A 57671-nucleotide genomic window follows, 5' to 3' on the forward strand; every position below is an offset into this window, starting at 1 on the left:
ACTATTGCGGCTGATCTTGTACTGGCTGTAAATATCCCAAACCTGCGCGTTAGGGAAGCCACCGTTATTGACGCCACCGACGGTGCCGGATCGTTGATCCGACCCGACGAAGTCCGCCGCACCGAGGAATTTGATGAAGAGTCGGTCACCTACTTGTGCCGTCGTCCCAAAACGTAGTCGGCGGAGCATAAAATTGAGGCGGTTATCCGCTTCTACGTAGGTATCCGACGCGGGGTCGTAATCCTCGTGGCCGATTGTGTAGGTGCCCCAGGTCTGTACCGCGAAGATGGGTTTAACCGTCCAGTCCTCGTACCAAGGCTTTTCATCCTGAGTTTGAGCGAAGAGTGTAGTGGTCAACACCAAAGAAAGGCAACAGGATAAAAGAAAACGCATGGTGAGGTCTTTGGTAATCGAAATAGGTCGTCCTAAAAAAATAAGTACCGTACGCGCGGCGCAGCGCAAGGTAGGAACAGATGCCCGACCGCAAGCGTTACCCGCTTAAGATGTTCACCAAGAAACGCCACTTCGCTTACCTAGCCCTAACGCTGTTCGTCCTATTCCTGGCGTACGCGGGCTACCGCGTTTACCCCTACTTCAAGAACCAGAAATCAGATCGGGAACTGATCGCTGCCTTCGACGTCCGGGAGCGGGGAGACATCGATCTCGGTTTTGTGGAAGGCACCAGCCGGCGCCTACGTTACCTCCAGGTGGGCGACGACCCGAGTAAGCCGTTACTCACCTTCGTGCATGGATCGCCCTCCAGCAGTGCTTTTTGGATTAAGATGATGAAGGACACCGCCCTGCGCGCACGGGCCAACCTACTAGCCATCGACCGACCGGGCTACGGTGGCAGCGGCCTCGGCAAAGCGATGGTCTCCGTGCGGGAGCAGGCCGAAAACGTGATCGGCGTCATCAAAGACCGGATGAGTTCACCCGACCAGCCGGTCATCCTACACGGCAGTAGCTATGGTGGGACGGTCAGTGCCCGCCTGGCCATGGATTATCCCGAAACCATCCAGGGATTGCTGTTGCAATCCGCCAGCATGGCCCCACGGGAAGAATACATCTACTGGTTGAGTTACCCGACGAGCCACTGGTCCATCCGGTGGATGTTACCGCGGAGTATCCGCACGGCCAACCGCGAGAAACTCAACCACCTTGCACAACTGGAGGACATGGCGGACGAGTGGCACAACATCACCGCTTCCACCGTGATCGTCCACGGTACTGACGATTGGCTGATTTACCCCCGCAACGCCTACTACGCCTGCCGTAAGCTGGTCAACGCTCCCCGTGTCGTGCACCACATGGTGGCGGGCGGGCAACACGATCTGATTCACCGGACGCCCGACTTACTCAAAAGCTACCTTCACGACTTGATTGACGAGGTCTCCATTGTACCCACTTATAACGGAACCGAAGAGCGGTAAACCACGAATTTGTCGTTGGTCGCCACTTCCCGCACGTCGCCGAAAAGCTTTTCCAGGTGCGTCACGTAGTTCAAGTGGCGGTTAGCGACGACGACGAAATAACCGGCGGGTGCGAGCGTGCGTTGCGCTTCCCGAAACAGATTTAAGGTGGGGCCGATGGTGTTGCGGTGGCCTTCGTGGAAGGGTGGATTCGTGACGATCAGGTCCATACTATCCGTCGCAAATCCCGTGAGATCAGATTGCCACCGGATGTCCGCAGACGGAGGCAAATTCAGTTTAGCGGAGCTCACCGCTACATGTGAGATATCCGTCCCGTATAGATTGGCTTCGGGGTAAAAGTCCCGCAGGAGTTGATCCAGGATCACCCCGTTACCCGTGCCAATATCCAGTATGCTGCCCGGGGCTGGCATCAGCCGTAGCTGGTCATCCGTGCGCCAGGTATCCAAGAGAAATTGCGTGGCGTAATCCACGTGGCTGGAGGAGAACACGCCGTAGTGTTGGCGATAGGTCCGTTCGCGGTAGGCTATTTCTTTCAGTGGCAGTTCGGTCTTCGGTGCGTCTCGCCAATCGCTCAGCACCAGCGTCCGCGCCTTCTTGTACGCACGGGACTGGGTGACGGTGGCCGCATAACGCTCCGCGATCTCCAGGATGCGGGGCGTAAAGTGGCGGGTTTGGAAGGCGGCCGCCAACTTGAAATCTTTCCCCACCCGTTGGGCCAATCCATGTAGGTAGAACTCAAAAAGATCCAGGTATTTCGGCAGGTGCATCAACACAATTGTGGGCGCTGCCGCAGGTGCGAGGTACGGTAGGTTGACCGGCGAACTAGCCACCGACAGGTCGTTAGATTGAAGGGCATCCGCACGCCGCTGGTGATGCACAATGCTGTCAGAAACGAAAATTGGTTCGGCGTGGTGCAGGACCGTGGTAAGGACCCCATAGTGATCGTGGTAAATCGCCGGTGGCCCATCCGCCAATTTACTCTCTTCAGCGTACCATTTAAGTAGCAACTCATCAGCCGGCTTCAACAGTGGCGCCTGCCGCGTCCCGCCGAGTGCCTCCGCCGGGAAGTGATAATCTCGACCCGCATAATTTACCTTCATGGGGGGCAAAAGTAAAAAGGGAGGGCCGAGCATTATGCTCACCCTCCCCGATTGTTCAGTAGTGTCGTTTAGTAAGAATGCGCTTCAGAATTATTTTGCTTCGTACCAATCCTCAATGAGGACGTTCACGCCGGGTGCTTTTTCCTTGAGGGCCGAGCGGAATTTTTCCAAGTCGCTAAGGCTCTTATCCTGATTGCGGTAGTGGTAGGGGCGCACGAGGCCGGGCTTCATCTTGGAGACCAACTCGGCAGCCTGATCCACCGTCATGGTGTAAGGTTGGTTCATGCAGACGAAGGCCACGTCGATATCCGTAAGTTCTTCAAGCTCCGGGGCGGGGCCAGTATCACCGGAAAAGTAGATGCGTTCTCCACCCAATTCTACTACGTAGCCATTGAATTCCCCTTTGGGGTGAAATTTGGCGGGTGGGTAATTGTAAGCGGGGACGGCAATGATGTTATTGCCTTTATAGTTGGCGGTGTCCCCGTTGGCCAGTACCTGCTGATCCGCCCAACCCATATTGCCGATCTGGCTGGCAACGGCCGCGGGGGCGATGAGGGTAGCTTTACTCAGCTCAAGGCCGCCGAGCACCTCCTTATCCATATGGTCCGGATGGGTATGGGTGATGAGGACGACGTCGGGCTCCATCCGGTTGGTGTAGCGTTCGATGCCTCCGTGCGGGTCCACCAGAATGTTGAGGCCTGCGTAGCGCATGGCGACGCTACCGTGGTAGATGGGTTCCAATTCTACGGGAGCTACCTGGGCGTTCCCGGCATTAGGGTTTCCGGGCGTGGCCGTAATCTCGTCCACTGTTTCGTCGGATTGGCGTTCACCTACGGTTTCCGGATCGGCTTTATCGCACGATGCGAAGAGGGCCAGAAAGAGAAAGAGAAGAAAAAAGAGGTAAGGAATACGGAAGTTGGATGTTGGTTGCATGCTGGTTACTTGTATCGACATTAGAACCAGCCTTTGGGGCACATGTTCCCTATTCTTCCTCGTCAAAACCTAATTCCATCCGGGCCCCCATCAGCTCCCGCATGGCGTGCTGTTCCCCGATAGTGCGGGTGAGTTCGATTCCCTGGTTGTACACCTTGTTGGCTGCGGCGGGGTCGCCCATTTTCTCGAGGAGCTTGCCGAGGTGGTAGTAGGTCCCCGGATCTTTGGGGAAGTCCCGGACCAGCCGCTCGTACACTTCCCTGGCACCTGCGTCAGCGCCCTCTTTTTCGTGCTCTTTGGCCAGGGCGAAGAGGAGGAAAGAATCGTTGGGGCTTTCTTTGAGCAGGGAAATTATTTGATCTTTACGACTCACGTGGTGGGTGCTTTAGTACTTTGGTGCTTTGGTAATACCGCCCGGAAACGGGCAACCAAAGCCCCAAAGTACTAAAGCACTAAGGATTGACCTACCAAGAGACCCTCGACTACCTCTTTACCCAACTCCCCATGTACCAGCGGCAGGGGGCGGCGGCCATGAAAAAGGACCTCAGCAACATCACCGCCCTGATGGACTGGCTGGGCAACCCCCACAAACGAGTTCGGTGCATCCACGTGGCCGGGACGAATGGAAAAGGGACCGTCTGCCACCTGATTGCCGCCGCATTACAGCAGGCGGGGCACCGCGTAGGAATGTACACTAGTCCGCATTACAAGGACTTCCGGGAGCGGATCAAAATCAATGGGGAGTTCATTCCGGAGCAGTGGGTCATTGACTTCTCGGCACGCTTGCGTGCGGCAGAGCTGGACATTGAACCCAGCTTCTTCGAGATCACCGTAGCGATGGCTTTTGAATATTTCGCCGCCGAGCAACCCGACTTTTGCGTCATCGAAGTAGGCCTCGGTGGCCGTTTGGACAGCACCAACATCATCAACCCCATCCTATCGGTCATCACCAACATTGGCTTGGACCACACCCAATTTCTGGGCGACACCTTGGCAAAAATTGCGGCGGAGAAGGCCGGGATCATGAAACGGTGGGCCCCTACCCTGATCGGCCGCCGGCAGGAAGAAACCACCAAGGTTTTCAAAAGGCTGGCTAAAAAAGCTCATTCTCCACTTTATTACGCGGACGATTTTTTGGGTTCCGTACCCGATTACATCATGGACCGTGAAGGGGGGCCACCAATGTACCTCAATATGGTGAATGAGCGCACTTTACACCTTTTCGGCTATGAGTACCCGATCTACGCCCGCACGGAAGCAGGGTACGAGAACAACCGGACCGCCCTCGCCGCCCTGCGTTTACTGGGCTTAATGGACTACCGTATCCCGGACCTGAGTGGCTGTTCCGCCGCCTGGTCCCGGCTCCACGAACTGACTTATTACGTAGGTCGCTACCAAGTTATCGGTCGCAGCAAAGGCCCCACCTGCCTGGCGGATAGCGCCCACAACGAAGATGGCCTCCGCGTCACTATGAACTGGCTGGCCAGCTACGAAGCACCGCTCTACATCGTGCTGGGGATGGTAAGCGATAAGGACCACGATAAGGCCCTGGCCTATTTCCCAAGGGAGGCTCGTTATTACTTCGCCAAAGCGGATATCCCCCGCGGATTGCCGGCGGAAGAACTTGCGAAAAAGGGGGATAAGCACGGACTGCAAGGAGACGTCTACCCTTCCGTCCAAGCAGCCTACGCCGCCGCCCAGTCGGACGCATGGAATGACCACCGGGATAAGGCCGTCGTCTTCGTGGGGGGAAGCATTTTTACGGTGGCAGAGGTGCTTTAATTGACCTGAGCAAACTGCTTTTTAACGACGGACAGAAAAAAGAAGCCCCCTTATACCATCAATGATATAAGGAGGCTTCTTTTTTCTAGTCTTAGGCAGACAGGCTAATCCTTAGTCCTTACCCCACTTAATCACGGCCGCGGCCCAGGTAAACCCAGCGCCAAAGGCGGCGAGTACGACGGTATCGCCCTTCTTTACCTTACCCTCCTGCCAGGCTTCATTGAGGCAAATTGGAATGGTGGCGGCAGTCGTATTACCGTACTTCTGGATGTTGTTGTGCACCTTCTCGTCGGGCAAACGCAGTAGTTTCTGGACGAACTGGTTGATCCGCAGGTTAGCCTGGTGGGGAATGAGCATGTCGAGATCCTCGATGCCCATGCCGGCCTTGGCGAGGGTTTCCATGATGACTTCAGGGAACTTCTTCACCGCCATTTTGAACACGGTCTGCCCTTCCATGTGGGGGAAGACGCGGGCCTTATCGAGCATGTCCTGGTTCCAGAATACGCCGCCGTATTCGTTGTTCTCCAGGTCGTAGTCGACGTCAAAATCTTCGATGCCGTACTTCTCCAGGAAGTATCCACCGTGGGCGCCGGGGTACATGTAGGCCAGTTTCTCGGCGTAGGTTCCGTCGGAGTGCATGCTGGTGGCCAGTACAGCTTTGTCTTTGTCTTCCGTCGCTTCTACGATGACGGCTCCGGCACCGTCACCAAACAGGACGGATACGCCGCGGCCGCGGGTGGTGAAGTCTAAACCAACGGAGTGCACTTCGGCCCCGACGAGGAGGATTTTCTTGTAGGTTCCGGCCTTGATGAAGTTATCCGCCGTAGCCAGTCCGTAGACGAAACCGGAGCACTGGGCGCGAATATCCAGCGCGGCAATTTCCGTTCCGGCGATGCCGAGTTCTCGTTGCAGCAGGACGCCGGCGCCGGGGAAGTAGTAATCCGGGCTAAGGGTCGCGAAGATGATGAAGTCGATGTCATCCTTGTCGATACCGGCGTCGGCGATGGCCTTGAGGCTGGCCTCGACGGCCAGGCTGGTGGTGGTTTCCTTGCCGCGGGTGATGTAGCGGCGTTCCTCGATACCGGAGCGTTCGCGGATCCACTCGTCGCTGGTTTCCATCACTTTGGTGAGGTCATGGTTGGTGACGACGTTCTCTGGCACGTAGTGTCCGATTCCGGTGATCGTACTGTAAGGCATGTGTTGACTTTGAGGATGAAAAGGGAGGGCGAAGGTAACGTAAATAATACCTTCGTGGCCCCTCGCGGTTCGCTCGCCTCAACTTTTTGGTAGCCCCCATCGTACTAACTCCCTTTCCTCACCCCTCAGGCCAGAAACCATTGTACCACACCATCATTCTCGGAGCCGGCCAGGCGGGGTTAGCGGCGGCCTATTATTTGAAGCGAGCGGGGAAGAAAATCCTGGTACTGGAAAGCAATGCGCGTATCGGCGACAACTGGCGGAAGCGCTGGGAAAGTTTGCAACTTTTCACTCCGCAGCGTTACAACGGCCTTCCCGGTCTGGCGCCTACCGGTTCCGATTGGGAGTTGATCGACCGGTTGGAAGTCGCCAATTATTTGGAACGGTACGTAGAGACTTTTTCGTTGCCCGTCCAATTGCACCGCACCTGCGTCAGCGCCCAAAAAACGGACGCTTGGGAGATCAGGACCAACGCAGAAACCTACCAAGCAGAACGCCTCATTGTGGCTACCGGCGCTTATAAGGACCCCGTCGTGCCCGCAGTTGCTAAACAGTTTCCAGCTTCCATTGCGCAACTGCACTCATCCGAGGTCCGCGACCTTAAAGATCTTGTTGGTTCAGCTACCTCACTGCTCATTGTCGGCGCCGGCGCGAGTGGCCAGCAGTTAGCTCGTTTGGGCGCTGCCGCGGGTGCCAAAGTGACGTTGGTCGGCCCCAAGGTGGCGAACCTCCCCCGAAACTTTTTGGGTAAGGATATCTACTGGTGGCTCCACAACAGCGGGATGATGTCCGTGCGGACGGACTCTAAAATCGGGAAGATGCTCACGAACGAAAAGAAAGGCATCATCACCGTCGGGGATGGACCAATGCCACCTGGGGTACAGAGGATAAGCACCCACGTTAACGGTTACGCGGAAGGCCAGCTTAAATTTCGTACAGCAAAAGCTGAGCAGGCTCCGCTGCGGTGGCCGGGTAATAACAAAAAGGGCGTGATCATTTGGTGTACCGGTTACCGGAATCGGTACCCCTTCCTACCGGAAGAGCTACTCAATGATGCCGGCCAACCCCTCCAAAAAAGCGGACTGAGCACGGTGGACGAAACGGTAGCTTTCGTCGGCTTGGAGAACCTGCGCCGCCCCGGTTCCTCCCTGTTGGGTGGCGTTGGAAAGGACGCCGGCGAGATCGTGCGGGAATTGGGCTAGGCCCAGTTTCCTCTGTTGTAAGGACTGCACGTGTATAGCTTACCTTTATAGTAGATTTGTACGCTATGACCCCCGAAAACACCACGAAGACCAAATGGGCGCTGATCACCGGCGGTAGCCACGGAATTGGTAAGGCGCTCGCCGAAGAATGCCTGAAGCGTGGCCTCAATGTGGTCATCGTAGCCCTACCGGATGTGCACCTGGATACGATCAACCGTGAACTAAAGGAGCACGCACCGGGCCGCTATCACCTCATCCCGGTAGACCTCACCGCACCGGATGCCATCCCCGAAGTTGAGCGACATTTAGCTACCCTGGGCATCACCCTGACCTACCTCATTAATAACGCCGGTTTCGGCCGCGGTGGCCTCATCGAGCACACAGATTGGAGTGAGTACCTCACGATGATGCAACTCAACAATCAGGCGATGGTTGGGCTGACGCTGGCGCTGCTACCCCAACTGAAGAAAACCCGCGGCAGCATTCTGAACATGAGTAGCATGGAAGCTACCCTTCCCCTACCCTACAAAACGGTGTATACGGGGACGAAGGCTTTCGTCTACAATTACTCCCTGGCGCTGCGACAAGAATTGAAGCACTACGGGATTGGGGTTTCCGTCCTGTGCCCCGGCCCGGTGATTACCAATGAAGACGGCCTAAAACGCGTAGCGGCGATGGGAAGTCTAGCCAAAGTGCTCGTCACCATGCCCGCGGACATTGCACCTATGGCCATTGGGAACTTCCTGAACAATAAGGATGTGATCCGGCCCAAGTTCCTGAACCGGGCGATCCTGGCCTTTGCCTCCATCGTACCCCGGGGTATTAAGATGGCCATCTTGGAAAAGGTCTTTTCGAAGTACCGGGAAGAGGATGAACAGGCCGTTCCGATTGTAGAAGAGCAGCTGATTTCTTAAGGAAGCGGCCTACCAATCACTATTTAAATTTGACGAGATAATTCCGCACGTAACAAATAATGAGTTGTGGTTATAAAGGTGCAAACACGCACCACATGACTTACCGTACGTTACTCTTTTTACTTCTCACCCTCTTATCCATCGGCTGTTTCGCGCAAGTCGGCGTGAACAACTCCAACCCCGAGCAAGCACTGGACGTAAATGGCAAGGTAAAACTTGGCAACGATGGCACTAACCCCTCGGATGGCACCATGCGCTACAATAGTACGGAAGGCACTTTCGAGGGTTTTTCCCAGGGAGAATGGAAATCGTTAGACGCGCAGGGGGCCACCCCGGACCAACCCACTCCCTTCTTTGCCTCCGTTTACACCACGTTTCAAAGCGAAGAATTCATCCCCATGGAATTTCAAACGGCCTACGGGCAAAGCGCTTTCTTCTTTGAAAATCAAGGCGACCCTAGCTTCTTTACACGTACGGTTATTCCAGCAGGCTATATGATGGTGGTAGATTACATCCACGTAGTAGGTATGTCCACCTCGAACGACGAACAGTTTTTGGTTCATATTGCTGCTACTGACGGTGATGCCACTAATGCTACTGAAAGGTCTAGCCGTAGAGATGAACCGTTAATCTACGTATCTGGAAGTATAAAAGGTGGCCCCGCCATACTCGGTAACGGGCGAGCTCCCCTGCTCGTCGTAGATGCGGGCGAACAATTGACGCTGCGCAATGAGTCCGCATCCACCAGCGTCGGCGGAGTCAGAGTAGTCTTCACTGGCTTCCTGGTTACGGATCTGGATCAGTACTTTACTTATTAGTGGATATAAAGGGCGCCGGGTTTGAGCTTATCACTCGGAGTGATTTGTCTTAACCGTATTCTTAATTCTTGGGATAGGAATTTGTCTAAAGGTTTACTGGTCTGTTCAGCTTGGTATTGGATCGCCTAAAGGCGAACCTCCCGGGGGAGCGTCGCCGCGCCTGGTTAGCTAAGCCTATGAAAAAAGCCCTCAGGTCCGTTGATCTGAGGGCTTTTCGTTATGGTAGTAGATGACCATTTTAGGCATCCTCCAGCGCAGCGGCACCACCAACGATCTCGAGGATCTCCTTGGTAATCGCCTCCTGGCGTGCTTTGTTGTAGGTAATCTTGAGGTCTTTCAAGAGCTCAGATGCATTCTCCGTCGCCTTATCCATGGCCGTCATCCGGGCACCGTGCTCGGAAGCATTTGTGTCGAGGAGGAAGGACTGGAAGCGTGTCTTCAGAATGGTGGGGACGAGTTCTTCGAGCAGTGTTTCCTTACTGGGTTCGAAGATGTAATCGGCGTTGGTCGTTTTGCCGCCTTCCGCAACGTTGTTGTCCACAACTGGTAGGAATTGGACGGCTTCCGAGAACTGGACGGCGGCGTTCTTGAACCGAGCGTAGGCCACGTGGACGCTATCGTAAGCTTCACCGGCGAAGCGGTTCATGATCAGTTCGGGAACCTGACGGGTATTATCGAAAGACAGGTCGCTAAAGAGTTCCTGGTATTCACGGTTGATCGTGAAACCAGCCTTGCCTGCGTAGTTGCGGGCAAAAAATTCAGCGCCCTTCTTGCCAATGCAGATAACGTCGACGTTGCCTACCCCCTGCAGTTCATTTTCGATGACGCTGACGGCCGCCTTGATGATATTGGTGTTAAAGGCACCAGCGAGACCGCGGCTGGAGGTAACCACTACTACGCAAGCTTTGGTGATGGGCCGTACTACGTTGAAACTGGTGGATGCGTCTCCTTCCAGGTTGGAAAGGATGTTCGTCAACATCTCGTTCAGCTTCTCGGCGTAGGGCCGCATCTCGGTAATGCGTTGGGCGGCACGGTTCATCTTCGCAGCGGAAACCATCTTCATCGCTGAAGTGATCTGCTGCGTGTTCTTGACCGAACCGATTCTTTCCCGTACTTCCTTTAAGTTAGCCATTAGTTAGTCTTTAGTCTATAGTCTGAAGTCTATAGTCTGTAGTCTTTAGCAGTATGCTTCAGACTACAGACTACTAACTATAGACTATGAGAATTGTGGTACGAGCTGCGCGGCAACTTCGTCGAGCTTAGCCAGGTCAGCTTTGTCGTACTTCTTGTTGCGGAAGTTTTCGAGGACTTCGGGAAGCTGACGCTCCACTTCACTGAGGAAGAGGGCTTCGAACTCCTTGATCTTGTTGACGGGGACGTCCTTCATCCGGTTGTTGGTACCGAGGTGGATGATGGCTACCTGCTTCTCTACCGCTACGGGAGAGTACTGAGGCTGCTTCAACATTTCCACGTTACGCTTACCCTTCTCGAGAATGTTCTGGGTAGACGCATCGAGGTCGGAACCGAACTTGGCAAATGCTTCCAGTTCGCGGTAAGAGGCCTGGTCGAGCTTCAGCGTACCGGAAACCTTCTTCATCGGCTTGATCTGGGCCGAACCACCTACGCGGGATACGGAGATACCTACGTCGATGGCGGGGCGGATACCGGAGTTGAAGAGGTTGGACGTGAGGAAGATCTGACCATCGGTGATGGAGATCACGTTCGTCGGGATGTACGCGGATACGTCACCAGCTTGTGTTTCGATGATCGGCAGGGCCGTCAGGGAACCACCACCCTTCACGATACCTGCGTTTTTGAGGCTGTCGGGAAGGTCGTTCATGTCCTGGGCGATCGCGTCATCGTTAATAACCTTGGCGGCGCGCTCGAGGAGGCGGCTGTGGAGGTAGAATACGTCACCGGGGTAAGCTTCACGTCCCGGTGGGCGGCGAAGCAGGAGGGATACCTCACGGTAAGCAACGGCCTGCTTGGAGAGATCATCGTAAATGATCAGTGCGGGGCGGCCCGTATCCCGGAAGTACTCACCAATGGCGGCACCAGCGAACGGTGCGTAGAACTGGAGTGGAGCGGGGTCGGCTGCGGAAGAGGCAACGATGGTAGAGTACGCCATGGCGCCGTTCTCTTCGAGCGTCTTGGCAATCTGCGCTACGGTAGAAGCCTTCTGGCCACAAGCAACGTAGATACAGAATACCGGCTCACCGCGGTCGTAGAATTCCTTTTGGTTCAGGATCGTATCGATGGCAATGGCGGACTTACCCGTCTGCCGGTCACCGATGATGAGTTCCCGCTGGCCACGGCCGATGGGGATCATCGCGTCGATGGCCTTGATACCCGTCTGCAGGGGCTCGGTTACCGGCTGGCGGTAGATTACACCGGGAGCTTTGCGCTCGAGGGGCATCTCGTAGGTCTGACCTGCGATCGGGCCCTTACCGTCGAGGGGCTGACCGAGGGGATCGACTACGCGGCCGACCATACCTTCACCAACGTTGATGCTGGCAATACGGCCGGTGCGGCTTACGCGGCTACCTTCCTGAATACCGGTGGAGGAGCCCATCAGTACGACACCGACGTTATCTTCCTCAAGGTTCAGTACGATCGCTTCCGTACCGTTAGCAAAAGTGACGAGTTCACCCGCCTGGGCATTCTCGAGACCGTAGACGCGGGCGATACCGTCACCTACTTGAAGGACGGTACCGTACTCTTCCAACTCGGCCGCCGTGTTGGCGCCACTGAGTTGTGCTTTGATGATACCGCTAATTTCGTCGGGCTTGATTCCAGCCATGGTAGTATACTTTAGAAGTTGCTTGCGATTATTAAATGAGGGGGAAGGCTAAGCTTAGGCGATCTCCTTGCGAAGTTCACTCAGTTTGTAGGCGACGCTGGCGTCGTACACCTTTCCGTCGAATTCCAGGATGAACCCACCAATGATGGAGGGGTCGATCTTGGTTTCGATGTCGACGGAAGCTTCCGTCTTACCACCCGCAACGAGTTGCTGCTTAATGGCATCCAGTTCCGCCGCGGAAAGCGCAACCGCGCTCGTTACCTTGACGGTGCTGATCTTGTTGAGGGATTTGTACTGCTTGTCAAACGCACCAAGGATGCCCAGTAGGTCTCCTTCACGGCCTTTGGTAATCAGTACGTCGACGAAGGTTTTCGTCAGTTCGTTGGCGCCGGACTTTTCCAGCAGTTCGGCGAAGATGGCTTTCTTCTTACTGGGGTTAACGACGGGGCTGGACAGCAACAATGCGAGATCGCGGTTGCCGGCCATGGCGACGAGCGCATCAACGTCACCCTTGATGACGTCGAGTTGCTTGCGCTCCACGGCCATATCCAGTAGGGATTTGGCGTAACGGTCGGCTACTCTTTGATTGGTCATTCGGGGTTTAGTTGAGGTTCTTCACCAGTTCGTTAACGAGGGTGGTCTGGTTGATGTCGCTCTTGAGGTCCTTACGAAGTACCTTCTCAGCAACGTCGATGGCCATGTTACCCACTTCCTTCTTGAGGTCGGCCATGGCCTGGTCGCGCATGATGGCGATCTGGCGCTGGGCGTCGGCGCTCACCTTCTGGGCGGCTTCCTTGGCTTCGGTGACGGCTTCGTCGCGGCGCTTCTTGGCGAAGGCTTCCGCTTCGGCGACGATGCGGGTGCTTTCTTCGCGGGCTTCGGCGAGGAGGCGTTGGTTGTCGTCCTTCAACTGGGCCATTTGTGCTTGCACGCGCTTGGCTTCGTCGATGGAGTTCTGGATGTCGGTTTCGCGCTTGGTCAGTGCCTTCTGGATGGGCTTAAAGGCCGTCTTACCCAGGATACCCCAAACGAGGAGGAAGATGAGCAGCGTCCAGAAAAGCAGACCGAAGTCTGGCCGGATGGGGCTGAAGTCGACGAGAAAGAGATTGATCATTGGAAATGATTGTAACGTAAACAATTCACCTAGATGAATAAGATTTGCTTGAAAATTAGCCGGGGCCGCCGCCAATCGCGGTTCGGCACCCGGCTGTTTTCGATTGCAGTGCAGTCGGTTCTGGCTTAGTTAGCCAGGAATCCTACTACGATGGCGAAGAGGGCGGCGCCCTCAACCAGTGCGGCTGTGATGATCATTGCCGTACGGATGTCGCCGGATGCTTCTGGCTGGCGTGCGATGGACTCAGTAGCCTTGCTACCGATCAAACCTACACCAATACCTGCACCGAGTGCTGCAATACCTGCTCCTAAAGCTCCCATGTTGATGGAATTTAAAAGGTGAAAAGAAATTCTTAGTGGTGGGCTACCGACTCTGCGTAAGCACCGCCATGATTGTGTTCTACTGCGTGGTCCTCATCGTGGTGGTCGTGCTCTTCTACCGCCGCGCCGATGTAGCTGGCGCCCAGCATCGCAAAGATGAAGGCCTGGAGGAAGGCAACGAGCAATTCGATCAGGTTCATGAAGGCCGTAAAGGCTCCACCAACAATGGCACCAACCGTGGCACCGCCGATGCTTTCGCCGCTGTTACCAAAGACGAATACGAGACCGATGAGGGAAAGGATGATGATGTGCCCCGCCGTGATGTTGGCGAAAAGACGAATCATCAGTGAGAAGGGCTTAATGAAGAGACCAAGGATCTCAACCACCGCCAGGATAGGCTTTACGAAGATTGGCACGCCGGGCATCCAAAAAACGTGCTGCCAGTAATCCTTCTTACCGTTGATATTCGTGATGATGAAGACCAGAATGGCCAGGCCCATCGTCACCGCCAGGTTACCCGTGATGTTGGCGCTACCGGGGAAGATCGGAATCAATCCCAGCAGGTTACAGAACAGGATGAAGAAGAAGATGGACATGATAAAGGGCAGAAAGCGCGCGTAGTGCTCTTTACCAATCATGGGGATAGCCACCTCATCACGTATGAAGAGAAAGACGGGCTCCATAAAACCCTGAAAACCACTCGGTGCTTGCCCTTCCCGGTCCTTGTAGCCGCGGGCCACAACGGTGAAGGTGATGATCAGCAGCAGAGCCGCCAACATCATACCGAATACGTTCTTGGTAATGCTGAAGTCGTAGAAACTGGTGATGCCACCGCCAAAAAGGCCGGCGTCCGCGGCGGAAGCGCGGTCTAGTTTGTACTGCTTGCCGTCGTAGAGCAGGAAGTCAGCTTCATTGAGCTCTTCCGTGCTGATCTCGTCGGTTTCCTCACCAACGATGGGTCCGCCGTCCGCCTTGAACTTGTAGGTGTGGATGGCGTGTGGGTCCTTGATCTCAACGTGGCCCTGCGGGAAGGATTCATCCGCAATGCGGTTGATGCGGCCGTGATTCATCACGTAACCGTCAACGGCGTGGTGGCCGTGGTCGAACATGGAGCTCATGCCGACCGTCCAACCGTGCCCGGGGGCGAAGAGAATGACGGGCAGCGGAATGGCGAAACCGTGAAAGACCTCAAACTCATTACCATCGGCAATGTGATGCATGATCGTCTCGACGGGATCGTACTTACCACCGTGGTCGTCCGCGTGTTCCTCAGTGTGTTCTTCGGCTGAATCCACGTCGTTTTGAGCGGCGAGGGTACCGAAAGAGAGACAAAAAACCAGCAGAAAGAAAAAGCGCGCAGTCAAATTCATAAAGGATGGCGTTATGGGGCTTCCCCAATTCAGCCGCAAAAGTACGGCCTTCCTACTTATTATACTAACTACACTAAGTCTTTTTAGTATTGAGTTTGAGCCATTCTAAAGTTGCCGAGACTAACCACTTTGGTAGAGATTGCGAGCCTTCGGCATTGGTAATCGTTTCGTTGTGTAGGAGTGAAATTTACTGCCCAATTATTCGCTTGAAGTGTTGGGGTTCGGAATTACGTTTTGGGGAAGGAATACAGTCTGTAGTCTGTAGTCTGTAGTCTGTAGTCTACAGTCCTCCACCCTATCAAACCGAGCGGGGGCCGTACAGGAAGAAGTTGAAGGCATCCTGCGGAGACGACACCAGGCTGCCAATCGCCATGAACGCAACGAATAGCAAACCGCCCACCAGAAAATAGAACAGCCAGCGCAGGGGCCAGGCGTAGCGGAGGGTGGGCGCAAGTGCCTGACCAAGAAAGGTGGATTCCACGATCTCGCGCTGATTGGGGTTGCGCTCCTTTATGTAGTCCAGAATCTCCTCGTGGGCGAATTCGTGGACGCCATCGCTGGACTGCAGTTGATAAGCTAGGTACTGATTACGCTTACCCATCGCGTAGAGAAATTGGGCGGCAATGGGTACGTTGACGACCCAGATTTCATCAGCATGGTCCCAGACGAAGGGCATGGTTAAATTGATGATCACGCCGGCCGCAAGTAGGCCGTTAATCAGAAATTCTTCCTCAACGGACCGCACCTCATTTCGCTTTACGGCCACGAAATACCCAACCATGGCAAAGAGCACCATCGCGCACCAGACGTAACTAATCGCCAGGTTTTCGCGCCAGACATTAAGAAAGGCGCCTCCAAAGAAGGGAATGACCACCACCGTTGAGATATCACAAACTTGCCCTATCCAGTTGCTGTACTTGACTGGTTTTACCCCTGCGTCGGGCGGGTTGGCAATCAGGCCAATCAACCGAATGGGCGGGCTCACAACGGCTATAAATAGCGGGATCAACAACAGTAGTACCATTAGTCAGGACTTGATAAGACAAAGCTACAGCATTTACTTTGCAATTCAAAGTTCTTTATTAAATGAGGCGCTGTCGCAGGTGCCAGCCGAAGGGCAAGTAAGCAGGACCAGCCCACGGGGTAATTGCGTAACTTCGCCGCCCAAATTCCACCCTGACCCGTGATCGACCAACTCTCCGCCATCTTCATTCGCTTCAAGAACCTCGAGGAGCAACTCGGCAACCCCGAGGTGATCACCGACCCGGCGCGCTTCACCAAAGTGAACAAGGAATACGGGAAGCTGAAACCCATCGCCGATACCTACCTCGAATACAAGGACCTGCTGGATAACCTGGAGATGTCCGAAGAAATGCGCAAGGACCCCGATCCCGAAATGCGGGAAATGGCCCAGCTGGAATACGACGAACTGCGGGAGAAGAAGGAGAGCATGGACGAGGAGATCAAGATCATGCTCATCCCCAAAGACCCCGAGGACGAACGGGACATCATTATGGAGATCCGCTCCGGCGCGGGCGGTGACGAAGCCGCCATCTTCGCCGGTGACCTCTACGATATGTACCGCCGCTACTGCGAAAACCAGGGCTGGAAGATCGAGGTGATCGACGAGAACGAGGGCACCGCTGGTGGTTACTCCAAACTCGTCCTAGAAGTGCACGGCGACGACGTTTACTCCCACCTCAAATTCGAATCCGGTGCCCACCGCGTACAGCGCGTCCCAAAGACGGAGAGCCAGGGCCGCGTCCATACCTCCGCCGCGACCGTCGCCGTACTGGCGAAGATGGAGGCCGAGGACATCAACATCAACAAGGCGGACCTGAAGATCGATACCTTCCGCGCTTCCGGTGCCGGTGGCCAGCACGTTAATAAGACGGAATCCGCCATCCGCATCACCCACTTGCCGACGGGAATCGTCTCCGAGAGCCAGGACGGCCGGAGCCAGCACAAGAACAAGGAGATCGCCATGGCCCAGCTCTACCGCCGCATCAAGGACGCGCAGGATTCCGCCGCCCAGGCCGAACTCAGCGCCAACCGAAAATCACTCGTCGGTAGTGGCGACCGTTCCGAAAAGATCCGCACCTACAACTATCCCCAAAACCGGGTGACGGACCACCGCATCAACCTCACCCTGCACAGTCTGGACAAGATCGTAGCCGGAGGATTAGAGCCGGTGATTGAAGGGTTGCAGGTAGCGGAGAATGCTAGTAAGTTGAAGGAGGGGGTACAGTAGTCTGTAGTCTATAGTCTATAGTCTGTAGCCATCAGGTTCTCCAGCCGGCCTTAGATCCGAGCGCAGCGACCATCTGAGGTTCCTGGAGCGGCCGGGTTTTTTAGTCTATAGTCTGTAGTCTATAGTCTGCAGTGGGCCGTTCAGCAATAACACTGCGGTCGCGTGAACTTTCCCACCGGAATTTGGCTAGTTAAGGCAAGAAACGATAATAGTAGAGCGGTCATTAGTGTGACGACTAAGCACTACCCGACTACCCGACTACGATACTAAAAAACTACACCCGTGTCCAACGTAAAGATCAACGCCGAATGGAAGGCAGCGCTCGCTGATGAATTCGAAAAGCCTTACTTCCGCAACCTTATTTCCTTCATCAAGCAGGAGAAGGCGGACGGCAAGGAGATCTACCCCGCGGGCTCGCTCATCTTCAACGCTTACGACACGACGCCGCTTAGCCAGGTTAAAGTGGTCATCCTGGGGCAGGATCCCTACCACAACCCGGGCCAGGCGATGGGACTGAGCTTTAGCGTACCCAAGGGGGTGACGCGGCCGCCGAGCTTGCGGAACATCTACAAAGAACTGAATACCAGTCTCGACATCCCCATCAGCACGAGCGGTGACCTTACCAAGTGGGCGGAGCAGGGCGTCTTCCTCCTCAACTCCATGCTAACGGTGGAGCGAAACCGGCCTGGCAGCCACCAGCGGTCGGGTTGGCAATTCTTCACCGATGCCTCCATCAAAGCCATTTCGGACCACCGGGAGAACGTTGTCTTCATGCTCTGGGGCGCCTTCGCCAAAAAGAAAGCCGCACTCATCAACGCCGACAAACACCTCGTGCTGAGCAGCGCCCACCCCTCCCCCTTCAGCGCGGACAAGGGCTTCTTCGGCAATGATCACTTTAAACTGGCGAATGAGTACTTGGTTAAGACTGGGCAGGAAGCGATTGATTGGGGGGTGGAGTAGAGAGTTTCTAGTTGCAAGTAGCGAGTGGCGAGTTGCGAGTTGTGAGTTGGAAGTATCAAGTTGCGAGTGGGAAGTTTCTAGTGGATAGTTTCTAGTGGATAGTTTCTAGTGGCGGGCCGCGCTATCACGCAGGACGAACGCAGTGAGCATCCCCATGCAGTAGCACAATCAGTCCTCACTAATCGAGTATCGAGATTCGAGAATCCAAAGCAGTGAGCATTCTCGTGCGGTAGTACAATCAGTCCTCACTTATCGAGTATCGAGTATCGAGAATCGAGAATCCATTCCCTACCTTCGCCTAATGCGATTCCTGGTAATTCTTTCCTGCATTTTCCTTTTGTTTTGCACCTGCGACAGCGCCCCATCTAACGGCGAACGTGATGGTGCCGTGGTGTTCCTCAACTACGAGCAGGACCAGCAATTACTGACGACGCGCATGAATTTGGGATTGGCCGGAGAGGCGCCAATCACTGGCGTGCCTACGGTTTACGGCTCGCCGCTGGATAGTTTTACGCGGCAGGGGGTGACGACGTGGCAGCTGCGCAAAAACCTGAATTACCCTTCCGTAATTCCTCTGGAAATTCCCTGCGGAGACGCGCTGTGTAACCGCGACGTGAAGCTCGCGCCAGTCTTTGTGGACTCTTTTCCCAACGTGATCGATCCTAAGAAAGACCTGCAAGTGGCGTACGGCCCGGAGGCACTGACGAGCTCCGAAAGCCTCGTTTTTTACTTCGGGCCGCAGGACCGGAGTGCCCCCGAAAAGATCAAGTTGGTGGGCCCGACGAACAGCCCCGTGGCCACGCTGCCCAGCGATGCGCTTGCCAAACTGAAGCCGGGCAAGTACAACGTTTACCTCATCAAGCAGCAGCTGAAACGCGACACGACGGCGCGGCTGTGGACGAGCATCCAGGCCGAATACATGACGCGCACGCGCCTGATCGAAGTCGCGGAATAAAGCAGTAACCATGTACTTTTTACGTCGGTTACTTCTGCTCCCCTTCAGCCTTTTACTGCTCAGCCTCCTCTGTTTTGGCCTCCGCGAATTAACGCCCGGCGACCCCGTTGCCAGCGCCCTCCCGCCGGGCGATTCGCGCCTCGCGGCTACCTCCCCCGCAGCCTACGATCGGGTGTACCAACGCGCCGCGGTGCGCCTCAATCGCCAGCTGCCGCCGTTTTATTTTTCCGTCCGCAACGGCGCTTTACCAGATACTTTGCACCGCATCGTGCGCCCCGCCGAGCGAGACATGCTGCGGGCGCTGACGCTGGTGGCGGGCAATTGGGAAGGGGTAAGCGACTACTACCGGACGCTCCGGCAAACCGCCTACCCCAGCTCCACCGCAACGGACCGCACCCCGGCGGAAAGTCTCGTAGCCCTCCGCCTGCTGCAAATGGACGACCCGGAACAAATCACCGCCACCCTCCAACAAATGGACCGGGACGGGCAGGCACCGGAACTCATAGCCGCGCATAATCGAGCGATGAACGCCGGAAGCCGCTCCCGCTTACTGGGCATAAAAGTGGCCTGGAACGGTACCCAGAACCAGTACCACCAGTGGCTAACGGATTTGCTGACGGGTGACCTCGGAGTATCCTATTTAGACCGCCAGCCCGTCAGCGCGAAGATCGCCCGGGCTCTGCCATGGACGCTCTTGCTCAACTTCCTGGCCGTACTCCTGATGCTGGTGATCTCCGTTCCGCTCGGGCTGTACCTGGCGGGCAACGCGGGATCTACGGTGGATCGGATCACGACGGTCCTACTGTTCCTACTCTTCGGCATCCCGGCCTTCTGGACGGCTACCTTACTGGCCAACTTCTTCACCACGCCGGCGTACGGGATGGACTTCTTCCCGAGCATGGGCCTGGGAAACTTACCCGCCGACGCCGGTTGGTGGGAGACGCTGACCGTGCGGGGCAGCCACCTTTTCCTACCGGTGGTCTGCCTGGCCTACCCCGCCCTGGCGTACGTGAGTCGCCACCTGCGGCAATCGACCCTGGTGGAATTGGGGAAAGACTACGTGAACACCGCCCGGCTGAAGGGGCTGACGGAGCGGCAGATCCGGTGGCGCCACGTTTTCCGGAACGCCAGCTTCCCCCTGATCACGATCTTCGGTGGCCTGTTTCCCCGCTTGCTGGCGGGCAGCGTCGTGATCGAACGCATCTTTAATCTGCCGGGGATGGGCCAACTGCTGTACGTCTCCGCCGTGGATGGGGATTGGCCAGTGGTGATCGTGCTTGTCCTGCTGATTGGCGTCCTGACCGCCCTCGGCCTCCTGGTGGCGGACTTACTCTACGCCCTCGTCGATCCCCGGGTGAACCTGAACCGTGCCCCCCTGAAGCAGCCAAGCATCGCCCCGTGAAGACTGCCGGAACATCGTGGACACGCCGACTGGCCAAGGGTTGGTTGATCCTCTTGGTTCTCGTCGCTCTGGGTGCTGACTGGATCGCTAATGACCGACCAATCGCGGCGTCGGTGGAGGGAGAAATACGGTTTCCCGTAGCGGCGGACGTGCTGCGGCAAATAGGTTTCGGCAGCAATTCTCTGACCTTGACAACGGATTGGTACCAAGCCAAAACGGACTGGGCGCTGTGGCCCCCCATCCCCTACGATGGTGTGCGCTCGGACCTTACGAACGGTGGGTTCCTCTCCCCTTTCGCCGCGCAGGATACCGGGGAGCGCGCCCGCCACTTGCTGGGCACGGACCGCCTCGGCCGCGACGTTGCGGCGGGCCTGGTGTACGGGACGCGGGTTGCTCTTTTCGTAGGTGTTGGAGCGGTGTTCATCGGCTTGCTACTCGGTATTTCCCTGGGTAGCATTGGTGGCTTCTTCGGTAATCGGGGACTGCGTTTGCGGTGGAGCCGATTGATCGGTTTTGCCTGCGGACTATTGGTGGGTAGCGTGTACAGCATTACGGCCCTGGCTCCTTACGTTCAGTTGGAAAATCCGTTGTTCATCGGCCTGTTCGCCCTGGCGGTGAGTGGCTTACTGGGGATTTTGCTGAGTTGGCTGTTCAATCAATTTAGCCGCCTGAGAGAACCGGTTGCCTTGCCTACGGATAGCGTGGTCCTGCAGTTGATCGAGATATTCGTCAACATCCCAGGTTTGATCTTTTTGTTGGCCGTGCTGTCCCTCGCGCCCCAACCGAGTATCGGTCTGCTCGCCGCCGTAACGGGCGTCCTCTCCTGGCCCACGATTGCGCGGTTTACGCGGGCGGAACTGCTACGCATCCGGTCGTTACCCTACATCCGCACGGCGCTGGGGAATGGCATCTCTCCCTGGCGCGTCCTGACCCACCACGCGTTACCGAATGCGTTTGGTCCCCTCCTGGTGGTGGTTGCCTTCACCGCCGGTTCGGCCATCCTAGCGGAAGGGTTTCTTTCCTTTCTGGGGATTGGCCTACCCAACGACGTGGCGACCTGGGGTACGTTGCTGCGGCGCTCGCGGGAACAGCCCCTGGCTTGGTGGCTGGCCATCTTCCCGGGTTTGATGATTACGCTGACGGTGTTGGCAGTGCAGGTGTTGGGTGGGCGACGAGAGTGAGCCCTACTGATAAATCACCTTACCCCGATCCAAGATTCCGGATGGACCAGACAACTGCCAGAAATAGATCCCATTAGCCAGTCCTTCACGAGGAATAGTCAGATCGCTGCGGGACTGGAACCGCACTTGTTTAACCTGACGCCCGTTGCCGTCGTACAGTGTCCAGAGGAGGTGTCTATCCAAGGTCCTTTTACTAAGCGTAATCGTAAGTGGCCCCGACGTTGGGTTGGGTGCAACACTCACAATGGGTTGAACTTGGCGCGCATGATCCGATTCACTGGTAGAAACAGCGGAATAGTCCACGCAGGGAGAAATGGGGTCTTTAGTGCTTCCGATTCGAAAAACGGGAAAATAGGGCTGATCCCTGAATGATGTATGTGGTAAAATCAACCCGTCTTCCTCCCAATCGCAAGCCGCCCCTTTTTCGTTCGGAGCGTGAATAACGTGAATATCCTCTCCAGCAAAACTGAAGACGTATATCTTACAATCCGGCCCTAATTGCATCCTGCCCGTAGAACTGGCGTCCGGTTGAGTAGGATCTAAACGGTATTCTAAGTCAGCGATTAAAATACGGCTATTAATTATATCCATGGAATTTAGGTCGTACTGATACAGGCGTGCTAGATTGCTTACGTAGAGATACTGACCACTAGGGCTAAGCGCCACCGCTCCGAACCCACGATCGTTATCAGTAAATTGGTCATTCATGGGCATTGGTAAATGACGAAAATTAGACAGTGCGCCCGTTTCTCGATCAAAATCAAATAATTGCGTACCAATGTTACCGTTATGGCGGATAAATAGGTTGCCGTCCGGAGAAAATATGCTTTGTTCAAAACCATTGGTACGACCATCATCTTTAAAGCCAATAACGTTATCATGGCTATACCTGACTCCGGAGCTGTCCACCAAAAATACGGCGATCCCATTGGAATCGACTAGTGGATCTACGATCCACCAGTCCACACCATTAGCGTGTTGGTTAAAATTGAGGCCTCCTTCGCTGAAATGCTGACTATATAGATTTCTCAATTCTGTGACCTCCCCACTTCCTTGGTTTAAGCTCATGTCCACAGTTGACACATATGACTTATTACTAGTAAATTGAGGATATGCACTAGAATCATTTGGATCCGTCGAACGGTGAAAGATAAAGTACTCGGTATGGCTGTGTGGCTTAGCTATTGAAATTATGCTGCGAGGAAATCCTGGAAAATATCCAAAGTCATTTATGAAATCATCATCACACCAACTCTCCGCAATTGAACCATCATTCAACTGACTTCCCCCCAAAATTACCTCATGGTTCTTATTAAATAAGGCACATCCTGTGCTGTAGAATAATAATTCACCCGTGATATCAGACATAACGGTTGAACTATATTCAATTTCAGTAGGCAAACTTATTGACTTAGCTATTGGATATCCTTTCTCGAAATTTACTTCGGAAGAATTCTTAAGTAACGAAAAAAGCCAAACATTATCATGTTGATTTTGGGCTGATAAGCCAGGGATAAAGAACGCGAGATAAGCGATTGAAAGAACAATTAATTTTGATTGAGTAGAAATGGTCATTCGAGAGAGTTCGGGCTTGTTAGAGTAGCGATGCTTAGTAAAAAATACGAGCTTAGATTCGTGCGCAGCTGCGTAGTCTATGACTGATAATTAAATGTGTAAAAACGCGACGCGCAATAGTTAGGGCCGGATCTATTGATGCGTTTGCTGTTGCCGTGAATCTCAATAACCTACGAAAAATTCATTACAATTCCTAGTACATCCTGCAATCATCCAATTACAATCGCTGCTCAATCTAAGTGATTTCGGTAATTTTCCAAACAATCAGGTTGATGCGAAGAGATAAAACTCAAAGATCTACGTCGTAATTATTTTCCATCAATTTAGATTGGCCTTGCACCCAACAACCCCACCCTTTGCAAAGCCAACACACTCAACGCATCCTTAATCCGCCCGTCCAGGGTCATGTCGATGGCTTCTTGGAGGGGTACTCGCTTTAGTTTTAATTCCTCCGTGTCCTCGGGTTCGGCTGCTTCCTGGCGGAGGCCGCGGGCTACGTAGGCGACGCCGTATTCGTCCGTGACGCTGTTGCTGAGGTAGAAGTCCATCAGTTGCGTCCAATGCTCGGCGACGAGGCCTGTTTCTTCTTTTAGTTCGCGTTGGGCGGTGGCGAGCGGGTCCGTACCGACGGGGCAGCCACCTTCGGGGATCTCCCATTCGTAGCGGCCCGTCGCAAAGCGGTACTGGCCGACGAGGTAGGTGTAGCCATCCTCGTCGATCGGGACGATGCCGATGGCCTGGTTCTTGAAGCGGACTACGCCGTAGATGCCGGGGTTACCAGCGGGGTTGAGTACTTCGTTGTGCTCGACGGAGATCCAGGGGTTGTCGTAGGGGACGGTGGTGGTTAGGGTAGTCCAGGGGTTCTTCATTGGGGGAAGATACTGAGCTTGGGAACGACCACTCTCCCAAGTACACCACTAAACTGTTCCTCTCCCCGACCCTAAAACTCCGCCGGTTCGAGGAAGGTCATTTCTTCGCCGGTGCCGGGGTGGACAAAGGAGAGTTCCTCGGCGTGGAGGCAGAGCCGGCCGCCAATTACGCCGTAAAGTTCGTCGCCGACGATGGCAGCGTTCAGTCCTTTATAGTGGGCGCAGTGGACGCGCAACTGGTGGGTCCGACCGGTGAGGGGCCAGAGGTTAACGCGGGCCCGGCCGTCGTGGAGGACTTCCGTCACGGCGAAGCGGGTCCGGCTAGTTTTACCATTTTCGAAGTCGACAATCTGGCGGGGCCGGTCTTCGAAATCCCCGGCGAGGGGCAAGTCGATGAAGCCTTCTGTTTGCGCCGGAACGGACTCCAGCAAGGCCACGTAACGCTTTTTGATGGAGCGTTTGAAGAACTGCTGCTGGAGTTTCAGGTGGATCTCCTTTTTCTTGGTGAGCAACAACAATCCACTCGTGCTCATGTCCAGGCGGTGGACGATGAGGTGGTTGCGGGCTTCGGGGAAACGTTGTTCCATCCGGCTCTGGACGGAGTCTTCAATCAACTTACCGGGCACGGACAGGAAGCCGGCGGGCTTGTTGACGATGAGCAAGTCGTCGTCCTCGTAAACGACGGGCAAGTCCTTACCAGCGGCGGGGTTTTCGGCCATGGGATTGGGATCCACATCGAGACCAACCAGCATGTGAGTGAGGATGGGCAGGCACTTCCCCCGGCAGGCCGGATAGTAACGACCGTGCTTCCGGACGGCGGACTTTGGCGATTTACCCCACCAAAATTCGGCCATCACGATGGGTTGGAGTCCGTGAAGGTAGGCGTACTGCAGAAGCTTGGGTGCCGCGCATTCCCCGGCACCGGCGGGTGGGATTTTGAATACCGTTTCGCCGAAGATGTCCAGCAGGTCACGTACGGCTCCGTTCGCATCCAGAAATCGGTACTGCTGGAAGATGCGAGCCTGGAGGTCGTTGGACATATTTTTCCGCTCCAACTTGAGTTGGGTGATCATATCCTGCAGCCTACGTAATTCCTCCCGGAGGCGGGCTACTTTCTCTTTCCAGGCGCGGGTGAGGTCCTTGAGAGCGAATGAGCGGGTTACGCTTTCCTGGGCCAATTGTTCTTCCAATTCTTTCAGGGCGTCGGGGGGCAGATGACTGGCGGATTGGCGGCGCAGGTCACGTTCTACCTTAGCTTGTTTGCGGGCCAATTTCTCCGCCGCGATCTCCCGTACGGATTGTTCTTCCGCCAATTGCAAATCCGCTTTGGCTTGCTGGAGTACGGGGGCGGCCTCCAGCGTTTCGATCCTTTCGGTTAGGGCGTTCACTTCTTTTTCTCCGGCCTTGTAGAAGCCCTCCGCGTCGAGTATGTCATACACCGGGGGTACGAAACCGGGGAGGTGGTTGGATTCGGCGAGTTTACCGGAGTAGGCGGCGAGGTAGTGGAGTTCTCCGGCCTGGTTCTGCACGACGAGTACGCCGAACATCTTCCCCTGGCCCTCTGGCTCATCTTCCGGGGTGAGGCCGAAGTTGTAGTCCCAATCCGTTTGGGTGAGGAGGTGGCGCTGGAGATCGGCCGCGGCCTGCTTCGCCAGTTCGTGGGGGGCGTAGTGGAAGGGGTAGGTGAACCGGGCGGGTGGCGGGGTTGGGGTGGCGTCCGACGGGAGCGGGTGGAGGAAGGTGGTTTTGAAAAGGGGAAGGATGATGGGGTTGGAGTGGTTTGGGGGCAAAGGTCACTCGGGGGTGGGTAATGACCAAATGGATTTTTGGGGTTGCCCGGGTTTATCATATTCATCCTCCCCCCCGGGATCTGCCTCAACCTTCGGTTTCGTCTGATGCGCTGCGCGGCTACTTCGTGGTCCGGGCTATCGTGGTGATCCCTACCGGGATCGGTTGTCTTACGTTAGTAGCCAATCCCCATTTTTAACGGATGCTTGACAACATCGGTGTTGGTTGGGCGGTAACTTCGCCAGTGCACGGGCTGAGATGTTTTTGTCCCCATTTTTTGGTCCGGCGATCGCTCCTATATACAATCCTTTATGTTTAATTCTACTCTTCGTTTGTCGTTTACGGCGATACTGCTTGCCCTTTTCCTGGCACCCGCGGCAGCGCAAACTGATCATTCAGTGGCGCGGCAGTGGAACGAGCAGGTGTTGGAGGCAATCCGGAATGATTTTGCGCGGCCGACGGTGCACGCGCGGAATTTGTACCACATCTCGGCGGCGATGTATGACTGTTGGAGTTTGGTGCACAAGAGTGGCACGCCGGCGCTGCTGAATAACGATGTTTTGCCGATCGATTACTGGTTGGTGCCGGACTACGGGGACGTGGATGCTGCCGCGGACGAGGCCGTGAGTTTTGCGGCATACCGGATCCTGCGGCACCGATACATCGACTCACCTGGTGGGCGGGAGACGGTGAACAGCGCTAATGCCCTCATGCTCTTTTTGGGGTATAACCCGGGCAATACGAGTATGGATTATCGTTCCGGCGACCCCGCCGCGCTCGGTAATTACGTGGCGGAACAGATCATTTCTTTCGGCCTGAGTGACGGCGCCAACGAGGCGAACCAGTACGCGAATTTGCGCTACCCCGCTCCTTTCAATCCGCCGCTACAATTCACGAATGTGTTCTCGATTTTTCAATTGATGGACCCGACGCGGTGGCAATCGCTGCAGTTTCCGGGGACGGTCGTCGACCAATCCGGCAACGTCATCAGTGGCGGGCCACTGGATTTTCTGAGTGCGGAATGGGGCGAAGTGACGCCCTTCGCGATGGGCCCGGACGATCGGCGGCGGGTGAACCCCGATAATCAATTTGGTTCCTCATACATCTACCACGACCCCGGGCCACCCGCGCTGTTTACGCGGCAGGACACGAACGGGCTGGAAGAATACCGCTGGAATTTCTCCAAAGTACTGCACTGGTCATCGCACCTGGACCCGACTGACGGCGTGATGTGGGACATCTCCCCCGGCGCTCGTGGCAACCTCCAGAGGGACTTCCCGACGACCTTTGCCGAGTACCGCGCTTTCTACCTGCCGGAAGGTGGCGTGGCGGGCTCGAACGGTCACGACGTAAATCCGGTGACGGGCCAGCCTTACCCGCCGAACGTCGTCCCGCGCGGCGATTACGCCCGGGTACTGGCGGAATTTTGGGCGGATGGACCCGACAGCGAAACCCCGCCCGGCCACTGGTTCGACATCTTTAACGGGGTGATGGACCACCCGCTCTTCGAACGCAAACTCTACGGCCAGGGCGCCGAATTACCCGCCCTGGAATACGACGTGAAAGCCTACCTCACACTGGGTGGCGCGATGCACGATGCGGCCATCAGCGCATGGTCCATTAAGGGCGCCTACGATTACATCCGGCCCATCTCCGCTATCCGATGGATGGCCAGCAACGGGCAGTGTACGGACCCGGACGGGGCCAACTACAGCATTTTTGGATTCAACCTGCAGGAGGGGTTGGTGGAACCTTTGACAGCTCCCGGCGAGCTACAAAACTCCAGCCTGTTGGCACAGGTGCAGGCGCGGGGCTGGATCGGTCCGGATGCCATTAGCGACCCGGCTACCGACGTTGCCGGCGTGGCTTGGATCAACCCTACCCTCTGGTACCCCTACCAACGGCCGAATTTCGTGACGCCCAGTTTTGCGGGCTACGTTTCCGGCCACTCAACCTTCAGCGCAGCGGCGGCCTCCGTACTGGAGGAGGTGACTGGTTCGGCTTACTTCCCCGGTGGCGTGGGTGAATTCATCGCGGAGAAAGATTCCTTCCTCGTATTTGAGCAGGGACCGAGCGTGACGGTGAAGTTGCAATGGGCGACCTACCGCGACGCCGCGAACGAGACTTCCCTAAGCCGCATCTGGGGTGGCATCCACCCGCCGGTCGACGATGCGCCGGGCCGCCGCGTTGGACTAATCGTAGCGGACGACGCGATTGAGTTTGCGCGGGACTTGTTTGCGGAACCGATTACGAACGTCGGGGAGCCAACTGAGGAGAAAGAGGCGTTTACCGTTTACCCTAATCCGGTGACGAGCGGAGACTTTATTCGTTTACGTGCTGGCGATGAGTCTATCGCCCGGAACGTCAATGTTGACCTGTTCAATGCGGTGGGTAAGCGAGTGCGAAGTTCGGTAATGAGTACGGCGGGGACGCTTTCTACTGAGGGGCTTGCTGCGGGGATGTATATCCTTAGTATTGAGGGGGAGGTGGCGGTTAAGGTTATAGTTAGGTAGTCGGGTAGTTACTTGCTGGCTACAGCGTTTCCAACTTTACCAAACATTCTTTTAGAGCCTCCCGCCAATTTCTCGGTGGACCAGTGATCTCCGCAATCTTCGTGGTATCGAGTACCGAGTAGCTGGGGCGTTTTGCCGGCGTGGGGTACTGTTCGGTACGGATGGGGTTGAGGTGGCAATCCGTGCCGGATATTTCGAAGACGGCGTGGGCCAGATCGTACCAGCTCGCGACGCCGCTGTTGGAGAAGTTGTAGACGCCGGGTTCGGCTTTCGATTCCGCTAATTTGATGGCGGCCGCGGCGAGATCGGCCGCGTAGGTGGGGCTGCCGATCTGGTCGGACACGATGCCGAGGGATTCTCTTTCCTTGCCGAGGCGGAGCATCGTCCGGACGAAATTGTGGCCGTATTCGGCGTAGACCCAACTGGTGCGGATGATGTAGGCGTCGGGGTGTTCCTTCATTACGGCGTTCTCCCCTTCCAGTTTGGTGCGGGCGTAGACGCTGGTACCCAACGTGCGGTCGCCTTCGCGGAGGGGGCGGTTGTAACCGTCATCGTAAACGTAATCCGTACTGAAGTGGACAAAGCCGATGTTGCGACCGTAGCAGGCGGAGGCTAATCTGGCGGCGCCATCCACGTTGACGGCGCGGCACTTGGCGGCCTCCGCTTCGGCGCGGTCGACGGCCGTGTAGGCAGCGGCGTTGAAACAGACATCGGGTTTAGCTTCGTCGAGGGCGGCACGGAGGTCGGCCGGTTTGGTGATGTCGAGCGTGGAGCGGTTGTAGGAGAAAATGCGGAGGTCGTCATCCGGAAAAGCGCGGGCGGCACCGATGAGTTTTTGGCCGAGTTGGCCGCCGCCGCCGCAGATCATAATTCTTTTCATTCGTAAGGGATAGAAGTCGGTAGGTTGGTTGGCTGAGGTACCGGAAGAACGGGTGAGATAATGAATAGGTTAAGCGTAGGCGGTAGTTAGGGCTTGATACCGGCGAATGATTATTCGTGGTCCCCGAGAGCCTTCAATTAAGTACCGGACTTCGCAATAAATTTTGGTTATTTGTAGCCCTGGCTTTGGCGCGAGGTGGATGGCATGACCTACCCGCTTCCCCGACCTTCCCCAGCACCGCGTATGAACCCCGACCCCAAGAATGATGCCCTCCGCAAACACTACTACCGTCGCCTGCTGGCCATCCGGGACAACGCGGCGTTCGATGCGGAAGACCGCGTCCGCGCGCTCAAGTTGCTGCACCTCGATCAGTTTGAGCAAGCGACGAAGGACGACAACTTTAATTTCTCCACGACCTACGCCCGGATCTCCTACGCGGCGCATAAGTACGGCATCAATCCCCGGCACATCTTTCAGGAGCGGAAGTTCCGGACCCGCAAGATGCAGGACCTACCGACCGCCGAACGGGGCAAGAATATTTTTACCGGTTTCCGCGTCGCCATTGAACTGACGCGGGCGCTCTTCGGCGGGTCGGTACCGGAGGAGTGGACGAATTACCTCGACACCCCCTACCCTTTCCAGTACGCACGCCCGGAAGTAAAGGCCTTCCTTCCCTTCCTCCGGGTGGTCGCCGTTGACTTTGATGAGGAGGAAGAGACCCTGACCGTCAAGGAAGAAGCCCGGCCGGAACGGACCTACGTCATCCCCTTTGGCAGCGAAGAAGTGACCAATAAAATGGTGGGGGAAGCCCTCGCCATTGTCCGCAAAGTCTGTGGGGTACCGGTCACGCTGAACCTCATCAACACCCAGCTGCGGGCCGGTGCGGCGCTGTACCCGGAGCAAATTGTCGTCCACCCGGACTACCTGGTGGACGTCACTTCCGTCGCAGAGTCCTTCGACGGGCAGTCCTCCTACCAGCCCTGGACGGCGATGGCCAAGAAGTTCCTCCCCTACGAGCAGAAGCTACCCCTGATGCGGGGAAACCTCGTAAACTACTTCCTGGATAAACTGGTCGAAAATCCGGACGTGACCTTTAAACAGCTCATCGAGACCATCTTCCAAATCCAGCCCCTCGGGCTCTGCCTGTACGAAGACCACGACATCCGCAAGCTGCTGGAGGACCTTAAGCACCACTATCTTTCCGTCCGCAAGTTCGTGAAGGAAAGTCTGGCCGGTATCAACGTGCAACGGGAGAATATCCTGCTGGAACCTTCCTTCCTCAGCCCGACGTACGGGGTGCAGGGGCGACTTGACGTCCTGCAGACGGCTGCTGAAGAAGGCGGGCAAACTACCATTGTCGAGCTGAAGACCAGCAAGCCCTGGAAGCAGAACAAGCACAAGATCAACCACACCAATTACATCCAGACGCTGCTCTACGATCTGATGGTGAACAAGGCCCTGGGCAAGGGGGCCAACGTGAGTAGTTACATCCTCTACAGTATTGATTACGACAACGGCCTGAAGTACGCCCCACCGGAAAAGTTCCAAAAACTGGAGGCCATCGCCGCCCGCAACAAGCTCATCGGCGTCGAGATGCTCGTCGCCAAACTCGGTACGGACCCCGACGACGATCTCGCCCGGGCCACCACCAAACTCATCGGTCGCTTACGGCCCGCCCTCTTTCCCAACATGAGTGGCTTCTCCCTGCGGGACCACAACCACGTACTGGAGATCTTTGCTACCCTATCCGACCTGGAGAAGCGCTACTTCGGTGCCTATCTCGGCTTCATCGCCCGGGAGCAACAGCTTTCCAAAACCGGTGAGCAAGGGCTGGATGGCATCAACGGCCTAGCCTCCCTCTGGCTCGATACCCGCGACGAAAAGATCGAGCGTTTCGAACTGCTGGACGGACTACGCTTCGACCATTATAATCCGGATGGCGCTACCCTTACGCTGCGGCGCCCGGAGGCGGATGAACGCCTCGTCAAGTTCAGAAAAGGTGACCTCGTCGCCCTCTACGCCACCGCCGAGCAAACGGCGAGTCGGGAGGACGCCGTGCGGTCGCAGGTCCACAAGGGTTCCATTCTCTCGGTTTCGCCGACCACGGTAGAGCTCCGCCTCCGCAGCCAGCAACTCAACGACCGGAGTTACCGGGGAGACGGCTACTGGAGTATCGAAAAGGACATCCTCGACAGCAGTTTCCGCAACCACTATAAAGGTCTCTTCACCTGGGCGACGGCGGGGCAACAGCTCCGTAACCAGTGGCTGGGGTTGGAAGCCCCCCGCCCCTCCGAACCCCTCCCCGATCCCATCGCGGATAGCCTGACCGACGAGCAAAATAAGATCCTGCAAAAGATCATTCCTGCCGAGGACTACTTCCTACTGTGGGGGCCTCCGGGTACGGGAAAGACGAGCAAAATGCTCCACCACCTTGTCAAGTATCTGCTAGATAATACCCAGGAAAGTCTCCTCCTCGTAGCCTACACCAACCGGGCCGTCGACGAGATCTGCGAGAGCATCGAATGCATCCTTACGCCGGAGGGTGAGCCCTTCACCAACTATATCCGAATCGGCAGTTCGTTGGGGGCTGGCGAGGCTTTCCGCGACCGTTTATTGAGTTCGCGGTCAGCAGCCGTAACGCGGCGCTCCGAGTTACGGGGCATGATCGAATCCACCCGCATTTTCGTGAGTACTGTGGCTAGTGTGGCCGGAAAAAACGATCTCTTCCAACTCAAGCAATTCGACCGGATCATCGTGGATGAAGCCAGTCAGATCCTGGAGCCATTGCTCGCTGGCCTACTCCCCCGCGCCAAAAAGGCGCTTCTCATCGGCGACCACAAACAGTTGCCGGCCGTCGTGCAACAGGGAGAATTCGGCACTGCCGTTCGCGACGAAAAACTTCGCGGCATCGGGCTCAAGAGCCTGGGTAATTCTCTCTTCGAACGCCTCTACCTCACCGCCAAGGAAAAAGGTTGGGATTGGGCCTACGACCAACTCAGCCACCAGGGGCGGATGCACCAGGACATCATGGCCTACCCCGCCGCCCATTTCTACCAGGGCGGGCTGCGGATCCTACCGGATAATATTGGCCATTCGCTGACTCAGCAACTCCCGCTCGCCCTCAGCTGCGCGCCGGATCTACCGGTGGGTGATATCCAGCGCCGGCTCACCGAAAGCCGTTTTCTGTTCATCCCTACGGACCGGGATGTGGACAATCCGGACCCGAAAGTCAATAGCCACGAGGCGAAAATGATGGTCTCGCTCATCCGCCAGTTCACCGCTTTGTACGCCGGCACCGACCAACCCATTCAGCCGGACGACATCGGCATCATCACTCCCTACCGGGCCCAGATTGCGCACATCCGCCGTGCCCTCCACGAAGCAGATCTAAACGCGGATCATTACCAGGTAGATACGGTGGAGCGGTACCAGGGGGGCGCTAAGCGCATCATCCTCATCTCCCTATGCACGAACGAGGATAATCAGATCAACATGCTTTCCCAGCTCAGCGATGAGGGGGTGGACCGAAAGCTGAACGTGGCCATCACGCGGGCGAAGGAGCATTTGGTGATGGTGGGGTGCCCGGATGTGTTGCGGCAGAGTGTGGTGTACTCACACTTGTTAAATTACTTGGAGGGTTGACTGTTTTCTGCAAGAAGCCAAGGAAGGAAAAGGAGGATAAGGGGGGCGGCACAGAATCAGCTTCGCTGGTGGTTTCGCAAAGGAGATTAAGGCGGAAGAGAGGATTGAGAAGCGTGTTACAGCGCGCTGTCGCGTCCTCCTTTTCCCTCTTATCCTTCTTTGTCGCCCCTAGGAAAACAACGTGCTGCAGCGTCCTCCTTTTCCCTATTATCCTCCCTTTTCGCCCCTCGGAAAACAGCGCTACTCCTTTCTCCGGTAGCCCTCCACCATCTGCACCACCGTCCCGTAATTCGCAATGCCGCCGTGCACGCCCTGGGTGCGGAGGTAAGCGTCGTAGGTGAGGTCGCGGACGACGGGGGCGATGTCTTGGTACTTCGCGCCATTGGCGTAGATCGCGGCGAGGTCGTTGCGGATGCCAGGGTCCAGATTTTTGGCGCGCCAGGTGGTGTAGGCGTCGGGTTCGGCCTGGCGGAGGCGGCCGGCGATCTGGCGCCAGTAGGCCAATTTGAAGGCGTAGGCGAGGTAGGGGTCCTGCGCTTCTTTGCCGCCCAGCCAGGCCCAGAAGGTGCAGGCGCCTTCGCCACCTATCCCGTAGGCGTGGGCGAATTCGTGGGCCATCACGGCGGGCTTTTGCAGGTGGTAAAGACCGGCATCGATGTTGGCCTCGCCGGCCCAGGGCCAGTAGACGCCGGCGGTACTCCAGCGGAGCAAAATGCCTTGCGGTTTCAGTTGTCGGGCGCGGGGTTTACCCGGTGCGGGGTAGCCGTGTTGTGTAAACGCGTCTTGCATCAGGGCGCGGACGCGGGATTCCAGGTCAGTGGGTAAGGTGGTTGCCTCCAGCGCAGAAGTGTCGCTGGATATCCGGGACCTCAGTTGAGCGAGTTCGGCGGCTTCCGTGTGGACGCGGGTGCGGAGCTCCTCCAAGGTTGGTTGGTACCGTTCGAAACCAATTTGTTCCTCTGCCGGCAATCGACCGTAATTGAATCCCCAGGCCAACAGGAATACGCAGATCAACAGGGCTACCGCATTCCACAGACGGACACCCAGTGGCTTCCAGGCGGGTCTTCCGGCCTTTCTTGCCTTCTTCCATCGCACCAGCGACAGCGCCAAAAAAAGAATGACGGCCAGCCAAAAAACGTAGAAGAGGGGGATGGGTAACAGGGGCAAAGTGTAATCCCAAACCGACCGAAACGCGACGAAAAAGCCGCGGCTATAAACCGCCTCGATGGCAGCCGCGGGAAGGAGCCAACGCAGTAATAGCAAGACGAGAAGGAGGGCGGACGGGGCGTACCGGCGGAGGGTCACACGGAAAGGTTTTGGGTGTCGGGAAACGTCACTCCGCACGCGGGGCGGGTACGGCATTAAACTATGATTATTGCCGGAGTGTTGTATCCCCGTGCAAATCGCGCAACGAACATAAAACTCCTCTATAATGGCTTTTGAACTAACCGACGCAAACTACCAGGAAAACGTAATCGATAAAGGCGGCGTAGCGCTCGTCGACTTCTGGGCGGAATGGTGTGGCCCCTGCCGCATGATCGGCCCCGTTGTTGAAGAACTCGCCACCGAATACGAAGGCAAAGCCCTCATCGGTAAGGTTGACGTCGACGAAAACTCCGAACTCAGCGCCAAGTACGGCGTACGCTCCATCCCCACCATCCTCATCATTAAGGACGGCGAAGTGGTGGACAAGCACGTAGGCGTAGCCACCAAGGCCGCCCTCGCGGAGAAGATCGAAGCCCAACTCGCGGCCGTCTAAGGCAGCTATAATTGTAGCCCTGTCCCAACGGGACCGCACCAAAGGAAAGCCCCGATACTGCAAAGTGTCGGGGCTTTTTTTGTGATCTTCACGAAAAACTATTGTGATGCGCTGGCTCCTTATCCCCCTACTTTTCCTTGGATTACTGGTCATCAGCAGTTGTGGTTCTTCGCCGGACAAAGACGCAGCCCCCTCATCTGACACCGTGGCGGCGACTGTGTTTCCCGGAGCAGGCTGGGCCGAAAGCAGCCCAGAGGAGCAAGGAGTCAACTCGGCCGCCCTGCGTGATGCCCTTGCCTATTTGCAAAACCACTGCAAAGGCGACAGTCTCACCGAAACCCTGGTCATCCGTAACGGCTACCTCATCTGGGCGGGCGATTCGATCGATAAAGTGCACGATATCTGGTCCTGCACGAAATCCTTCACCAGCACCGCCGTGGGGCTGATGGAAGCCGAAGGCATCCTGAGCCTGGACCAAGCGGTAGCCGACCACGAACCCCTGCTTCAGGAGCAATACCCCGATGCCACCTATCGCCACTTCCTGACGATGACGAGCGGCTACAACGCCAAAGGTGCTACCCGCTGGCCGGGTGACGTGAGTGAAGATTGGTCCGCAACCCCCTACTTACCCGCCCCTCCCCTATTCGCTCCGGGAACGGAATACACCTACTGGGACGAAGCGATGATCATGCTCGGCCGCGCCCTCACCGCCGCCGCCGATACTTCCCTGAATGATTACCTCGATGAGCGTGTCTTCCGCAAAATTGGCATCGAAAAGCGCCCGTGGTGGGGAGAGGAAGATGTGGACGGCGTCCCCATAAATTTTGGCGGGACCGGGCTGCGGATGTCCGCCAGCGAACAGGCCCGCTTCGGCTGGCTGATGCTCAACGACGGCGTTTGGGACGGCGAAAGAATCCTACCTGCAGGCTGGGCGGCAACGGCTACGCAAAACCAGGTAGGCCCGGAGGTCAAACTAGCCGACACGGACCGGAAAAGCACCGATGGAACCGGACGCTACGGCTACAACTGGTGGGTAATCAACGAAGGAAAGGATGCGCCGGTGGCCGCGGCTTTCACGTCCGGATTGAACCATAATGTTTGCCTGATCATCCCGGCCTGGAACCTGGTCATCGTGCGGCAGGGGGTGGATGGGAACCCGGCGGTGCCGAAGTACGAGGTTTATGCGGAGGTGTTGCGGCGGTTGGTGGGGGGAGTATTTTAGTTGCGAGTGTCGAGTTGCAAGTAGCGAGTTGCGAGTTGCAAGTTGCGAGTTGCAAGTGTCGAGTACTCGATACTCGCAACTTTATACTCGCTACTTTATACTCGCAACTCCTCACTCCTCCTCCAACTCCTCCGGCAACTGCGTCAGATCTCGCCGCACCGCAATCGCCGCGTTCAACTCGAAGCCGATGATGAGGATGAGCGCGTTGAGCTGCAGCCACAGCATGATGATAATGATGGTGGCAATGGAGCCGTAGAACTTGGCGTAGGTGTCGTAGCGGTTGAAGCCGTCCACGTAGAAACTGAAGGCGACCGAGGTGGCTAGGGAGAGCACGGTGGCCAGCGTCACCCCGGGGCTGAAGTAACTGAAACGCTTGATCGTCGATGCTCCAAAACGGTAGAGGGAACCGATGATGGCGTAGTACAACAAGAGCATAATGAACCAGCGCAGGACGTTCACCAGGAAGGTCGTGAAAGCACCGATTCCCGCCGCGTCCGTCATCCACTCAATGATGGAATTGCCGAGAATGACGAGCACGGTGCTGGCCACAATGAAGAGACCAATTAGGAAAGTGAGTGCCGTAGCGACGAGGCGCTTGCGCAGCACGTTCCGCCGCTTGAAGACCCGCACGTAACTCTTCTCGAAGGCCTGCATGAGGGCGATCATACCGTTCGAGGAAAAGTAAATGGCCAGCAAAAAACCGAAGCTCAGCAATCCTAACTTGGGCTGGTTGGTGATCTCCTGCACGAAGCCGAACACGATGTCTCCCGCTTGGCCCGGCATGATGCGTTTGATCTCCTCGTACATCGCCGTATTGAAATCTCCCAGTTCGGGGAAGACGATCACCATCACGTCCAGCGCAAAAGGTAGCAGGGTGAAGAGCGTCAACAGCGAGGGAAAGAGGGAAAGGAAGAAACTAAAGGCGACGGAATTGGCCCGGGTGAAGAGGTCGTCCCGCAATAACTCATTGTAGGTAAAAACGACCACGTCGTAGATCGGCACGCCGTCGAAGCCGATGAAAGAGTTCTCCTTACTGTACTTCAGCAACCCGACCACGAAGGGGTGCTCGGTGAAGTAGAGCTTGATGCTCTCGAAGTCAGGCAGGTTGATCTTCAAAATGGGGCTGCAATTTTTTTAGCAGATAGTCCGGGCAGGGGACGGAGCGCCCGCCGCTGGTCTCAACGAAGCACAATTTAACGGAACCACCGTTGACCAGCTTGCCGGCCGCGTTTTTGATCTCTACGTGGAACGTGATCGTTCTGCCCGGCAGGTGGCGCAAGGTAGTGATGATCGTGAGGACCTCATCGTAACGTGCCGGCCGCACGAAGCGTTGATTGAGCGACATCACGGGCATCCCCACGCCGTGGTCCCGCTCCATGCCCGCGTAGCTCAGGCCCAGGTCGCGCAGCATCTCCGTCCGGCCGATCTCGTACAGCGTCGCGTAGTTGCCGTGGTAGAGGTAGCCCATTTGGTCGGTATCGGCGTAGGTGACGCGGTAGGAAGTATTGTAAGTCATTAGTCTGTAGTCTATAGTCTGTAGCTGGGAGACTGAAGACTACAGACTATAGACTACAGACTAAATAGGGCGCTGCCGCAGGTGCAAAGAAATGGGACGGGAATGAAATTATTGTAAGGAAAGAAAGACGCGGCGAAAGTCTTTGCTTAGAACCTAAAAGATCGTACTTTTGCGGCTCAATTAGCACTCCAGAATTACCAACAATCGTCCTATGGCAAATATCGGTAAAGTAAAGCAGGTCATCGGCCCCGTCGTTGACGTAAGTTTCGCCGGCGAAGGCGCAGAACTTCCCGCCATCCTCAACGCCCTTGAAATCACCCGTCCGAGCGGTGAAAAGATCATCCTCGAAGTGCAGCAGCACCTGGGTGAGGATTCCGTTCGCACCATCGCCATGGAAGCGACTGACGGACTGACCCGTGGCACCGAAGCTACCGACACCGGCCGCGCCATCGCGATGCCCGTAGGTGATGCCATCAAAGGCCGCCTGTTCAACGTAGTGGGTGAGCCAATTGACGGTATGCCCGCCGTACCGAAGGGTGACAACGCCCGCCCGATCCACAACCAGCCACCTGCTTTCGACCAGTTGGCTACGGACCGGGAGCCCCTCTTCACCGGTATCAAGGTGATCGACCTGATCGAGCCCTACACCAAGGGTGGAAAGATTGGTCTTTTCGGTGGTGCCGGAGTAGGTAAGACCGTACTGATTCAGGAATTGATCAACAACATCGCCGTAGGTTACGAAGGTATCTCCGTATTCGCCGGTGTCGGTGAGCGTACCCGTGAGGGTAATGACCTCCTCCGCGAAATGCTCGAGTCGAACATCATCCGCTACGGCGAGAAGTTCATGCACGACATGGAAGAAGGTGGTTGGGACCTTTCCAAAGTAGACATGAAAGAACTCGAAGAGTCCAAGGCGACCTTCGTTTTCGGACAGATGAACGAGCCTCCCGGCGCCCGTGCCCGAGTTGCCCTTTCCGGACTGACGATTGCCGAGTACTACCGTGACGGTGACCTCAGTGACCCGACCGGTGGCCGTGATATCCTCTTCTTCGTAGACAACATCTTCCGCTTCACCCAGGCCGGTTCTGAAGTATCTGCCCTTTTGGGCCGGATGCCTTCCGCCGTAGGTTACCAGCCAACGCTAGCGACTGAGATGGGTCTGATGCAGGAACGGATTACCTCCACCAAGCGTGGTTCCATTACCTCCGTACAGGCCGTATACGTACCCGCGGATGACTTGACGGACCCCGCCCCCGCCACCACGTTTGCTCACCTTGACGCGACGACGGTACTCAACCGTAAGATTGCCCAGAAGGGTATCTACCCCGCGGTAGACCCACTGGATTCTACCTCACGGATCCTCGACCCCGCCATCATTGGTGACGAGCACTACAACACGGCCCAGCGCGTGATCAACATCCTGGCCCGTTACAAAGACCTGCAGGACATCATCGCCATCCTTGGCCTTGACGAACTGAGCGAAGAGGACAAACTCGTCGTTTCCCGCGCCCGCCGCGTGGAGCGTTTCCTTTCTCAGCCTTTCCACGTTGCTGAGCAGTTCACTGGCCTCAAGGGTGTTTTCGTAGACATCAAGGATACCATCAAAGGCTTCAACATGATCCTTGACGGTGAGGTGGACAAGTACTCTGAGAACGCCTTCAACCTCGTTGGTACCATCGAAGATGCGATTGCCAAAGGCGAGAAGGAATTGGCTTCGGCTGAATAAAGACAGTTATGAGTTGCAAATTGATTCCCGCAACTCGCCCTCTCGCAACTCCATACTAATTAAGTCATGACTATTTCCGTCCTTACCCCAGACCGCACCATTTTTACCGGCACTATTAGCCGCGTGACACTACCCGGTGTGGAAGGCTCTTTTCAATTGATGGAAAACCACGCGCCGCTCGTCTCCGCCCTCACGGGTGGTAAGGTAACGCTGCTGCCTTCCGCTGCGGGTTACCGTTACTTTGACGAGGATGCTAAAGCCGTAGTCGACGGTACGCAAGTTGGCAACAACATGTCCTTCACTATTGACGGTGGTTTCGTGGAAGTCCTGAACAATACCGTGAACCTACTCGTACAGGGCGCCCGCAACATGCGGTAGTACTACTGTATCGTATCTCATTAATAGACATCTTCCATCCCGTTCGGCCCCGTGCCGGACGGGATTTTTTGTACGCCGAACTTTTGCCCTTGCCCTCACCTTTTGAGATAAAAGCGTGTAATTATGGGATCTCTACTACTTAAAGCCGCCGGTGCGGCCGTCATTGGTCTGATGGCCCTGAATTTGATTTCTTATCTATTCGTCCGGTTCCAAACCGCCGAGATTACGCAGGAAGGCTTCGAGCACGGGCTTTTCTACGTTAACCAGGGCCCCGTAGGCGTACCTTTTGGTAGCATGCTCGGAATGGTCATCATGGGCGGGATTTTCGGATACGTCATCTACCGAGGCTTAGGGCGGCGGCGGACGTTAGCCTAATGAACCCTAAGTACTATAGACGCATAGTTCACGGCAGTTCGTCTGTACTTCAAGGCTTACGTTGCGCTCTACGCTGGTGAATATCCATCATTCGCTGGATCCGCATCCGGTGGTGCCGCTGCAGTAGAATGGGGTAAAAGTTGAAGATCACGTTGATTACCAGCGTAACCAGCGCCGGGACTACTGCGCCAAGCACAAACAAATAGACGACTACCCCGGAAATAATGAGGAGCGGCAGTAAGTGGCCAAACTCTGACTTCCTGCTTTCCTGATCCAAGTGCCCTACCCCGGCAATCGTCCCGTCGAAGTACTTAGCTTGCTGCTTCCGATCCCGCCAAAAGGTAGCTAATAGAAACTGGCGGAATTGCTCCACACCGAGCCGTTGGCACCATCGTAGCAGTTGCTTTGGTGACCGTACGTGATAATAAGCTTCGGGCAATAATCGGTGGGTAGGCAGAGCAAACCCCGCAAAGGCAAAAGTACCTGTGACGAACAGGTTGAGGAGAACCGGCATGAGAAGGGTCAGCCACCAACTGTTCCACGTCAAGTCCGATAAGCTGTGCACCAATGCGAAGGACTGGTAGCCTAGGAATAGGGAGGCTAGGAGTAGGGCGGCTTTTTTCATGATAGGGTCTGGCTAATTTTTATTCTTAGACCTTGCGATATCATAGCCAACCGTAATTGTAGTTTGGTGCAAAAAGCTACCAATAATATTATCCGCCGTTCGGTTGATCTGTATTTCGAACCTGCGGAAATTAGCTCCAACGCCAATCAGAAACACAGCACCTTCTCTGTCATCGGTGACGTCCAGGTCTTCTGTGAAGACTTCATCTGGTCGGCTGCTGATCATAAAGCTGCGAGTAGCCGTTTCGATGTTGGTTACATACAGCCTAGTAAGAAAACTGGCCTCGATAAACAATGGAATGCGGCCATTATTCAACTTTAAGCGCGCTCCTAATGCCACATCAAGCCTGCCGGTTTCGTTTGTATAGGTCAACCTTGAATTGGGAGTTTCTCTGACGCCTTCAACAATAGTGTATTGCCCGTACAGTAGCCCAGTTTTAAAAGCCAGAGCCCTATTCTTACTCCTAGGGTAATAGAGGAAATACGCCCCGGTAACGAAGTAGGGCTGTAAGTCGGTCTCGATTAAATTGTCCCGGACAAATTTCCTTCCACTTACATCAACAAAACGAACACCTGCTGCCAACCCCAGGATTCTGTGACGAGGTAATTTTGGCTCGACCTCCGCCAGTTCTTGATTTGTACAAGTGTAGTAGGCATTGAAGAGCTCAGTTAATGACTGAGTTGTATACGTGGTAGTCGTAATGACTTGAGCGGTAGTTTGGCAATCCGTGAACTCCGATAATAGCAACCCTCGAAAACTGTTGTCCTCGATGACTTGCATATCATTGTCAGCGGTGTAGCGCCGGTACTTTCCGTAGGTCAAGTTCTCAAGTGGTGCATTGTCTTTATTAATGAAGAAGTGATAATCGCCGTTCCTAGCAATGTAACGGTACAACGCAGGCTCCCCCGACGTAAGTTGTTGCAGCGCAAGCGTGGTAGTACGGGTAGTCCTTTGGGCTTGCGCCACTAATTTATCTATGGTGCGGGGCGAATCGTTAAACGTCACTTGCCGCACCAAGTAGCGATCCGTCCCCACTGAAAACCCGTCCAAGTCCTTGACGTCGTAGTTCTGGCCCTGATTATCCGATGCTGTCGTGCGAAAGCTGACGTTCCGGATTTCGGTGAGCCAGTCGCGGTCGTCAATGTCTCCGGCTAAAGTTTCGCCATTAAGTAGGGTAATGGATCCGGGCTGCCAGTTGGATTGTGCGCAAAGGGGATACACCGCAGTAATGCAGCTTACGAGCAGCAAGGAAAAAATGATTCGCATGGATAAGTGACTTGGGATTTAGGTATGGGGTTAGGTATCGCGGCATCAATTATCGCTTGGTATCGGAAGGCGGTAAGACAGACGGTTGTGCGACTGCCCCAAGTTAAGCAAATACCCGTCGGCTTCGGGGCCGATGAAGTGAGTGCATTCCCCCGACCGTCCCTATCTTCCCGCCATGAAAGCCATCATCCCCGTGGCCGGCAAGGGCACGCGCCTGCGCCCCCTCACTTACACGCAACCGAAGCCGCTCATTCCCGTGGCCGGTAAGCCCATCATCAGCTACATCGTAGACCAGTTGATTGAGTTGGGCGTGGAGGATTTCATTTTCATCATCGGTTACCTGGGTGAGAAGATCCGGGAGTACATTGAACGCACCTACCCGAACGTTGATACCAAGTTCGTCAACCAGGAAGAACGGATCGGCTCCGCCCACGCCATTTGGTTGGCCCGCGACCACTTCGTCGACGCCGACGAGATCATGATCTTTTTTGGCGATGCCATCATCGACGCGGATTTGAAGGCCTTTAAGGACTGCCCAACCTCCTGCATCGGCGTGCAGACCGTCAGTGACCCCCGCAAGTTTGGGGTGGTGGATTTAGACATCGACGGTAACATCCGTGCGCTCATTGAGAAACCGACCATCCCCAAGTCGAACCTGGCGATGGTGGGTTGCTACAAGATCAGGGAGGTCGAGCAATTCATCGAGGCCTGCGCCCACAACCTGGAGAACGAGATCCGCAGTATTGGTGAGTACCCCCTCACGGATGCCCTCTCCCGGATGCACGAATGGGGCACGACGCTGAAGCCCATCCCCGTAGACAACTGGTTCGACTGCGGCCGGCGAGAAGTCCTGCTCGAAACCAACGCCAACTTCCTGGCCCGGGAGGGATTTGCCACGGAAGATCCCCCACCCTTTGATAATTCCATCATCATTCACCCCGTCCACATTGGCCCGGGTTGCCAGTTGAGCAACTCCATCGTCGGCCCCTACGTGACCCTGGGCGCGAATACCAAATTGGAGCACGCTATTGTTAGCGATTCCATCATTGGGGAGTTTGCGACCATTCACGATATCGTTTTGCGCAACTCCGTGGTGGGTAATGACGCCAGCATCGGTGGGCTACAGCAGAGCTTGAATATTGGGGATAATACGGAGATTGATTTTAGTGCTTGAGGGGTTGGGAATTCAATAATTGTTAAAGTCCCATTGGATTGTGTGGTTAAATTAGACCCCCAAAACCCCATTCATCGAAAATCCCCACCCATACGTCCATAAACCACCACCAAAGCTAGCCGGGCAGGCCAATTCCACCCATCTTTACGGCGCATTACCCACCAGCCAGCCTTAACCATGCTCAACCGCCGTTGCCTACCCACCGCATTTTTATTGTTCCTCGCCCTCTTCCTCTGCACCAGCGTCAGCGCCCAGAACGGCGAAATTAAAGGGCTGCTCGTTGATGCTGACGACCTACCCGTCATTTACGCCAACGTGGCCTTGTACGCCGATTCTAACCTCGTAAAGGTAGAGACGACCGACGACGCCGGGCTTTTTCGCATCGTCAACGTACAACCCGGAGACTACGTCCTCACGGCCAGCTACCTCGGGGCACCGGACCTGAACCGGGAACTGACCGTCACCGCCGGTATGAACGACCTTGAAGTACTCAAAATGGCACCCGCCGCCGTGGAACTGGCCGAAGCCACCGTCGTTGCCAAACGCGCCATGGTGGAGGTGAAACCCGACCGGACGGTTTTCAACGTGCAGGGAACAATCAATGCAGTGGGCGATAACGGACTCGACCTGCTGCGCAAGGCCCCGGGCGTGACGATCGATAATAACGACAATATCAACGTGCTGAGCCGCAGCGGGGTATTGGTGTACATCGACGGTAAACGCTCCCCACTTTCGGGCGACGAACTATCCGGCTACCTGCGCAGCCTTACCGCCGAGCAGATTGATCGCATCGATATCATAACTAACCCCGGCGCTAAGTACGAGGCCGAAGGGAATGCCGGAATTATCGACATCCGACTCGTAAAAAATGAGAACGAGGGCGCTAATGGCTCGGCTAATTTTACCGCCACCCAGGCATTTTACAACCGCATCAACGGCAGCGTAACTGGTAATTACCGAAACAGCAAATTAAACACCTTCGGCTCGGTAGGATTCGTGGACGGAGAGAATTTCAATGTATTTAATTTCGTCACCCAACAAAACGAGTTGGAGACCATCGAGCGTACGCGTTTCAACAATACCTGGAATAACGTTAATTACCGCTTCGGTACTGATTTTTTCCTCAGTAAAAAACATACGGTCGGGTTCCTCATTAACGGCCTGACGCAGGAAGGTGTCAATGCAAACGTTTCCAACGTCAGCATCGCCGCCATTGGCCAACCCGTAGATAGCGTGTTGGTCGCCAACTCCGTGGCGGACGATACGCGCGACCAAACCACCTACAACCTCAACTACCGCTACGATATCGATAAGGATAAAAGCCTGAACGTCGACCTGGACTACGGCCGCTTTCGCAATACTTCGGTCCGCACCCAGCCGAACGTTTACTTTTCGCCATCCGGCGAAGTGCTTACGGAAATTGTCAACGAATTTGACACCCCGCGCGATATCGATATTTATACCTTCCAAACCGACTACGAACAGCCGCTGGCCGGTGGTCAGTTTGGGGCCGGCATTCGCCTCAGCCGGGTGAGTACCAATAACACTTTTTTATTCTTCGACCTCCCTACGGGCAGCCCCATCCGAAATGACGATAAATCAAATTTATTTGATTACACGGAGAACGTTTACGCGGGCTACCTCAGTTATCAGAATAAATTCAACGAAAAATGGAGTTACAGCGCCGGCCTGCGTACCGAGCAAACGGACGCGGAAGGAGACTTGACCACCTTCAATAGCCAGGAAGCGGACCCCGTCCAACTAAATTACCTCAGTTTCTTCCCCTCCGCCGGCCTGACCTACGCGCTGAACCAGCAGAAGGGGAATACCCTCGCGCTCAATTATTCCCGCCGCATCAACCGGCCGGATTACAACGTACTCAATCCCTTCCGCAACCAGATTTCCCAGCTCAGTTTCGAGTTGGGCAATCCTGACTTGCAGCCGGAGATCGTCGATAATATCGAACTGGGCTACACCCTCAATTACCGCTACAACTTCAAGCTGGCCTTCAGCGAGACCTCTAATCAAATCACCCGGTTGATCGGGCCGGACCCCGAAGACGATCGCGCTGGCTTCATCAGTTGGGACAACCTGGCGAGCAATACCGTCGTCAGTTTCAACGCGAGTATTCCCGTTACCGTGACCAAGTGGTGGAACGCCTTTTTCAATATCAACGCCGCCCACATCAATAACCAGGCGGACTACGGCGAAAACGGCAGCGTTGACGTCCAGGTATTCACCTACAACGGCTTTACTCAGCACACCTTTACGCTGCCCGCGAAGATCACGGCGGAGCTCAGCGGCTTCTACTCTGGCCCCGGCGTGTGGGGTGGCGTGTTTGAATACGAGCCCATTTACCAGGTCAATTTTGGCTTCCAGCGCCGCTTCCTCAACGACCAACTCAACGTTAAACTCTCCGCCAACGACATCTTTTGGACCCAGGGTTTCAAGGGCGGTTCTTCCTTCAACGGCCAGGTCGGCACCGGCCGCGGGCGGTGGGACAGCCGCAACGTCGCCCTCGCGCTCTCCTACAATTTCGGTAACCAAAAGGTCAAATCACGCCGTCGCGACACGGGTCTCGGCAAGGAAGCACAACGGGCTGGGCAGTAAGTCCGTCACCCTAGTTTTTCATTACGGTGCTGCCTCCGGCGGTGGGCGCTGCCGCGGGTACCAACTAAGGGGCAAGTAATTTGGATTAAGCAATAACGGATTGGGCCCCTTCAACACGAGACTTACCTCGTAAAGAGATAGGTGTCCACAGGAAAAGGGATCCTAACTATGGAAGGTGACAAGCTCTCTTAAATCCATTATCAGTACCTCAGCCAACGTGGACCAACGGACGACGTATGAAATAATGTAGCCATACACTAGAACATATTGGCGTACTGACCGTACCTTAAAACCGAACGAAGCCCCGCAATCCTTTTGCTTCGCTATGAAACGCTTTTTGATGCTTTGCACGTGCATCTTAGCCGTGCCTTTCTTTGTAACCGCAACCAACGCTCAAAATTCACCACCCGTCGCCGTAGACGACGATCAGTTCCGCATCCGCGAGGACATCGGCCCGACGGGTATTGAGTACTCCACCCTCCTGAGAAATGACTTCGATCCGGACGGCAACGCCCTCCGCATCACCGGCTTCGACTTTGGGGACTTCCCCGGCACGATTGCCGACCAACCGGACGACGAGAGTATCCTCTTCACAACTGCCCCCAATTTCTCGGGGATCATCCAGTTCACCTACACCATCACGGATGGCCTGGCGGAAAGCTCCGCCACCATCACATTGAATATCCTCGAAGATGGCCGGGACGCCCTGGTGAGCCTGAATGGCACCTTCGAGGTCAGGTCCTCCGTAACGCCGGAATTTCTGGCCAGCCCCCGAGCAAATGAGAACCGGGCCGGCGTCATTCTCCGTCAGTGTGGCGCCTTTGCGGACACCTGGAACATTACGGACCTGGGCAACGGCTATCATCGCGTCGCCCTCAACCAGGATGGAAACCGCTCCCTGGAAAGCTGGGCCTCCAGCGGGCCGGTGGACCGCGTCAACGCCAGCATCTACCGCAGTAACGGGCAGCCCTGGCAGCAGTGGCGAATCACCCAGTCAAATGACGGCACCTACCAGTTTGTCAACCGCTGGAACCCGCGCCTGCTCTCCGAAATCGGCGGTGCCCTTTTGGTAACGGACCGCAGCACCTTCGAGGCCGTCCGCCAAAACTGGGAGCTCAACCTCTTTGGGACGGTCCCTTGTGAAACGGCGAGCGTCGAGGGTTTGTACGAGATCGTTCCCTTTACCCGTCCCTACCTGGGGCTCACGACTGACGGCACCACCAACCGTAGCGACGTGCTCCTCACCTTCGACGTAGAGAATGCCCCCCGCTGGCGAGTAACCGCGGCCGGAGATGGATTATACGCCATTCACCTGGATGGCAGCAATCAATCACTGGAATCTTACAGCCGCAGTGGACCCAATGCCACGGACGATGCGACCACCTATCGCTTCATCGATCGCCCCTGGCAACGGTGGGCCATCACCCCCGACGCGGAACGAACCAATGGCGTCCGCATCACCCAGGAGTGGAGCGGAAAGGTATTATTCTCCACAGATGACGTCAGTCTTGAGGATGGCACGGGTAGCGTAGATGAATTATGGATCTTGCGACGAGTTGCACCTACGTCGCCAATGGCTTCCACAATACAGCTAAGTGCGCCTTCCGCCGGGGCCTACCCCAGCCCATTTACTACTGAGCTTACAGTCACCACCGCCGCTGGGGAAGATGATGGCATTCAACAACTAATCATCTCCGACCTGAATGGTCGCGTCCTCCAACGGGTCGCCGGTAACGCGGCCAGTACCCAGCGGATTGACCTTGGTGCACTGCCGAGCGGTTCCTACTTGTTACGAACTGAACTAAAGGCTTCCGTGACCAACCAGATTATTGTGAAACAGTAATTAGACAGCACTCAAACCTACCTCTGGGGACTACCGGCAGCAGTGCTGGTGGTCCCTTTTTTGTGTCTCTTCGGTAGTAGAGACTGGGTGACGATTCTGGCTTGTATTCTCGCCCGTTTACATCCCCCCACTTTTGCCTAACTTACGACCCACCACAATTTTTGTCCTTCCCGAGCATGCCCACTTACACCACCCAAATCAACGGCCGTACCTACGCCGTTCCCGATGCCGAATTAGCGGCCGCCGACCTTCACACCAGCCCCGATGGCAAGCTACACCTTCTCCACCAAGGGCGCAGTTTTGCGGTGGAAGTGCTCTCCATCGACCGGGTAGAAAAAACGGTGACGCTGAGTCTGAACCAACAAAACTTTACGGTCGCTTTACGGGATGAGATCGATCAGCAAATTGATGCCCTTGGCTATTCCTCCACCGAAACGGTCGTGAGTAAGGATGTCATGGCCCCGATGCCCGGGCTGGTGCTGGACGTCCTCGTCGCGGAGGGACAGGAAGTAGCGGCCGGCACGCCCCTCATCATCCTGGAGGCCATGAAGATGGAGAACGTCCTCAAGGCGGAAGGCGACGGCACGGTCGGCAAGATCCACGCCGAAAAGGGCGCCGCCGTAGAGAAGAAAGAACTGCTCATCAGCATCGACTAAAGCGCAACGTATGAGTACCCCGCCATTTCAAAAACCGAGTAAAGCAGACTGGCTCGCAAAGGTCGAAAAGGACCTGAAAGGCAAAGATCTTGAAAGCCTGAATTTTACCGTTGCCGGAAACACCTACAGTCCCTTCCACCACCTGAGTGACGCCCCGGTCGCCCACCCACCCGTTGCGGGGATGCCCTCCGGCCACCGCTTGGTTGGCATCGAGATCACGGTGGGAGACGACTACAAAGGAGCCAACGCTATCGCCCTCGACGCACTGGCTAAAGGAGCCGACCTCCTGCTTTTCAGGATCAGGTCCATCGAAACGCTGACGAAGGCCAACCGGAAGATCCTGCTCAAAGGAATCCTGACCGATATCGTTACCATCATCTTTGCGGAGCCACTTTACAAATATCCTGGCGCTCCCTTATTGCTTCAGCAAGGGCAAGATTACCACATCGATGCGCTAGCGGGAGACATCGCCGCCGGACTGTATTCCGCCATGGAAAGCTACGTAGAAGATGGCGTCAAGAACCCAACGTTTCACGTCCGCAGCCGCCCAAATTACCTCCGGACCATCGCCGAATTGCGCGCCCTCCGACTCTGCTGGAGCCGCATCAGTGAAGCGTGTGGTGGTCGCAGTAATTGTACCGTGATTGGTCACGTTGCCCACCCGCCGGAAAGTGACGCGAACCAGAATAAGATCGTGGCCACGACTAGCGCCATGTCCCTCATCATCGGAGGCGCCAACGGGCTAATCGTTGCGGCCAGCGACGGTGGTGCTGGCACCAACTTCAGCCGCCGCGTCGCCCTCAACCTTCAACACATCCTCGAGTACGAGAGCCACCTCGCCGGGCTACCTGATCCAGCTGCCGGCAGCTACTATCTGGAGCAACTCACGGACGATATCGCCGCCAAGCTTTGGCAGAAATTTCAGCACCTCACCACCGATTCCAGCTTCAACATTTAAGACCATGCAAAAAATATTAGTCGCCAACCGGGGAGAGATCGCGCTGCGGGTCATGCGCACCGCCCGCAAAATGGGCATCGCTACCGTCGCCGTTTACTCCGAAGCGGACCGGGGAGCACCCCACGTCCGCTTTGCCGAAGAAGCCATCTTACTGGGCCCCGCACCTTCCAGCCAGTCCTACCTGGATATGGACAAGGTAATCCAGGCGGCCCTCGATACCGGGGCGGAGGGCATTCACCCGGGCTACGGTTTTCTTTCCGAGAATGCGGAATTCTCCCAACGCGTGGAGGACGCGGGATTAATTTTCATCGGCCCAAAACCCCACGCCATCCGCATTATGGGGAATAAACTGGCGGCCAAGGATGCCGTTTCGGCCTACGACATCCCGATGGTGCCCGGCATTGAGGAGGCCATTACGGACGTCGAGTTGGCCGGCCAGATTGGAGAGCAGATCGGCTACCCCATTCTCATCAAGGCGGCTGCCGGTGGTGGTGGCAAGGGCATGCGGATCGTCAACGGCCCGGCGGAGCTTAAAGAAGGAATGGAACGGGCCATCAGCGAAGCCCAGTCCGCTTTTGGTGACGGGGCGGTTTTCATCGAAAAGTACGTCACGTCTCCCCGCCACATCGAGATCCAGGTGCTGGCGGATAACCACGGCAACGTCGTCCACTTATTTGAGCGGGAGTGTTCCGTCCAACGGAGGCACCAGAAGGTGGTGGAGGAAGCCCCTTCCGTCCCCCTCAGCCTGGCACCTGCGTTACGCGCCCAAATGGGAGAGGCGGCCGTACGCTGCGCCAAAGCCTGCGACTACCGCGGTGCCGGCACGGTAGAGTTTTTGCTCGACGACCAAAACAACTTCTACTTCCTCGAAATGAATACCCGCCTGCAGGTGGAACACCCGGTTACGGAGCTCATCACCGGGGTCGACTTGGTAGAACAACAGATCAAGGTGGCCCGCGGCGAGCGCTTGGCCTTTACTCAGGAAGACCTTTCCATTACCGGCCACGCCCTCGAACTACGGGTTTACGCCGAGGATCCGCTTGATGGTTTCCTCCCCAGCATCGGCACGCTGGAGACTTACCAAAAGCCATCCGGCGAGGGCATCCGCGTGGATGACGGCTTTGAGGAGGGAATGGAAGTTCCGATCTATTACGACCCGATGATTGCCAAGCTCATCACCTACGGCGCGACCCGGGCCGAAGCCCTCCAAAAAATGCGGGAAGCGATCGATGCCTACCGGGTGGAAGGCATCGCCACTACCCTCCCCTTCGGGCGTTTCGTGGTGGACCACGAAGCATTCATATCCGGCAACTTTGATACCCACTTCGTCAAACAACACTACACGGCGGAGGCGATCCTGGAGAAACAGCAGGATATGGAAAAAATTGCGGCCCTTGCCGCTGCAGTCATTTTTGAAGATAGCCGGCGAACCCTGACCGTTCCGGTGACGACCGGTGAATCCTGGAAAAATCGTATTCAATGAAATATCCGGAATTCAAAAAAATAGCCTGGGAGCGGCCTGCTGGGAGAGGCCCGGACCGAAAGGAACACGAAGGCTACGTCGCCGGAATCCCTCCCTACCTGCGCGGCCCCTACTCCGCCATGTACGCCATTCGCCCGTGGACGATCCGCCAGTACGCCGGGTTTTCTACCGCGGAGGCCAGCAATGCCTTCTACCGCCGCAACCTGGCCCAGGGGCAGAAGGGGCTTTCGGTCGCCTTCGATCTGGCTACCCACCGGGGTTACGATTCGGACCACCCCCGCGTTACCGGAGACGTTGGCATGGCCGGCGTCGCGATCGATACCGTGGAGGATATGAAAATTCTTTTTGAGGATATTCCCCTCGATAAGATGTCGGTATCCATGACCATGAACGGCGCCGTATTACCGGTGATGGCTTTTTACATCGTTGCGGCGGAAGAGCAGGGCGGTAATCAAAATTTACTCGCCGGCACCATCCAGAATGATATATTAAAAGAATTCATGGTACGCAATACGTACATCTATCCCCCGGCGCCGAGCATGCGCATTATTGGGGATATTTTTGCGTACACCAAGGAGCACATGCCGCGATTTAATTCCATATCGATCAGCGGCTACCACATGCACGAAGCCGGTGCCTCGGCGGCCATTGAACTAGCCTACACGCTGGCCGACGGACTGGAATATTTACGTACCGGCATCGCGGCCGGTCTGGCGATTGACGATTTCGCACCGCGGCTCAGTTTTTTCTGGGGTATCGGGATGGACCACTTCCGGGAGATCGCCAAAATGCGCGCCGCGCGCCTATTGTGGGCGGAGATCGTGCGGGGTTTAGGCGCTACCAATCCTAAATCCATGGCGCTGCGCACCCACTGCCAAACCTCCGGCTGGTCGCTGACCGCGCAGGATCCGTTCAACAATATCGCCCGGACGGCCATCGAAGCACTCGCGGCCGTTTTTGGCGGCACCCAGTCGTTGCACACCAATTCGTTGGACGAGGCCATCGCGCTGCCCACCGATTTCTCCGCTAAAATTGCGCGGGATACGCAGAAGCATCTCCAGCAAGCTATTGGCGTCACCAACGTAGTCGACCCCTGGGGCGGCTCTTACCACGTCGAGCAGCTCACCCAGGAGCTGCTCACGGAAGCCCGCGAACTCATCGCCGAGGTGGAAGAACTCGGCGGTATGGCGAAAGCCATCGAGCAAGGCTTGCCCAAAATGCGCATCGAGGAAGCCGCCGCTCGGAAGCAGGCACGCATCGATTCCGGTGACGAAAAAATTATTGGCGTCAACCTCTTCCCTAACCTAGACGAAGAAGAAAAAATCGATACGCTGGAGGTCGATAACGCCGCCGTTCGCGAAGCGCAGATCGAGCGACTGCGTACCGTCAAAAACAATCGGGATGCGGGCGCTGCCGCAGGTGCTTTGCAAAGGGTACGGGACTGCGCGGAAAGCGGGGAGGGCAACCTCCTGGCCGTCGCCGTGGAAGCCGCCAGGGCGAGGTGTACCCTCGGGGAGATCAGTGATGCCCTCGAGACCGTATTTACCCGTTACCGCGCTCAACCGCGCCTCATCAGTGGCACCTACCGTAACGAAATGAAACAGAACGCCGGATTCTTGCGGGCGCGGGAGCTCTCCAACCAGTTCGCCGAACACTTTGGTCGCCGACCGCGCATCCTCGTCGCTAAGTTGGGGCAGGATGGCCACGATCGCGGCGCCAAGGTGATCGCCAGCAGCTTCGCCGATATCGGCTTTGACGTGGACGTGGGTCCTCTCTTCCAAACGCCGGAGGAAGCGGCCCGCCACGCCGTAGAAAACGACGTCCACATTCTGGGAATCTCCTCGCTGGCAGCGGGGCACAAGACGCTCGTCCCCCAAGCCATTGCTGCCCTCAAAGCAGAAGGGGCGGATGACATTTTAGTAGTTACCGGAGGCGTCATTCCGGAGCAGGACTATCTCTTTCTTTACGACCGGGGCGTCGCCGCCATCTTTGGCCCTGGGACGGTGATTGCGACCGCCGCTTCCTCCATCCTTGAGCTGCTGCTCCCCGAACGGTAGTCACCCTAATTCAACTTTCCCTTCGCCCTACCCACAAGTACTCAACCAATGACCAACCAGGAAATCCTCAACGAAAAGCTGAACGCCTCCCGCCTGGGTGGTGGCCAATCCCGGATCGACCGCCAACACGAAAAGGGCAAATTGACGGCCCACGAACGCGTCCACCTGCTTATGGACGACGGTAGCTTTGAGGAGATCGGTGCCCTCGTAACCCACCGGACTTCAGACTTCGGGATGGCCGATCAGGTCTTCCCGGGCGACGGCGTAGTGACCGGCTACGGTACGGTGGATGGCCGATTGGTGTACGTCTTCGCCCAGGACTTTACCGTTTTCGGTGGCTCCCTTTCGGAGACCCACGCCGAAAAGATCTGTAAGGTGATGGACATGGCCCTCAAGGTTGGAGCACCCCTCATCGGCCTCAATGACAGTGGTGGGGCGAGGATTCAAGAAGGCGTGCGGTCCCTCGGTGGCTACGCGGACATTTTTTACCGGAACGTACAGGCGAGTGGGGTAATTCCCCAACTATCGGCCATCATGGGCCCGTGCGCGGGTGGCGCGGTGTACTCCCCCGCCCTGACGGACTTCACCATTATGGTGGAGGATACGAGCTACATGTTCGTCACCGGCCCGAACGTCGTTAAAACGGTAACCAACGAGACCGTCACCAGTGAGGAATTGGGGGGAGCGAGTGCGCACTCGACCAAATCCGGCGTAACCCACCTGACGGCAGCGAATGACGTCATCTGTATCCAAAAACTGAAGCGGCTGTTGTCCTACCTCCCGCAAAACTGTGAGGAAACGCCGGCTGCCCTACCCTACCAACTCGGTGAGGAAGTAAGGGAGCAGCTGGAGTCGGTCGTCCCCGCCAGCGCCAACCAGCCCTACGATATGCGTGACGTGATCGCCGGCGTCATCGACGAGTCTTCCTTTCTGGAAATCCAACCAGATTATGCGGATAACATCGTAGTCGGGTTTGCCAGGATTGCCGGGCGAAGTATCGGTATTGTGGCCAATCAGCCGATGAGCTTAGCGGGGGTGCTGGACGTAAATTCCAGCAAAAAAGCCGCGCGCTTTACCCGGACTTGTGATTGTTTCAACGTGCCCTTACTGGTACTGGTGGACGTCCCTGGCTTCCTGCCCGGTACGGACCAGGAGTGGAATGGCATCATTACCAATGGCGCTAAATTACTGTACGCCCTGAGTGAAGCGACCGTCCCGCGCGTGACCGTCATCACTCGCAAGGCTTACGGTGGAGCCTACGACGTGATGAACTCTAAGCACATCGGTGCGGATATGAACTTCGCCTGGCCCGGGGCCGAAATTGCCGTCATGGGTGCTAAGGGAGCGAGTGAGATCATCTTCCGGAATGAGATCAAAAAGGCGGCAGACCCCGCTGCGAAGCTGGCCGAAAAGGAACGGGAATACGCAGACACTTTCGCCAATCCCTACCGCGCCGCGCAGCGTGGATTCGTGGATGAGGTGATTTACCCGAAGGATACCCGTCGTAAGCTCATCAGGGCATTCGCTATGCTGGAAAACAAGGTGGTGGATCGGCCCCGACGGAAGCATGGCAACGTGCCACTCTAAATTATCCGACTCGTTTAGATGAACTGGGAGTTTCAGTTGGTGGCGGTTTAAATAATATTAACAGGGTAAGGGCAAGAAGCCGGTTGAATCCGGGAACACTGTTGGGGCACAAGCGTTGGAGTCATCATGGTTGCTAATCCAACCAGAATGATTTGTCTTTCCACTTTCTCGCCCATCCAGCCATGAAGATTTTTCCCCTCATCCTTGCACCGCACCTGCGGCAGCGCCTACTGCTCATGCTTTTGTTCGTGTTGGGCTTCAACATTACGAGCTCCGCTCAACGTGGACCTAACGCTCCGAAATCGGGTAAGATCAGCGGCCAGCTGATTGATGAAGCTACGACCGAACCGATCGGTTTTGCCAACGTGATCGTCTACACCGTGACTACCGATAGTATGGTGAGCGGAACGACGACCGACTTTGACGGCAAGTTTGCCCTCGACAATATTCCGCTGGGCGACTACCGGCTTGAAATGAGCTTCATCGGCTACGACACCGAAAACCGCGAACTGGAACTGACGGAAGCCGAGCGCTTTTTCAAAACCGGTAAAGTGAGCCTGGGGACGGGTGGCCAGGACCTGGAAGAAGTCGTCGTCACCGCCGAACGGGCCGTGATGGAACTAGGCTTGGACCGCAAGGTATTCAACGTAGAAAAATCAGTGGCCGCCGCGGGTGGTTCCGCCGAGGACCTGTTGCGCCAACTACCCAGCATCAATGTGGACGTGGAAGGTAACGTCTCCCTGCGCGGAAGTGGCAACGTCCGCTTTCTGATCAACGGCCGGCCCAGCGGATTGGTCGGTTCCGACCCCGTAACCTACCTGAAGAGCCTCTCCAGTACTGCCATCGAACGCATCGAGGTCATCACTAACCCGGGAGCCGCTTTTGATCCGGACGGGACGGCCGGGCTGATCAACATCGTGCTAAAAAAGAAGCGCGCCGATGGTTTCAACGCTACGTTGAACGCCAACGTGGGCACCAATAATAAATTCGATGGTTCCCTTGACCTGAACTGGCGCAAGGGGAAATTCAACACTTTTGCTGGCATTAGTGGCCGCTACGACGAACGCTTTTTCCAGGGCTTTCGGGACCAGACCGGTATCAGCGGCGACAGTACTTTCAGCCGGTTCTTCACCTTCGACGGGGATCGCTTGCGCAAGTCGACGAGCTACCGCCTCGGTACGGAATACGCGCTGACCAAACGCTCCACCCTAGGTCTACAGGGTAACCTGCAGCTACAGGAAGGCGAAAGCAGCAACGACCGGGTGACGCAGTTCTTCGATAGCGAAAGCCAACTCGCCCGCACCAGTACCCGCCTCGAACGGGAACCTTCGGATGAGAATGAATATGAAGTCCGCGCGGATTACAATACCACCTTCAAGAAGGAGGGTCGGCAGTTATCCGTAGGCATCCAGTACAGCGGGGAGATTGAAAACGAAACGGAGAATTACGACGAGACGATCGTCGATAATCTGGAAAACTTTCTGGAAGGCTTTTTACAGAGTGCCCCCAGCGAGGAGACGGAGAATCTGCTGCTGGGCCAGCTGGATTATTCCCAGCAAATGGGAGACTTCAAGTTTGAAACCGGCTGGCGTTCAACCCTTACCGATTTGACGACCGACGCGGCTTTTGGCAACGTCAGTGGTACCGGAGAATTTCTGAAGATCGATTCTCTGAGCAACGTCTTCAATTATAAGGAGGACATCCACGCCGTCTACGCCACCTTCGGCGGAACGATCGATAAGATCACCTTCAGCGCGGGCTTACGCGCGGAACAGGCTTACACAACGAGTACCCTGACTGAACCCAAGTTTGAGGAATTTAATAACGATTACTTCAAGGTCTACCCCAGCGTATTCGTCGGCTACGCCTTTGACGACAACACCACACTCCAGGGTAGCTACGGCCGCCGGGTGAACCGCCCACGCGCCTGGGCCCTGAACCCCTTCGTGGACCGGGGAGACCCGTTCAACCTGCGGAAGGGCGAACCTTTCCTACTGCCGGAAATCATCAACAGTTTCGAACTTAACGTCCAACAACGGTATAAGCTCGGGACGATCACCGGCGGTATTTACTTCCGCCAGCTAAAGGACCTGATCAGCCGGGTGAGTGAGGAATTGCCCGGCGGGGTAACCCAGAGCACCCGCGCTAATCTAGACCGGGGCCGGGATTACGGCATCGAGATCATCTCCACCATGCGCCCGGTAAAGGATATGGACCTCACCCTTAGCCTGAATGGCTACAAAAGTGAGATCATCGGCCGCAGCGACGACAGCAGTTTGGATGCGGATGGTTACCTATTCTCCGGCAACCTACAAGCCGGTTACAAACTACCGTGGGACATCAACGTGCAGGCCACCTATTTCTACCGGAGCCCCGGCGTTCGCCCGCAGGGAAGGATCCGGACCATCCAAAGCCTCGACCTCGGTTTCCGCAAGGATATCCTGGAGGGCCGCGGCGCAATCACGGCTCGGGTTACCGACGTGTTCAATACCCGCCGTTACCGCTTTGATACGGAGCTGACTACCCTGCAAACCACGAGCGAATTCCAGCGGGAAAGCAGGATTGCTTACGTTGGTTTCCAGTACAGCTTGCAGAAATTGAAGCCCCAACGCCGGGGTGGCAGCCGTGGCGGTGGCGGTGGTGGTGGCGATGATTTTTAGAGTTACTCAAAGGCGCATCCGCTGATTTTGCCGGAATTTCTTAGCTTATCGGACGAATTAGCTACGGGACGGCATGTCCAACAAACATTGCCCGCTCCTAATACGCTCAGCAAATAACTTTAAGAACACAAACCACACTATGAAAAAGATTGGCATTCTCTACGGCCGCGAACGCAGTTTCCCACCCGCCGTCATTCAACGCATCAACGACATGAACGTCGACGGCGTCATGGCCGAACCCGTAAAAATTGACAAAGTCGGCCAGGGCCTCAACCCGGGCTACGCAGTGATCATCGACCGCATCAGCCAGGACGTACCCTTTTACCGGGCCATGCTAAAAAACGCCGCCGCTACCGGTACGGCCGTCATCAACAACCCCTTCTGGTGGAGTGCCGACGAGAAGTTTTTCAACAACGTACTGAGTGTCGGCGGGCTAGATGTGCCCGTCCCCAAGACGGTATTGCTTCCCAGCTACGAGAAGCCCACCGATACATCGGATGAGTCCTTCACGAACCTCGCCCACCCACTGGACTGGCAGAGCATGTTCAACTACATCGGGTGGCCGGCCTGGACTAAACCACACGATGGCGGTGGATGGAAGTCCGTCTACAAGTGCAACAACCCTGAGGATCTGTGGAAGGCCCACGCGGAGACTGGCCAATTGGTCATGATGCTCCAGGAAAACATCACCTTCACCAGTTACTTTCGTTGCTACTGCATCGGGCGGAAGTACGTGAAGATCATGCACTACGAACCCCGCAACGAGTTCCTCGACCGCTA

The 57671-nt window shown here is 56.1% G+C and carries 48 protein-coding genes (2 of these 48 cut by a window edge); 27 read left to right on the top strand and 21 right to left on the bottom strand.

The annotated features are described in order from the left end of the window. A protein-coding gene (locus tag A3850_RS00525; RefSeq protein ID WP_157500786.1) for a hypothetical protein crosses the window boundary here: on the bottom strand, nt 1-393 show its 5' end (the start). 885 nt of this gene lie to the left of the window's left edge; 393 of the gene's 1278 nt are visible here — the first part of the coding sequence; the start codon lies at nt 391-393; the stop codon falls past the left edge of the window. Between the two features lie 80 nt (nt 394-473). Between A3850_RS00525 and A3850_RS00530 the strand changes: the two genes are divergently transcribed. Then, a complete protein-coding gene (locus A3850_RS00530; protein WP_231915261.1) occupies nt 474-1430 on the top strand; it encodes an alpha/beta fold hydrolase in 957 nt (318 codons plus the stop codon). Here the strand turns inward: A3850_RS00530 and A3850_RS00535 are convergent. From A3850_RS00535 to A3850_RS00545, 3 genes are all read right to left on the bottom strand, one after another. Further along, a complete protein-coding gene (locus A3850_RS00535) occupies nt 1406-2530 on the bottom strand; it encodes a class I SAM-dependent methyltransferase (RefSeq protein ID WP_068212781.1) in 1125 nt (374 codons plus the stop codon). The genes A3850_RS00530 and A3850_RS00535 overlap by 25 nt on opposite strands. A 90-nt stretch (nt 2531-2620) precedes the next feature. Then, nucleotides 2621-3463 carry an MBL fold metallo-hydrolase gene (locus A3850_RS00540; RefSeq protein WP_197493955.1) on the bottom strand — a complete coding sequence of 281 codons (843 nt, stop codon included), beginning with the start codon at nt 3461-3463 and terminating at the stop codon, nt 2621-2623. Between the two features lie 49 nt (nt 3464-3512). Next, nucleotides 3513-3836 (bottom strand): tetratricopeptide repeat protein, encoded by a 324-nt coding sequence (locus tag A3850_RS00545; protein WP_068212782.1) that lies wholly within the window; start codon nt 3834-3836, stop codon nt 3513-3515. An 86-nt stretch (nt 3837-3922) separates the two neighbouring features. Here A3850_RS00545 and A3850_RS00550 point away from each other — a divergent pair, with 86 nt between their 5' ends. Then, nucleotides 3923-5245 carry a folylpolyglutamate synthase/dihydrofolate synthase family protein gene (locus tag A3850_RS00550; RefSeq protein WP_068212784.1) on the top strand — a complete coding sequence of 441 codons (1323 nt, stop codon included), beginning with the start codon at nt 3923-3925 and terminating at the stop codon, nt 5243-5245. Nucleotides 5246-5356: 111 nt separating this feature from the next. Here the strand turns inward: A3850_RS00550 and A3850_RS00555 are convergent, their stop codons facing one another. Continuing rightward, complete coding sequence (locus A3850_RS00555) at nt 5357-6442, bottom strand: beta-ketoacyl-ACP synthase III (RefSeq protein WP_068212787.1); 1086 nt, start codon at nt 6440-6442, stop codon at nt 5357-5359. 140 nt (nt 6443-6582) lie between these two features. On the opposite strand from A3850_RS00555, the gene A3850_RS00560 reads away from it, so the two are divergent. The 3 genes from A3850_RS00560 to A3850_RS00570 all read left to right on the top strand — a co-directional run bounded on the left by A3850_RS00560 (nt 6583) and on the right by A3850_RS00570 (nt 9376). Then, nucleotides 6583-7644 (top strand): NAD(P)-binding domain-containing protein, encoded by a 1062-nt coding sequence (locus A3850_RS00560; protein ID WP_197493956.1) that lies wholly within the window; start codon nt 6583-6585, stop codon nt 7642-7644. A 65-nt stretch (nt 7645-7709) separates the two neighbouring features. Continuing rightward, nucleotides 7710-8558 (top strand): SDR family oxidoreductase, encoded by an 849-nt coding sequence (locus A3850_RS00565; RefSeq protein ID WP_068212793.1) that lies wholly within the window; start codon nt 7710-7712, stop codon nt 8556-8558. Between the two features lie 95 nt (nt 8559-8653). After that, complete coding sequence (locus A3850_RS00570) at nt 8654-9376, top strand: hypothetical protein (RefSeq protein ID WP_157500788.1); 723 nt, start codon at nt 8654-8656, stop codon at nt 9374-9376. A gap of 238 nt (nt 9377-9614) precedes the next feature. On the opposite strand, the gene atpG is transcribed toward A3850_RS00570, so the two are convergent. From atpG to A3850_RS00605, 7 genes are all read right to left on the bottom strand, one after another. Next, a complete protein-coding gene (gene atpG, locus A3850_RS00575; RefSeq protein ID WP_068212799.1) occupies nt 9615-10508 on the bottom strand; it encodes an ATP synthase F1 subunit gamma in 894 nt (297 codons plus the stop codon). An 84-nt stretch (nt 10509-10592) separates the two neighbouring features. After that, the gene (atpA, locus tag A3850_RS00580; protein WP_068212802.1) at nt 10593-12176 is read right to left on the bottom strand and encodes a F0F1 ATP synthase subunit alpha; all 1584 of its coding nucleotides are present in this window, start codon (nt 12174-12176) and stop codon (nt 10593-10595) included. 54 nt (nt 12177-12230) lie between these two features. Beyond that, nucleotides 12231-12770 carry an ATP synthase F1 subunit delta gene (gene atpH / locus A3850_RS00585; protein WP_068212805.1) on the bottom strand — a complete coding sequence of 180 codons (540 nt, stop codon included), beginning with the start codon at nt 12768-12770 and terminating at the stop codon, nt 12231-12233. 7 nt (nt 12771-12777) lie between these two features. Then, nucleotides 12778-13290 carry a F0F1 ATP synthase subunit B gene (atpF, locus tag A3850_RS00590; protein WP_068212808.1) on the bottom strand — a complete coding sequence of 171 codons (513 nt, stop codon included), beginning with the start codon at nt 13288-13290 and terminating at the stop codon, nt 12778-12780. 125 nt (nt 13291-13415) lie between these two features. Beyond that, nucleotides 13416-13610, bottom strand: coding sequence for an ATP synthase F0 subunit C (gene atpE / locus A3850_RS00595; RefSeq protein ID WP_068212811.1), 195 nt, complete (start codon nt 13608-13610; stop codon nt 13416-13418). A 32-nt stretch (nt 13611-13642) separates the two neighbouring features. Continuing rightward, on the bottom strand, nt 13643-14980 hold the full coding sequence (atpB, locus tag A3850_RS00600) for a F0F1 ATP synthase subunit A (RefSeq protein WP_068212815.1): 1338 nt from the start codon (nt 14978-14980) through the stop codon (nt 13643-13645). Between the two features lie 298 nt (nt 14981-15278). Then, nucleotides 15279-15965 (bottom strand): hypothetical protein, encoded by a 687-nt coding sequence (locus tag A3850_RS00605; RefSeq protein WP_197493957.1) that lies wholly within the window; start codon nt 15963-15965, stop codon nt 15279-15281. Nucleotides 15966-16163: 198 nt separating this feature from the next. On the opposite strand from A3850_RS00605, the gene prfA reads away from it, so the two are divergent. From prfA to A3850_RS00630, 5 genes are all read left to right on the top strand, one after another. Then, a complete protein-coding gene (prfA, locus tag A3850_RS00610; RefSeq protein ID WP_068212821.1) occupies nt 16164-17231 on the top strand; it encodes a peptide chain release factor 1 in 1068 nt (355 codons plus the stop codon). Nucleotides 17232-17513: 282 nt separating this feature from the next. Then, complete coding sequence (ung, locus tag A3850_RS00615) at nt 17514-18191, top strand: uracil-DNA glycosylase (RefSeq protein ID WP_068212824.1); 678 nt, start codon at nt 17514-17516, stop codon at nt 18189-18191. A gap of 301 nt (nt 18192-18492) precedes the next feature. Continuing rightward, on the top strand, nt 18493-19146 hold the full coding sequence (locus tag A3850_RS00620; RefSeq protein WP_068212827.1) for a hypothetical protein: 654 nt from the start codon (nt 18493-18495) through the stop codon (nt 19144-19146). A 10-nt stretch (nt 19147-19156) separates the two neighbouring features. Beyond that, nucleotides 19157-20548, top strand: coding sequence for an ABC transporter permease (locus A3850_RS00625; RefSeq protein ID WP_068212831.1), 1392 nt, complete (start codon nt 19157-19159; stop codon nt 20546-20548). After that, entirely contained in the window at nt 20545-21729 is a 1185-nt protein-coding gene (locus A3850_RS00630; protein WP_197493958.1) for an ABC transporter permease, read from the top strand. The genes A3850_RS00625 and A3850_RS00630 overlap by 4 nt, the downstream gene beginning before the upstream one ends. Before the next feature lie 3 nt (nt 21730-21732). Here the strand turns inward: A3850_RS00630 and A3850_RS00635 are convergent, their stop codons facing one another. The 3 genes from A3850_RS00635 to A3850_RS00645 all read right to left on the bottom strand — a co-directional run bounded on the left by A3850_RS00635 (nt 21733) and on the right by A3850_RS00645 (nt 25963). Beyond that, a complete protein-coding gene (locus tag A3850_RS00635) occupies nt 21733-23304 on the bottom strand; it encodes a T9SS type A sorting domain-containing protein (protein ID WP_157500790.1) in 1572 nt (523 codons plus the stop codon). A gap of 323 nt (nt 23305-23627) precedes the next feature. After that, nucleotides 23628-24173, bottom strand: coding sequence for an NUDIX hydrolase (locus tag A3850_RS00640; RefSeq protein ID WP_068212841.1), 546 nt, complete (start codon nt 24171-24173; stop codon nt 23628-23630). A gap of 71 nt (nt 24174-24244) precedes the next feature. Further along, the gene (locus A3850_RS00645; RefSeq protein ID WP_231915262.1) at nt 24245-25963 is read right to left on the bottom strand and encodes an RluA family pseudouridine synthase; all 1719 of its coding nucleotides are present in this window, start codon (nt 25961-25963) and stop codon (nt 24245-24247) included. Between the two features lie 309 nt (nt 25964-26272). On the opposite strand from A3850_RS00645, the gene A3850_RS00650 reads away from it, so the two are divergent. After that, the gene (locus A3850_RS00650) at nt 26273-28474 is read left to right on the top strand and encodes a DUF6851 domain-containing protein (protein WP_068212844.1); all 2202 of its coding nucleotides are present in this window, start codon (nt 26273-26275) and stop codon (nt 28472-28474) included. 19 nt (nt 28475-28493) lie between these two features. Here the strand turns inward: A3850_RS00650 and rfbD are convergent, their stop codons facing one another. Next, complete coding sequence (gene rfbD / locus A3850_RS00655; protein WP_068212847.1) at nt 28494-29354, bottom strand: dTDP-4-dehydrorhamnose reductase; 861 nt, start codon at nt 29352-29354, stop codon at nt 28494-28496. A 243-nt stretch (nt 29355-29597) separates the two neighbouring features. Here rfbD and A3850_RS00660 point away from each other — a divergent pair, with 243 nt between their 5' ends. Next, nucleotides 29598-32996, top strand: a complete 3399-nt coding sequence (locus tag A3850_RS00660; protein ID WP_068212850.1) for an ATP-dependent helicase — start codon at nt 29598-29600, stop codon at nt 32994-32996. 240 nt (nt 32997-33236) lie between these two features. Here the strand turns inward: A3850_RS00660 and A3850_RS00665 are convergent, their stop codons facing one another. Next, complete coding sequence (locus A3850_RS00665) at nt 33237-34301, bottom strand: DUF3810 family protein (protein WP_068212854.1); 1065 nt, start codon at nt 34299-34301, stop codon at nt 33237-33239. Nucleotides 34302-34428: 127 nt separating this feature from the next. Between A3850_RS00665 and trxA the strand changes: the two genes are divergently transcribed. Both trxA and A3850_RS00675 read left to right on the top strand, forming a co-directional pair. Beyond that, a complete protein-coding gene (gene trxA / locus A3850_RS00670) occupies nt 34429-34755 on the top strand; it encodes a thioredoxin (RefSeq protein ID WP_068212857.1) in 327 nt (108 codons plus the stop codon). A gap of 106 nt (nt 34756-34861) precedes the next feature. After that, complete coding sequence (locus A3850_RS00675; protein WP_068212860.1) at nt 34862-35977, top strand: serine hydrolase; 1116 nt, start codon at nt 34862-34864, stop codon at nt 35975-35977. Between the two features lie 111 nt (nt 35978-36088). Here A3850_RS00675 and A3850_RS00680 read toward each other — a convergent pair whose 3' ends face one another. Then, complete coding sequence (locus A3850_RS00680) at nt 36089-37093, bottom strand: YihY/virulence factor BrkB family protein (protein WP_068212863.1); 1005 nt, start codon at nt 37091-37093, stop codon at nt 36089-36091. Further along, nucleotides 37074-37493, bottom strand: coding sequence for a thioesterase family protein (locus tag A3850_RS00685; protein ID WP_068212866.1), 420 nt, complete (start codon nt 37491-37493; stop codon nt 37074-37076). Before A3850_RS00685 ends, A3850_RS00680 begins: the two co-directional genes overlap by 20 nt. 211 nt (nt 37494-37704) lie before the next feature. On the opposite strand from A3850_RS00685, the gene atpD reads away from it, so the two are divergent. The 3 genes from atpD to A3850_RS00700 all read left to right on the top strand — a co-directional run bounded on the left by atpD (nt 37705) and on the right by A3850_RS00700 (nt 39972). Next, nucleotides 37705-39219 carry a F0F1 ATP synthase subunit beta gene (gene atpD / locus A3850_RS00690; protein WP_068212870.1) on the top strand — a complete coding sequence of 505 codons (1515 nt, stop codon included), beginning with the start codon at nt 37705-37707 and terminating at the stop codon, nt 39217-39219. 66 nt (nt 39220-39285) lie between these two features. Further along, complete coding sequence (locus tag A3850_RS00695) at nt 39286-39597, top strand: F0F1 ATP synthase subunit epsilon (RefSeq protein ID WP_068212873.1); 312 nt, start codon at nt 39286-39288, stop codon at nt 39595-39597. A 123-nt stretch (nt 39598-39720) separates the two neighbouring features. Then, a complete protein-coding gene (locus A3850_RS00700; protein WP_068212874.1) occupies nt 39721-39972 on the top strand; it encodes a hypothetical protein in 252 nt (83 codons plus the stop codon). A gap of 49 nt (nt 39973-40021) precedes the next feature. Here A3850_RS00700 and A3850_RS00705 read toward each other — a convergent pair whose 3' ends face one another. Together A3850_RS00705 and A3850_RS00710 are read right to left on the bottom strand one after the other, a co-directional pair. Further along, a complete protein-coding gene (locus A3850_RS00705) occupies nt 40022-40597 on the bottom strand; it encodes a hypothetical protein (protein WP_082921541.1) in 576 nt (191 codons plus the stop codon). Between the two features lie 12 nt (nt 40598-40609). Further along, on the bottom strand, nt 40610-41863 hold the full coding sequence (locus A3850_RS00710; RefSeq protein ID WP_068212880.1) for a hypothetical protein: 1254 nt from the start codon (nt 41861-41863) through the stop codon (nt 40610-40612). A 175-nt stretch (nt 41864-42038) separates the two neighbouring features. Between A3850_RS00710 and A3850_RS00715 the strand changes: the two genes are divergently transcribed. From A3850_RS00715 to A3850_RS00760, 10 genes are all read left to right on the top strand, one after another. Further along, nucleotides 42039-43037 carry a sugar phosphate nucleotidyltransferase gene (locus A3850_RS00715; RefSeq protein ID WP_068212883.1) on the top strand — a complete coding sequence of 333 codons (999 nt, stop codon included), beginning with the start codon at nt 42039-42041 and terminating at the stop codon, nt 43035-43037. Nucleotides 43038-43214: 177 nt separating this feature from the next. Next, nucleotides 43215-45647, top strand: a complete 2433-nt coding sequence (locus A3850_RS00720) for a TonB-dependent receptor domain-containing protein (protein ID WP_068212885.1) — start codon at nt 43215-43217, stop codon at nt 45645-45647. A gap of 364 nt (nt 45648-46011) precedes the next feature. Then, nucleotides 46012-47490: a cadherin-like domain-containing protein gene (locus A3850_RS00725; protein ID WP_231915263.1), complete on the top strand. Its 1479-nt coding sequence runs from the start codon at nt 46012-46014 to the stop codon at nt 47488-47490. Between the two features lie 176 nt (nt 47491-47666). Continuing rightward, complete coding sequence (locus A3850_RS00730) at nt 47667-48146, top strand: biotin/lipoyl-containing protein (protein ID WP_068212891.1); 480 nt, start codon at nt 47667-47669, stop codon at nt 48144-48146. Nucleotides 48147-48156: 10 nt separating this feature from the next. Next, nucleotides 48157-49104, top strand: a complete 948-nt coding sequence (locus tag A3850_RS00735; RefSeq protein ID WP_068212894.1) for a methylmalonyl-CoA mutase family protein — start codon at nt 48157-48159, stop codon at nt 49102-49104. A 4-nt stretch (nt 49105-49108) separates the two neighbouring features. Beyond that, on the top strand, nt 49109-50587 hold the full coding sequence (locus A3850_RS00740; protein ID WP_068212897.1) for an acetyl/propionyl/methylcrotonyl-CoA carboxylase subunit alpha: 1479 nt from the start codon (nt 49109-49111) through the stop codon (nt 50585-50587). Further along, nucleotides 50584-52644, top strand: coding sequence for a methylmalonyl-CoA mutase (gene scpA, locus A3850_RS00745; protein ID WP_076639910.1), 2061 nt, complete (start codon nt 50584-50586; stop codon nt 52642-52644). The genes A3850_RS00740 and scpA overlap by 4 nt, the downstream gene beginning before the upstream one ends. Before the next feature lie 48 nt (nt 52645-52692). Continuing rightward, the gene (locus A3850_RS00750) at nt 52693-54231 is read left to right on the top strand and encodes an acyl-CoA carboxylase subunit beta (protein WP_068212899.1); all 1539 of its coding nucleotides are present in this window, start codon (nt 52693-52695) and stop codon (nt 54229-54231) included. Between the two features lie 182 nt (nt 54232-54413). Then, nucleotides 54414-56891 (top strand): TonB-dependent receptor domain-containing protein, encoded by a 2478-nt coding sequence (locus A3850_RS00755; RefSeq protein WP_068212902.1) that lies wholly within the window; start codon nt 54414-54416, stop codon nt 56889-56891. Nucleotides 56892-57030: 139 nt separating this feature from the next. After that, nucleotides 57031-57671: the 5' portion of a RimK family alpha-L-glutamate ligase gene (locus A3850_RS00760; RefSeq protein ID WP_068212906.1), read on the top strand. 322 nt of this gene lie beyond the right edge of the window; 641 of the gene's 963 nt are visible here — the first part of the coding sequence; its start codon is at nt 57031-57033; its stop codon lies beyond the right edge, outside the window.

It is taken from the genome of Lewinella sp. 4G2 (genome assembly GCF_001625015.1).
Taxonomy (GTDB): Bacteria; Bacteroidota; Bacteroidia; order Chitinophagales; family Saprospiraceae; genus Neolewinella.

Coding starts and splice junctions, on each gene's coding strand:
- atpH (WP_068212805.1), bottom strand. CDS start 12,770: ATGACCAATCAAAGAGTAGCCGACCGTTACGCCAAATCCCTACTGGAT.
- A3850_RS00710 (WP_068212880.1), bottom strand. CDS start 41,863: ATGCGAATCATTTTTTCCTTGCTGCTCGTAAGCTGCATTACTGCGGTG.
- A3850_RS00660 (WP_068212850.1), top strand. CDS start 29,598: ATGAACCCCGACCCCAAGAATGATGCCCTCCGCAAACACTACTACCGT.
- A3850_RS00695 (WP_068212873.1), top strand. CDS start 39,286: ATGACTATTTCCGTCCTTACCCCAGACCGCACCATTTTTACCGGCACT.
- A3850_RS00750 (WP_068212899.1), top strand. CDS start 52,693: ATGACCAACCAGGAAATCCTCAACGAAAAGCTGAACGCCTCCCGCCTG.
- A3850_RS00620 (WP_068212827.1), top strand. CDS start 18,493: ATGCGATTCCTGGTAATTCTTTCCTGCATTTTCCTTTTGTTTTGCACC.
- trxA (WP_068212857.1), top strand. CDS start 34,429: ATGGCTTTTGAACTAACCGACGCAAACTACCAGGAAAACGTAATCGAT.
- atpB (WP_068212815.1), bottom strand. CDS start 14,980: ATGAATTTGACTGCGCGCTTTTTCTTTCTGCTGGTTTTTTGTCTCTCT.
- A3850_RS00555 (WP_068212787.1), bottom strand. CDS start 6,442: ATGCCTTACAGTACGATCACCGGAATCGGACACTACGTGCCAGAGAAC.
- scpA (WP_076639910.1), top strand. CDS start 50,584: ATGAAATATCCGGAATTCAAAAAAATAGCCTGGGAGCGGCCTGCTGGG.
- A3850_RS00740 (WP_068212897.1), top strand. CDS start 49,109: ATGCAAAAAATATTAGTCGCCAACCGGGGAGAGATCGCGCTGCGGGTC.
- A3850_RS00700 (WP_068212874.1), top strand. CDS start 39,721: ATGGGATCTCTACTACTTAAAGCCGCCGGTGCGGCCGTCATTGGTCTG.
- A3850_RS00650 (WP_068212844.1), top strand. CDS start 26,273: ATGTTTAATTCTACTCTTCGTTTGTCGTTTACGGCGATACTGCTTGCC.
- atpD (WP_068212870.1), top strand. CDS start 37,705: ATGGCAAATATCGGTAAAGTAAAGCAGGTCATCGGCCCCGTCGTTGAC.
- atpA (WP_068212802.1), bottom strand. CDS start 12,176: ATGGCTGGAATCAAGCCCGACGAAATTAGCGGTATCATCAAAGCACAA.
- atpE (WP_068212811.1), bottom strand. CDS start 13,610: ATGGGAGCTTTAGGAGCAGGTATTGCAGCACTCGGTGCAGGTATTGGT.
- A3850_RS00635 (WP_157500790.1), bottom strand. CDS start 23,304: ATGACCATTTCTACTCAATCAAAATTAATTGTTCTTTCAATCGCTTAT.
- A3850_RS00755 (WP_068212902.1), top strand. CDS start 54,414: ATGAAGATTTTTCCCCTCATCCTTGCACCGCACCTGCGGCAGCGCCTA.
- A3850_RS00570 (WP_157500788.1), top strand. CDS start 8,654: ATGACTTACCGTACGTTACTCTTTTTACTTCTCACCCTCTTATCCATC.
- A3850_RS00675 (WP_068212860.1), top strand. CDS start 34,862: ATGCGCTGGCTCCTTATCCCCCTACTTTTCCTTGGATTACTGGTCATC.
- atpF (WP_068212808.1), bottom strand. CDS start 13,290: ATGATCAATCTCTTTCTCGTCGACTTCAGCCCCATCCGGCCAGACTTC.
- A3850_RS00535 (WP_068212781.1), bottom strand. CDS start 2,530: ATGAAGGTAAATTATGCGGGTCGAGATTATCACTTCCCGGCGGAGGCA.
- A3850_RS00625 (WP_068212831.1), top strand. CDS start 19,157: ATGTACTTTTTACGTCGGTTACTTCTGCTCCCCTTCAGCCTTTTACTG.
- atpG (WP_068212799.1), bottom strand. CDS start 10,508: ATGGCTAACTTAAAGGAAGTACGGGAAAGAATCGGTTCGGTCAAGAAC.
- A3850_RS00720 (WP_068212885.1), top strand. CDS start 43,215: ATGCTCAACCGCCGTTGCCTACCCACCGCATTTTTATTGTTCCTCGCC.
- rfbD (WP_068212847.1), bottom strand. CDS start 29,354: ATGAAAAGAATTATGATCTGCGGCGGCGGCGGCCAACTCGGCCAAAAA.
- A3850_RS00705 (WP_082921541.1), bottom strand. CDS start 40,597: ATGAAAAAAGCCGCCCTACTCCTAGCCTCCCTATTCCTAGGCTACCAG.
- A3850_RS00530 (WP_231915261.1), top strand. CDS start 474: ATGCCCGACCGCAAGCGTTACCCGCTTAAGATGTTCACCAAGAAACGC.
- A3850_RS00540 (WP_197493955.1), bottom strand. CDS start 3,463: ATGCAACCAACATCCAACTTCCGTATTCCTTACCTCTTTTTTCTTCTC.
- A3850_RS00640 (WP_068212841.1), bottom strand. CDS start 24,173: ATGAAGAACCCCTGGACTACCCTAACCACCACCGTCCCCTACGACAAC.
- A3850_RS00715 (WP_068212883.1), top strand. CDS start 42,039: ATGAAAGCCATCATCCCCGTGGCCGGCAAGGGCACGCGCCTGCGCCCC.
- A3850_RS00735 (WP_068212894.1), top strand. CDS start 48,157: ATGAGTACCCCGCCATTTCAAAAACCGAGTAAAGCAGACTGGCTCGCA.
- A3850_RS00685 (WP_068212866.1), bottom strand. CDS start 37,493: ATGACTTACAATACTTCCTACCGCGTCACCTACGCCGATACCGACCAA.
- A3850_RS00730 (WP_068212891.1), top strand. CDS start 47,667: ATGCCCACTTACACCACCCAAATCAACGGCCGTACCTACGCCGTTCCC.
- A3850_RS00565 (WP_068212793.1), top strand. CDS start 7,710: ATGACCCCCGAAAACACCACGAAGACCAAATGGGCGCTGATCACCGGC.